The following is a 57,671-nucleotide window of genomic DNA, read 5'->3' on the forward strand; positions in this document are numbered from 1 at the left end:
TCTCCTGAAGCGGTGATCGCAGAACTCAAACGCTGGTACGCTGAACAAGGATTGCCTTGCTTTAAATCTGAGTAATTCCTCAGAAAGGTCACTTGAGCATATCTGTAGTTGTCTCAATGTGGCCTGTTATTTCCACTTCTTTTGCCTTTTTGCCATTCTTCTTGATTTTGAGTGTCACTGTATTCTCAGACTCCGACGGCAGATTAAAGTCAATGCAAGCATGTTTGCTGAAAATGGCACTATGACACAAATTCGGTGTAGAAAACCGCCGTATCTTACGTGCTGCTGAACAGTTGGGCATGACGCAACCAGAGCTGAATGATTTTGTGAACTCCCGTCTGGATTACTTTCAGATAGAAGAAGAGAAACGCAACTGGAGTCATGTAGATGAAAAGCCGGGATATGATGATTTAGAACTCATTAAAAAAGATATGAGAAAATTTCTAAGAAATAGGAAATGATAATGGCACTTGAAATTTTAGAAGCATTAGATGATCCAGATATCAATGAGTTAGAAAGCCTGATTAAATCAGGCTTTGATATTCATGAAATAACACCCAAAGAAAATTGGACGTACTTAAATAAGGCATTAATGAGCCCCGGAGCTGATGACCAATGCCCGGTAGAATCAGTCGAGTATTTGATTGATAAAGGGCTGGATGTTAATGCGATCGATAACTATGGCTATACACCGCTGATGTTTGCTGTGCGGCAAAGAAATGTCCCTGCAATGCGGCTCTTGCTGGAAAACGGCGCAAAAGAGACCCTTGAACACCGAGGAAAAGACTCTCAGAATGCCTTAGATATGGCATTTGACAACCACCCTTTTGAATTCAATGTGGTGAAAGTTCTCCTAGAATATGGTGCAGACCCTGATGCAGCTGCACCCGGAGGTAAATCTGTCCGTGAAGCAATGGATATTATTGCGGGCATTGACCCGGCCATTAAGACGCTGATTGCTAAGTATTAATTAGGTAAAATAAATGCGCTCTGAATTCCCGTCATCTGGCGGGAAATTTTCTATCCATCAAAACTTGTCTGTCTGAGCAAGGTTACTCAGAGAAAGTGCTTGAAAAAGCTCGCAACGAGTTACACACCATCAATTAACAAAATGGTTGGTATTCATGATGATGAATTACTATGATTTTTTAGGAAAAACTTATGAAGAGCTGGTCAAAGATCCGAGTTTTACATCTTTGATTGGAGGGAATGTGCCTTCTAAAATTGATGGTTATGATGATGAGTTTTACATTGAGTTATTTAATCGTGGTTTAGAGTTTCAGTTTTATAGCGAAGAGAATAAACTAAAGTTAATTATCGCTTACAATCCTGCATATTTTGAATATGGTTTAAAAGGCATCGATAACCGCAAAGATATACATGACTTAATCGGTATGCCATCTGAATCAATGTTAGAGAAAACCGTTCCTGTATTAGGTATGGTTGGTGCTTGGGATAAGTTTGTTATAGGTGAAAGCAAATATTTCCAAGTGGTTTATCATGTTGGTTCAGATAAGGTTAAGTGTATACATTATCTGATGGGAAGTTAATGATTTCGAATGGCATTTTTAATTTCACCCAAAAGTTTTTCAGAGCACAAACCAGTATGTAGACAGACTGGTTTTATTCATGACTGAGTAATTACTTAGAAAAGGCCAGATGGAAGGATTCATGAAATGCTAAAAAAATTCAATCATTACACAGAAGTAGAATTCCTAGTTTTGCTGAAAACGATCTATTCTGATGACCGTGACGATGCCTTTCTTGAGGAAGTCGTTGATTATTTCAACAGTGCAATAGTCCATCCAGAAGGAAGCGCTCTGTTAACACACCCAACGATGTGTGGTATTGAAGACTCTTCTGAAGCGGTGATCACAGAACTCAAACGCTGGAACGCTGAACAAGGATTGCCTTGCTTTCAATCTAAGTCATTGTGATTGCCCTGACCCGTTTCGCCGTTTGAGAGACCAGAAGATGAACGTGATGATGAACCTGTAGTTAATGACGATGACTATGATTCAGCGAAGCTGCAATATCAGCATGATCTTGAAATACGTAAAAATAGATGTGTCATGTTGTGACGAAAAGAACAATTTACTGCGAAAAGAAAATCTAAAAAAGGGCAGGAAAGATCTGCCCTTTGAGGAATGTAATGCAGGCCGTGCTTATTTGGCTTCTTCTGCCAGCGTTGCAAAAGCGTATTCAGCTGCTTCCAGCGTGGCGTGAATTTCTTTTTCACCATGGGCCAGAGAAGTGAAGCAGGCTTCAAACGCTGACGGAGCCAGGTAGACACCTTTTTCAAGCATCAGGTTGAAGAAACGCTTGAAGCGTTCCACATCACAACGGGCCACGTCCTGGTAGTTGTGCACGTTTTCCTGATCGGTAAAGAAGAAACCGAACATCGCGCCAACCTGATTGGTGACCAGTGGCACACCGTATTTGTCAGCCAGCGCCTGAAAGCCCTCGGCCAGATGTTGTGTCGTTTGAGCCAGACGTTTTTCGTTACCTTCCTGTGTCAGAACAGACAGACAGGCGTAGCCCGCGGCCATGGCGACCGGGTTACCGGAGAGTGTACCTGCCTGATAAACAGGGCCGGTTGGAGCGATGTATTGCATGACGTCACGACGGCCGCCGAATGCGCCGACAGGCATGCCGCCGCCAATGATTTTACCCAGTGTTGTCAGGTCTGGTTTGACATCGTAGTAAGCCTGCGCGCCACCCTGTGCGACCCGGAAGCCGGTCATGACTTCATCCAGAATCAGCAGTGCGCTGAATTCGTCACAGATGTCGCGCAGCCCTTGCAGGAAGCCCGGTACCGGCGGAATGCAGTTCATGTTACCTGCGACAGGCTCGACGATGATACAGGCGATTTGGTCCGGATTTTCTGCAAAGGCAGCACGAACGGAATCCAGATCGTTAAAGGTGCAGGTCAGGGTGTGCTTGGCAAAGTCAGCCGGAACACCCGGTGAACTTGGCTGACCCAGGGTCAGGGCGCCAGAACCGGCTTTGACCAGCAGACAGTCGGCGTGGCCATGGTAACAGCCTTCAAATTTGATGATTTTGTCCCGGCCGGTAAAGCCACGGGCCAAACGAATGGCACTCATGGTCGCTTCAGTGCCTGAACTCACCATACGAACCATCTCCATCGAAGGGACCAGTCGGGAGACCAGTTCTGCCATGGTGATTTCCATTTCGGTTGGCGCGCCAAAGCTCAGACCCTGACGGGCGGCCTCGATGACGGCATCACGGATGGCAACATGGTTGTGGCCAAGGATCATCGGGCCCCAGGAGCCAACATAGTCGATGTATGCTTTGCCATCGGCATCAAATATATAGGCACCGTCGGCACGTTCAATAAACAGCGGATCGCCGCCCACGCCTGCAAATGCGCGGACCGGAGAGTTGACCCCGCCAGGAATGGTGTGTTGTGCTTTGGCAAATAAATCAGCCGATTTGCTCATGGTAATTTCCTGTAATCCTTGGTGATGAGGGCGTTATTGTACGTAAATGCGAATTCAATGGCGAGCAGCCTTTCTTGCTCAGAATCAGTAAAGTCGTGAGATGATGGTCAATACTTGAACGCAGCAGTCAGGTATTAGATAATCGTGACAAAGGTCAGATGACAACAGTCAGATGACAAAGTGATGATGAATTGAGAGGTTGCGAATGAGCGATGCCAGTATCCCGCTGAACTTTTCCGACGTTGCAGCGAATAAGGTGAAAGCACTGATTGCGGAAGAAGAAAATCCGAATCTGAAGCTGCGCGTGTATATCACTGGCGGTGGCTGTAGCGGCTTCCAGTACGGTTTCACGTTTGATGAGAAGGTGAACGAGGGCGATACCACCATTGAAAACAGTGGTGTGACGCTGGTGGTTGACCCGATGAGCCTGCAGTATCTGATTGGTGGGACCGTGGATTATACCGAAGGTCTGGAAGGTTCGCGTTTCTTTGTGAATAACCCAAATGCTACGACTACCTGTGGCTGTGGTGCTTCTTTCAGCGTGTAATGCACTCGTTCTGCACTAAATATTGAAAAGCCGTCACTGCAGTGACGGCTTTTTTATTCGCGTGAAACCTTAGCCCCGGGGAGGTAACAGGCTGGTATTGGTATTGGCTGCCAGCAGATGACGGAACTGGGTGAGCTGTTCGATGCGCTCATTCGCTTGCTGGATGAACGCAGCTTTAGCCTTCCCTTTCAGTGACTCAGCCTGAGGCAAAGAAACTGTCCGCGGGTTTTTATGCGTCCCATTCACCAGGAACTCATAGTGCAGATGCGGCCCGGTGACACGGCCTGTGCCACCCAGTTTGCCAATGGTCTGCCCCTGTTTGACACGTTGCCCGGTTTTGACCAGACGCTTGCTCAGGTGCAGATATTTGGTGACGTAAGTTGCACTGTGGCGGATAAAGACGTAATTGCCGTTAAACTGGTTATAGCTGGATTTCATGACCACACCATCACCGGCGGCCCAGATCGGTGTGCCCACAGGTGCCACGTAATCGGTTCCCCGGTGTGCTTTTACTTTCCCGGTGACCGGGTGCAGGCGGCGAGGGTTGAAGTTGGAACTCACGTAACGGAAGTTGACCGGTGAGCGCAGGAAGGCTTTCTGCATGGCCTGTCCGTTTGGATCATAATATTTTCCGTCATGGCTGCTTCTCACTGCCATGAAGGTCTGCCCCAGGTTGGTAAAGGAAGCAGCCAGAATGTTCCCCCGGCCAATGGGTTCACCTTCGACATAGCGTTCTTCAAACAGCACGGAGAATGTATCCCCTTCACGGATATCCAGTGCGAAGTCGATATCCCAGCCGAAAATGCCTGCAATTTCCATGATTTGGTTGGCTGTCAGGCCCGCATCGGTTGCCGCATTCCAGAAGCTGGAGGTAATGACGGCCTGAGCAAAATTGAGTTGGGTGTCCACTTTCTTTTGCTCTGTTTTCGAAGCGAAGGTGTCGCCTTTGCGCGTGATATAGAGGGTTTCAGTGGCATTGATGGGTTGAATGAGTTGGATCAGCTCACGATTTTCATCGAGTCCGAAACGCAATTTGTCCCCGGGACGCAGGGTAATCAGTGATTTCGTGCCTTCATCGGCGTTGATCAGTCGATACAGGGTTGCCGGACTCAGGCCGACTTTATCGAAGACCAGAGCCAGACTTTCGCCGGGCTTAATTTCATGGTCTATCCAGGAGAGTGGCGGTGGCAGTAAAGGGGGAGTGACACCACTCGCTTTGAGTTGAGGGCCGTTGAGGTCGAGTTCGAGGGGGTAGAGTTTGCCGATTTCAAACTTTCGCTCGGGCTGGTCCATTTCCTCTGGTTCCGGCAGCAGCATCAGCAGCACAGTCACCGCACTAATGGCGGAGATAAGAGTCTGGTGCATCCGTGGCAACCGGGAAAATTTTGATATTAGCATTTGATGATAGTTATGATGTTTTTTGCGTATCAGTGAAAAATAAGACAAGCCTTAGTCTAACTGGTTTCAAAAAACATCGCTATTCAAGTAAGATTGCCCTTTATCATTTTTATGCCAATTTTGTGGGAGTGAACAAGAATGGCCAGCATTGAACAAGCGTTAGCGGAAATTAAGCGCGGGGTCGACGAACTGATCCCGGAAGAAGAGTTGATTGCCAAACTGAAGGAAAATCGTCCTCTGCGCATCAAACTGGGTGCGGATCCAACAGCGCCGGATATTCACCTGGGCCATACAGTGATCCTCAATAAACTGCGTGCCTTCCAGGAGCTGGGCCACGAGGTGACTTTCCTGATTGGTGATTTCACCGGGATGGTGGGTGATCCGACCGGTAAAAATACCACGCGACCACCGCTGACCCGTGAAGATGTGTTGCGCAATGCTGAAACTTATAAAGAGCAGGTGTTCAAGATTCTGGACCCGGCCAAAACCAAAATTGAGTTCAACTCCACCTGGCTGTCCAATCTGGGTGCCGAAGGCATGATCCGTCTGGCTGCCAGCCAGACGGTGGCCCGTATGCTGGAACGGGACGACTTCAAAAAGCGGTATAACGAAGGTCGCCCGATTGCCATTCATGAATTCATGTACCCACTGCTGCAAGGCTACGATTCTGTGGCCATGAAAACAGATGTCGAGCTGGGCGGGACTGACCAGAAATTCAACCTGCTGATGGGCCGTGAGCTGCAAAAGGCAGAAGGTCAGAAACCTCAGGTTGTGCTGACCATGCCACTGCTGGTGGGTCTGGACGGCGTGAAGAAGATGTCGAAGTCGGCCAATAACTACATCGGTATCGCTGAAGCGCCGACGGAAATGTTTGGTAAGATCATGTCGATTTCTGATGATCTGATGTGGAACTACTATGAATTGCTGTCTTTCCGTCCGCTGGAAGCCATCGAGCAGTTGAAGCAAGAGATTGCGAATGGCCGTAACCCGCGTGATGTAAAAATTCTGCTGGCGAAAGAAATCATTGCCCGTTTCCACTCTGAGGCGGATGCAGATGCAGCAGAACAGGATTTCATTAACCGTTTCCAAAAAGGAGCGATGCCAGATGAAATGCCTGAGTTTGAATTCGAAGCCGGTGCTGCAATTGCAAACCTGCTGAAAGATGCGGATTTGGTGAACTCGACTTCTGACGCGCTGCGGATGATCCGTCAGGGTGCCGTGAAGATCGACGGCGAAAAAGTGGAAGATACCAAGCTCGAGCCGGTTGCCGGTACGGCGGTGTATCAGGTAGGTAAGCGTAAGTTTGCCCGGATTACCCTGAAGTAATTCTGCTGATGATCACAGACGAAGGCGCCGATAAAGGCGCCTTTTGTGTTTCTGTCAGGCGATCTCCGCAACGGGTGATTTTTCTGCGGCAAACTGAGAGAGCAGTAGGGTGGCAACACGCTGTCCGAGATGACTTGCGGTTTTTAAATCGGCCTCACTGAGTGCCCCTTCCGGGGTGTGACCACTGGCACCTAACTGGCGACCCATCGGATTGATGCGCTTGTCGTGATAACCAGAAGGCATATCCATCCCCACCCACAGCATCCCGTGCTGCATGGCGAGAATCAGCAGATAGTTGAGCGTGCTGTCTTGTTCGCCGCCCTGACTACCGCCGACGGTAAATCCTGCCGCCAGTTTATTTCGCCAGCCCTGCTCACTCCAGCTCTCGCTGCTGGCATCAGCAAAAGCCTTGAATTGGGCTGCGGGGCCGCCCATATAGGTCGGGCTGCCAAAAAGGATGGCATCGGCATGTTGCAGGCTGGCAAAGAGATCCGGATCGTTGAAACGGCCATTTTGAATGTCTTCACCGGAAATCCGGTAGCGAATCACCTGAATGTCAGGTTGTGTTTTGGCACCCTGGGCGACCGCTTCTGCCATGTCGTGAGTTGCGCCAGAGCCAGAATAATAAACTAAAGCAATTGTTTTCATATGAGGTTCCTTGTTGAGGGAGAACACCCTGGTTAAGCGTCATGGGTGGCAAGCCGCATCTGGATCGCAGCCAGATATTCATCGAATGCAAAGGTCTGATACAGGCGGCTGCAGCTGTAGGTCAGTTTGATACTGTGATCATCAGAGAGCCCGGTGACTGTGGCGAACCAGGCCGGCCAGTCTGGCTCGATACGAGTCGCAGGGGCTAAAGAGAACGGAGGAAGCGGTTGCGCCGAGCAGAAAGCAGCCACATAAGCCTGCCAGTAGTAGGCCAGCGCCAGCTGGCGATCCGGGACATAAGGCAGGAGCTGTTGCAGGGCATCAAAACCGGTCACACCATGGAGCAGCGTAAAATCGTTGCTTGCCAGATAAGCACGGATTGTGAGGCGGGCAATTTCGGCTTCCGTGAGTTTGTCTGGCACTTCAGCGATGGCCTGATAGGTTGGTTGAGCAACCACTTCCTTGATGCGATCAACAATGATGCCTGGTTGAAATTTAAAATTCCTGAATGCATCCAAAGCCAATGTCAGCTGCGTCTCAGCGGAATAATGGCGGGTGCTGGTGAGTGGGCTTAAGGGCTGATATTCGCTGGCCCAGTAGGCCAGTGCCATGGCGATTTCCTCATGATCCCCGGCTTCTAAAGCATAACTCAGGCGGATCATGCCGTGAAAAGCGCTGGCAGCCAGACCTGGCAGCAGCACAGGCAGCCATTCCCGCAGGACAGTAGCATCTCCCTGTGTGGCGAGTTGCTGACGAAACTGCTGATGAAACAGTGCAAAACTGTCTCGATGACCCAGCGCTGGCGTTGTTTCCTGATCGGGAAGGATCTGACGGACTGGCTGCAAATGAGACGTGTAATCCTGATAAAAACGTTGCAGCTGTAATGGGCTGGCACCACAGCGATCCAGCGCGATCAGCGCCATCGGTAAATGGTTGGCCAGATCATGGCCATATAGCGGATCAAATTGCAGACCTTGCTGAATCAGGGTCAGACATTCGGGGCGGATGGGATGAAACATTGCTGCATCTCCTGATATTTGTGCTTACAAGGAATAGTCGTTGCGTTGAACCGGGTCATCACTTAGATATTGTATGAATTCCCACTCGATTCCATCCTGATCAAAGAAGTAAGCCCGTTTGCGCCAGGGGTGATCGGTTTCTAAATCGTTTTCCCGGTACCCGGCATCAAGCAACCGGGCACGCACCTGCAAGATATCTTCAACAACCAGACCAATATGATTGATCCCCAGATCGCGGTAGGGATGGCGGTCGATCTGGTCGCGTTCAATCACTTCTTGTAAAGCCAGATAAGTTGCGTCGGTGCCAATATGACACCAGCGGTACGTGGGTTGCTGACCCTGATGGCGGACTGAGAATTCCGGGATCGCGGTTTGCAGAAAGCGGATCGTATTTTCTAAATGACGGACGGTGATATTGGCGTGTTCGACGTAGGGTTGCATGGGTGCCTCCTGGCTTGAGTGATGCTCTTTTTAGTAAAGTATTTTGTTTACATAATAGGTTGGATTTTAGTTAAGTAAAGTTTTTTGTTTATTTAATTGGGCGAGGGAAGCTTTCTCAGAATGTGAAATCGGTATAGCATGGGGAGCATTCATCAATAGTCCCGGAGAAAGAATAAGGTATGGCGAATCTGGTACAGGATCTGGCCCCCCTCATGCAGGAGTACGGATATACCGTGCTGGCGTTGGCAATTGCTGTTGAAGGTCTGGGGATCCCAGCGCCAGGTCAGTCTTTATTGATTGTGGCCAGCTATCTTTCTGTCAGTGGGACATTTTCCTTGCCAGCGGTGCTTGCGGTTGCAGGTGCGTCAAGCTGGTTGGGGAATACGGCCGGGTATCTGGTCGGCTCAAAATTTTCGCATGTGGTCGAGCAGCGGGGATGGCTCAAGCCCGCTTCCGTTGAGAAAGTTCATGGGTTTATTGACAAGTATGGGGTGATGGGACTGGTGCTCAGCCGTTTTCTTGAGGGATTGAAACAGCTGATGTGTTTAGGCTGCGGTATGGCGCAGATGCCACGGCATCATTTTCTGATAGGGAATACCCTGGCGGTTGGAATCTGGCTGGTGGTGTTTGGCATGGGCCCGGCCTATTTCCATGAAGAGATCGGGCAAATTGGTCTGTTTTACCATCATCACCAGCAAGCTTTCTGGAGTGTGGCTGCAATCGCGGGACTGGCGTTGCTCTTCTGGTTTTTCCGAAGACGCAGTCCCACGCGCTGATGGCAGAAAGATCAGCTGTTTCGCAGCGAAAAGGTTGGCAATGACAGGTGCCAGCGAATGGCAGCCAGCCGGATCGACAGTGTGGTGACAATGCCGCAGATACTGGCGAACGCGGTCTCCAGACCAAAGTACAGGCCCAGCGTATGAACCACACCACCAAGAATACAGGCGGTGGCATACACTTCTGTTCGTAGCACCATGGGCACTTCGCGGGCTAATACATCCCGGATGACCCCGCCGCCGCATCCGGTAATGACGCCCATGATCACGGCAACCATCGGGGAAGCGCCAAAACGCAGTGCTTTTTCGACACCGATTGCGACAAACACGGCCAGACCGATGGCATCGGCCACAGGCAGGAAGTACCAGGGCATTTTCCGTGGATTCTGAATGGCCAGCATAGCCAGCAGACAGGTGCCGAAAATCACCCACAGATAGTTGGTGTCTGTGATCCAGAATACCGGGGTCGCACCCAGCGCCATGTCACGGATGGTGCCGCCACCAATGGCCGTCACACTGGCCAGGACCACGACGCCAAAGGGATCCATTCTCAGTCGCCCGGCCAGCAGTACGCCGGAGATGGCAAAAATGGCTGTGCCAAACATATCAAGGGAGTAAATCAGCATAACGCCTCTGCGAATAGCCAGAATGAACGGACGGTGGTGTTCTGGCTGACCACACCACAGTCAAAGCGGCAGAGATTGTACGGCGAAATGTAATACGCACAACCGATTACGCTGGCTTTGTGAACTCATTCACACCCTATTCGGTTTCTCGCTGGCGCACTTCATCCAGTTGCTTACAGATAGTTTTAGCTGCCAGTAAGGCACGCGGGGTCGGTCGGTTCAGCCAGTCAACTTCCACCTGATAGAGCTGTTGACGCTTCATGGCAGGAATTTGCTCCCGCCAGGACTGCCACAGACTGAAAACCTGCGGATCCGGGCCGGCGCTGCCAAAGGCGGCAAACATCGCTTCTGGCTGGCGGACGATCACTTGTTCTTTAGAGACTTGCGGGTACGCGACCGGGCTGTCGGCAAAAATATTCTCCCCGCCACAGATGCTGAACACCTGGCTGGGCCAGCTGTTGCCGGACATGGACATCAGTGGCGAGCTACCGAGCTGGTAGAAATAACGCACGGCTGACTTGTGACGATTCGCTTGTTCCAGTTGGGTGAGGGTGTGCCGGAAGTCGTCAGCAGCCTGCCGGGCGACAGATGGTTCTTCAGCAAATTGCCCCAGTGCTTCCAGGCTGTCTGCAATGGCGGCGAGACTGGTCGGGTGCGAATAGAAAATTTGGATGCCGAGCTGTTCCAGTTTTGCCATTTCCCGGGGCGGGTTTCCGCCTTTCCAGGCCAGAATCAGATCTGGTTTCAGGGCCAGAATCCGTTCCAGTTTGATGCCCCGGTAATTGGCAACCCGCTCTAGTGCCAGTGCCTGCGGCGGGTAATCGCTGTAATCGCTGGCGGCGATCAGCTTCTCGCCCAGTCCGGCTGCATAGGCCAGTTCCGTCGTATGCGGGGCAAGGCTGATAATGCGCTGCGGCTTTTGGATTTCGCTGGCCTGAATCGTGAACGAGAGCACGCTCAGCAGCAGTAAAAAAATTGGTTTCACAACAGGCTCCCCATCAGAAACATCAGCAGACTCTGCATGGCCACCCAACACCACAGGCGTTGCTGGAGCAGGCTGTCGATCTGAGACAGATGGAGTGCCGCAGGGGCAATACGACCTCCCAGACGCGGACGCTCCATTTTACTGGTGTCATAAATGGCCGGGCCACCCAGCGCGAGCTGGAGTTTGTGGCCGGTGGCTGTCAGCAGCCAGCCCGGCCCCGGCAGTTGCCAGTGCTCGCCCTGTTCCCGTAATCCTCGGAAGGCAGCCTGGCTGTTTTTGCCCAGACTGACAACGATGGCCAGTAAACGCAGGGGGACAATATCCAGCGCCGCCAGAACCCGCACTGCGGGTAAACCAAAATACCGGTACTGGCTGCGGCTGGGTGACCAGCAACGGGCCAGACTGACGGCCAGTCGGTAGAGAATGGCACCGAAGCCACCGGCAATCGCAAACCAGAACAACACGGCAGCCACCTGACGGCCATAGCTGAGTAACTGGGTTTCCGCGCAGGCTTTGCCAAGGCCCAGCAGCGAGAGGTTGTCGGTTTTCCGGTTCAAAGCCAGTGCAAGTTGCTCCCGGCAGCTATTTTTATCTTCCCGGCTATAGGCCTGAATAAACTGCTGACTGAAACGGCGGCTTTCTTTCCAGCCCAGCGCGACCCAGAGCAGCACCAGATGAAACAGGCTGTCGAACCAGACCAGCTGATAAAAAGCGACCAGCAGGATCAGCACCGTCAGCCACATGGTTGCCCAGGCCAGTGCGCCGGATAAGGTGCGCTGGCGCGGCGTGTCGGTGTCTTTATTGACCCGGAGTGCGAGCTGAACGGCGATTTGCTGCCAGGTATGCAGGGGATGGATACTGGCCGGAACAGGCAGCAACCAGTGCAATGCCAGCGCCCCCCACATCGCCAGCAGGGTCGGATGCTGATTGAGGAGCGCGAGCATTTCATTCATGAGCGGTTCAGCAGCTCCGTCATTTTCACCACCATGGCAGAAGAGCTTTTCGCCGCCAGCGGCAGGAATTCTTCAAAGCTCATCGGGGACTCTTTGTCCGCAACATCAGAAATGGCACGCACCACAACAAAAGGCACGTTGAACTGGTGACAGGCTTGTGCAATGGCAGCGGCTTCCATTTCTACGGCAACCACTTGCGGGAAGTGAGTACGGATACGCTGTTGTTGTTCGGCACTGCATACGAAGGCATCGCCGGTGCAGATCAGGCCACGTACCGCATGGGTTTCTTTGTCGAGCTGAGCCAGCGCCTGTTCTGCTGTCTGCATCAGTTGTTCATCCGACAGGAAAGCGGCAGGTTGCTGTGCCATCTGACCGATTTCATAGCCAAATGCAGTGACGTCGGCGTCGTGGTAACGGACTTCTGTGGAGATCACCACATCACCCACATTCAGGCTGGTATCGAAGCCCCCGGCAGAACCGGTATTGAGCACCACATCCGGCTCAAAAATTTCCAGCAGGACTGCTGTACCGACTGCGGCTGCCACTTTACCAATCCCGGATTGCAGCAGCACAACGTCTGCACCGTTCAGGCTGCCGGTATAAAAAGTACAGCCGCCTTTTTTCAGAACTTCGCAGTTGTCCAACTGGTCTTTCAGGAAAGCAACTTCCTGTTCCATCGCGCCAATAATGCCGATTTTCATTGATGTTATCTCTTTCTTTCAAGTGAACCGCGTGCTGTGCGGCGAATGGGGGAGATTGTAGCAATGCCAGCCATCAGTGAAAAGGCGGCGGGTTGGTGCCAGTCGTGAAGCCCTGGCTCAAAAGAACTGATCTCAAAAGAACTGGCATAAAAAAGCGAGCGGGGCGGGCCGCTCGCTTGTCTGTGTTGATGAAAGCCCTTACAGGCCGAGGAAGTCGAGAATCCCGTCAGCAGCCCGGCGGCCTTCGTCGATGGCGGTGACCACCAGATCGGAACCGCGAACCGCATCACCACCGGCGAAGATTTTCTCATTGGTCGTCTGGAACGCATGTTGGCCGCTGGTTTGGATTCGGCCCCACGGGTCCAGTGCGACGTCAAAGCTCTCCAGCCACGGCATGGCATGTGGTTGGAAACCAAAGGCCATGATGACCGCATCGGCTTCCAGAACATGTTCACTGCCTGCGACCGGCTCCGGACGGCGACGTCCGGCTTCATCCGGCTCACCCAGCGCTGTTTTCACGACCCTGACACCCGTCACCTGACCACTGCTGTTGACTTCAATCCCCTGCGGCTGAAGGTTGAACATGAAGTTCACACCTTCCTCGCGGGCATTTTTCACTTCGCGGCGCGAACCGGGCATGTTGGCTTCATCACGGCGGTAGGCACAGATGACATCGCTCGCCCCCTGACGAATGGAGGTCCGGACGCAGTCCATCGCGGTGTCACCCCCACCCAGCACCACAACGCGTTTGCCGGCCATGTCGATATATGCCGGTGCGTTTTCTTCCAGATCCATCACCCGGTAGGTGTTGGAAATCAGGAAAGGCAGGGCATCGTATACGCCGGCAGCATCTTCGTTGGCCAGACCGGCACGCATGTATTTGTAGGTGCCGACGCCGAGAAAGACGGCATCGTACTCATCGATCAGATCCTGGAGCTGAACGTCTGTCCCGACTTCTGTATTGAGACGGAACTCGACACCCATTTCGGTGAAAATCCGGCGGCGATTGATCATCACCTCTTTTTCCAGCTTGAACGATGGAATGCCGAAGGTCAGCAGACCGCCGATTTCCGGATAGCGGTCAAAGACCACAGGCTTCACGCCGTTGCGCACCAGAATGTCGGCACAAGACAGACCCGCCGGTCCGGCCCCAATGATGGCGACTTTCTTGTCCGTCCATTCCACGCCGGACATATCCGGTTTCCAGCCCATCTCAAACGCTTTGTCGGTAATGTATTTTTCGACATTCCCGATGGTGACTGCACCAAAGTCGTCATTCAGGGTACAGGAGCCTTCGCACAGACGATCCTGAGGACACACCCGGCCGCAGACTTCTGGCAGGGTATTGGTCTGATGCGACAGCTCCACGGCTTCCAGAATCCGGCCTTCGTTTGCCAGTTTCAGCCATTGTGGAATGTAGTTGTGAACCGGACATTTCCACTCACAATAAGGGTTGCCGCAGTCCAGACAGCGGTCAGCCTGTGCGCTGGCCTGCTGCTGGGTAAAGGGTTCATAAATCTCGACAAATTCGATTTTACGGATTGCAATCGGCTTCTTTGGCGGATCAACACGCTCAACATCGATAAATTGGTAAATGTTCTGGCTCATTGGATTCCCTCCCTTATTGTGCCTGAACGCGTAGCTCAGCAGCTGAGCGGCTTTGGTGACCCAGCAGTGTATTCACATCTGCCGACTTCGGTTTAGCCAGGAAGAATTTCGGGATCCATTGATCAAAGTTGGCCAGAATTTCCTGTGCACGGCTTGAGCCGGTTTCTTCCAGATGACGGTCAATCAGACCACGCAGGTGCTCCTGATGAATCGCCAGATCCTCCAATGGCAGGGCTTCGATCAGTTCAGGGTTCACCCGGCCGGCGAAGTCGCCGACTTCATCCAGAATGTAGGCAAAGCCGCCTGTCATCCCCGCGCCAAAGTTCACGCCGGTGTGGCCCAGAATCGCCACGATACCGCCGGTCATATACTCACAGGCGTTGTCGCCGGCACCTTCAACGACCGCAATGGTGCCTGAGTTCCGGACCGCAAAACGTTCACCGGCTTTCCCGGCTGCAAACAGCTTCCCGCCGGTTGCACCATAGAGACAGGTGTTACCAATAATGGTCGATTCGTGCGACTTGAAAGCTGAGCCAACAGGCGGACGGATGGTAATGATCCCACCGGTCATGCCTTTCCCGACGTAGTCGTTGGCATCCCCGGTCAGGTAGAGGTTCAGGCCACCGGCATTCCAGACGCCGAAGGACTGTCCTGCGGTACCGGACAGATGCACATTGACCGGATTCGCAGCCATGCCCTGGTTACCGTAGCGCTGAGCGATTTCACCGGACAACCGGGCACCGAACGAACGGTCGGTGTTGCGAATATCCAGATAAATCTCGGCACCGCTTTGGGTTTCAACCGCAGGCAGGGCTTCATCGACCAGTTTCTGGTTCAGGACGCCGGTATCGAATGGCGTATTTGGTTCACTGCAATACAGGGTTTTCCCTTCGACCGGCGTCGGCGCATGCAGCAGGTCACTCAGATCCAGCTTGCTTTGCTTGGCCGTGAAACCAGCCACGACTTCCAGCAGATCGGTCCGGCCAATCAAATCGGTCAGCTTTTCAACCCCAAGTTTGGCCAGCAGTCCGCGGACTTCCTCACCCAAACCGATGAAGTAGTTCATGACCTGCTCTGGCAGCCCTTTAAAGAAGTCACGACGCAGCGTGTCATCCTGGGTGGCAACGCCTGTGGCGCAGTTATTCAGGTGGCAGATACGCAGGTATTTACAGCCGAGTGCGACCATCGGTGCGGTACCGAATCCGAAGCTTTCGGCACCCAGAATCGCAGCTTTCACCACATCCAGGCCGGTCTTCAGGCCACCATCCACCTGCAGGCGGATTTTATGACGCAGGCCGTTGGCGACCAGTGCCTGCTGTGTTTCGGCCAGTCCCAGTTCCCACGGGCTACCGGCATATTTCACCGAAGTCAGTGGGCTGGCACCTGTACCGCCGTCATAACCGGAGACGGTGATCAGGTCGGCGTAAGCTTTTGCCACACCGGTGGCAATGGTACCGACGCCCGGTTCAGACACCAGTTTGACGGAGACCATGGCTTTTGGGTTGACCTGTTTGAGGTCGAAAATGAGCTGAGCCAGATCCTCAATTGAGTAAATATCATGGTGCGGTGGCGGCGAAATCAAAGTGACACCCGGTACGGCATAACGCAGTTTGGCAATTTCTGTGGTCACTTTATGGCCCGGCAGCTGGCCGCCTTCGCCCGGTTTTGCACCTTGCGCGACTTTAATCTGAATGACATCGGCGTTGACCAGATAATGCGGGGTCACGCCAAAGCGGCCGGAAGCCACCTGTTTGATACGGGAATTACGCTCGTTGCCAAAGCGGCGTGGATCTTCACCCCCTTCACCGGAGTTCGAGAAACCACCCAGACGGTTCATGGCAATTGCCAGTGCTTCGTGTGCTTCCGGACTCAGCGCACCGATGGACATCGCCGCAGAGTCGAAGCGTTTATACAGCTCGGTGGCAGCTTCAACATTCACAACGTCGATCGGGTTGTCGGACTCTTTCAGTTTCAGCAGGTCACGCAGGGTTGCTGCCGGACGCTCGTTGACGACCTTAGCAAAGGCCAGATAATCCTCGTACTCACCGCTTTTCACCGCTTTTTGTAACGTGGTCACCACATCCGGGTTATAGGCATGGAATTCGCCGCCATGAACGAACTTCAGCAGGCCGCCGTGGTCAATTTGTTTGCGTTTCACAAAGGCTTTGCGGGACAGGTTGAAGAGATCCTGCTGGAAGTCTTCAAAATTTGCGCCCTGAATCCGGCTCGAAACGCCCTGAAAGCAGAGTTCAATCACGTCCGCATGCAGACCAACGGCTTCAAACAACTGCGAACAACGGTAAGAGGCCACGGTTGAAATTCCCATTTTCGACATGATCTTGTACAGACCTTTGTCGATACCGTTGCGGAAGTTCAGCATGACTTCGCGGTAAGGCTTGTTGATGGCACCGCTGTCGATTTGCTGCGCCAGCGATTCATACGCCAGATAAGGATAAACGGCGGTTGCACCAAAGCCCAGCAGCACAGCGAACTGGTGCGGGTCACGGGCCGCCGCGGTCTCAATAATGATGTTCGCGTCACAGCGCAGGCTGGCATTGACCAGACGGGTTTGTACGGCACCGACGGCCATTGCAGCCGGGATCGGCAGTTTTTCTTCGCTGATCCCGCGATCAGACAGCACTACCAGAACAGTACCGCCGCGAACCAGTCGTTCGGCCTGATCGCACAGATCGACAATCGCCTGCTTCAGATCTTTTTCTTTCGGATCGAAGTTGATATCGATGATGCTGTTGCGGTAGTGCTGATCGTCAAGTCCCAGCAGTTGCACCATATCGGAGTAAAGCAGGATCGGTGATTTGAAGGCAACGCGATGGGCGTGACCGTCGGTTTCGCAGAAGACGTTCATCTCGCGGCCGATACAGGTCGCCAGTGACATCACGTGTTTCTCACGCAACGGGTCAATCGGCGGGTTGGTGACCTGAGCGAACATTTGACGGAAGTAGTCAGAGATCAGGCGCTCTTTGGAGGACAACACGGCCATCGGGGCATCATCACCCATGGAACCGGTGGCCTCCTGACCCATTTCTCCCATCACACGCAGCACCTGATCCAGTTCTTCGCGGCTGACGGCAAAGAGTTTCTGATAGCTGTTCAGCTCGTCGGCAGACATCTCCCGGCTGCCGACCTGATCGTCGCCCATCTCTTCGAACGGCATCAGACGACGCACATGGGTATCCAGCCATTCTTTATACGGATGGCGTTCCATCAGCTCGTTATCAATGTCGGCAGAATGCCAGATTTTGCCAAATTTTGTATCGATGACCAACAGCTCACCGGGGCCGACGCGGCCTTTCTCGGCCACTTCATCCGGGGCGTAATCCCAGATGCCGATTTCAGAGGCCAGGGTGATCAGCTTGTCTTTGGTGATCACATAACGGGCCGGACGCAGGCCGTTGCGGTCCAGGTTACAGGCCGCATAGCGGCCATCGGACATCACGATGCCTGCCGGGCCATCCCACGGCTCCATGTGCATGGAGTTGAAGTCGTAGAAAGCGCGCAGTTTCGGGTCCATATCCGGGTGATTCTGCCATGCCGGCGGTACCAGCAATCGCATGGCTCGGAAGAGATCCATCCCGCCAGACAGGAAGAGTTCCAGCATATTATCCAGGCTGGAGGAGTCTGAACCGGTTTCATTGACGAATGGTGCCGCCGTCGCCAGATCCGGCAGCAGCGGGGAGGCGAACTTATAGGCACGGGCACGCGCCCACTGCCGGTTTCCGGCAATGGTGTTGATTTCACCGTTGTGTGCCAGATAGCGGAAAGGCTGTGCCAGCGGCCAGCGGGGCTGAGTATTGGTCGAGAATCGCTGGTGGAACAGACAGATTGAGGATTCCAGACGTAAATCGCCTAAGTCTTTGTAAAACTTCGGCAGGTCGGCGGGCATACACAGCCCTTTATAGACGATGACCTGCGTTGACAGGCTACAGATATAGAAGTCCGGATCGTTTTGAATGCGTTGTTCAATGCGGCGACGGGCAATATAAAGACGACGATCCACATCCCGGGGTTTCCAGCCTGCCGGTGCGTTGATAAAGACCTGAGCAATCGCCGGTAGGGAATCTTTAGCGATTGGGCCCAGAACCTGCGGGTTGACTGGTACATCACGCCAGCCAGCAATGGACAGGGTTTCTTGACTGAGTTCTTCCTGAATAATCGTGCGGGCTTGCTCGGCCAGCACCGGATCCTGGCTGAGGAACAGCATGCCGACGGCATATTCGCGGGCCAGTGGCCAGCCTTGTTCTTTGGCAACCAGCTGATAATAGCCGTCCGGTTTTTTCATTAGCAGGCCGCAGCCATCACCGGTCTTGCCATCCGCAGCGATGCCGCCCCGGTGTGTCATACGATCCAAGGCCGATATTGCGGTACGGACCAACTTGTGGCTGGCTTCGCCTTCTGTATGGGCGATCAGGCCGAAGCCACAATTATCTTTTTCCAGCTTTGGGTCATACAGTGTCATTGCAACTCTCCCTTGCGCCTGCTCCATTGAGCAGGGTTACTGCATAATTATGACAATCTCCCTGATTGTCACGCTTGCTTCCAGCGGACTTTCAAACTAACGGCAATTTACAAAAAGGTCAAATTTTCTTTAATTCTGGTCATAAATTCTAAATTATTCAAAGTCATGATCTTATCTGTATGATTTAACGGTGATTAATATTTTTTTGAAATATTTTGTTTACATTTGTCGGGGCGGTTTCGATGACTTTTTTGCGTCAAAACTAAGAGGATTTTGTTCTGAGGTAAAAATAATGTTAAAAAGAATAAAGCTCTGATTAAACGTGAATAAAAAAGCCAGCTCATTGAAGCTGGCTTTGAAATTTAGGATAAAATCCAGAGGAATCAGGATTCAGATAGCATAAGTGAATGGTCTTTCGCTTCCAGCTTAGAATCACCCATCAGGTAGGCATCAATTTCACGGGCACATTCCCGGCCTTCATTGATACAACGCACAACTAATGACTGCCCGGTTCGCATATCTCCAGCAGCAAATATGCCAGGCTGGTTGGTCGCAAAATCCTGGGTGGCGACATTGCCACGTTCATCCAGTGCGATATTGAGCTGAGCCAGGACACCCTGAGGTTCAGGATGCAGGAAACCCATCGCCAGAAACGCCAGATCGCAAGGAATGATGCGCTCTGAACCGGCAACTTCTGTAAAACCCGGGCGCTCACCCGGTTTCGCTTCGTTCCAGGTGATATCTGCGATCCGCAGTGCAGTCACCTGACCTTCTTCATTGCCGATGAATTCTTTGGTCAGGATGTTCCAATAGCGGTCACAGCCTTCTTCATGGGAAGTCGACGTGCGCAGAATCATCGGATAGGCCGGCCAGGGCTGATTCACCGGGCGTTTTTCCGGTGGCATTGGCATGATTTCGACCTGCGTAATGCTGGCAGCGCCGTGACGGTTTGAGGTGCCCACACAGTCTGACCCTGTATCACCGCCACCGATGACTACCACATGTTTACCGGCAGCATGAATCTCTGCTGTTTTCAGATCCATGTTGTTGGCTCGGCGGTTATTCTGGCCCAGAAATTCCATCGCGAAGTGAACGCCTTTCAGCTCACGGCCCGGGATCGGCAGATTGCGAGGCACGGTGGAGCCGCCGGTCAGCAGGACTACATCATGTTGTTTGCGCAGCTCACGGGCGTCAATATCCACACCAATGTGCGCATTTACAACAAACTGAATACCCGCCTGTTCCATCATATCCAGCTTCCGATCAATCACGCCCATGCTGAGCTTGAAATCCGGGATGCCAAAGCGCAGCAGGCCGCCAATTTTTTCGTCCCGCTCGTAGACGGTAACCGTGTGGCCGGCGCTGTTGAGTTGTTCAGCCGCTGCCAGCCCGGACGGGCCGGAGCCGATAATTGCCACGCTTTTGCCGGTCCGGTTGCGCGGTTTTTTTGGCTTTGCGTAGCCTTCACGGTACGCAGTTTCAACGATGGTCTTCTCGATATTACAGATGGTAATGGGATCCTGATTGATCCCCAGGACACAGGCACTTTCACAAGGTGCCGGACACACGCGTCCGGTAAATTCCGGGAAGTTGTTGGTCGAACTCAGGATGTGCCAGGCTTCTTCCCAGCTGTCCCGGTAGACCGCATCGTTGAACTCAGGAATGATATTGCCGATCGGGCAGCCGTTGTGACAGAAAGGCACACCGCAATCCATGCAGCGTGATGCCTGTGTATTGATTTTACTGCCGAATTCGTCGTTCAGAACGAATTCATTGTTGTCCTGAATACGGACTTCAGGGGCGATTTTCGACGGCAGTTCACGGCCGTGTTCGAGAAATCCGGTTGCCTTACCCATGGCTCACCTCCAGTGCTTCCTTGTCCTGTGCTTCCGTGGCTGCTTTGCGTTTTTGCAGTACGGCTTTGTAGTCGCGTGGCATGACTTTGACGAGATGTCTGAGGTTGTCCTCGAAGTTGCCAAGGAAAGTTTCCGCGACCGTACTGCCCGTCAGTTGCTGATGTCGGGTCAGCATGTCTTTCAGCAGTGCGATGTCTTCGCTGTCCAGCGGATCCAGATCCACCAGTTCAGGGTTGAGCTTGCTTTCAAAGTCGTTGAATTGATCCCAAACGTACGCGACACCGCCGCTCATGCCCGCAGCAAAGTTACGGCCGGTCTGGCCCAGAATGATGGCCACGCCACCGGTCATGTATTCACAACCGTGGTCACCCACACCTTCGACCACCACACGGGCACCGGAATTACGGACACAGAAGCGCTCACCGGCTTTTCCGCGGATGAACGATTCACCTGAGGTTGCGCCGTAGAAGCAGACGTTACCAACAATGATATTGTCTTCCGCAATCAGGTCGGATTGCGCATCGGGGTAGAGTACCAGCTGACCGCCGGACAAGCCTTTGCCCCAGTAGTCGTTGGCATCGCCTTCGACTTCAAAGGTGACGCCTTTCGCCAGGAAAGCGCCCAGACTCTGACCTGCGGAGCCTTTGAACTTCACGTGCATGGGCTGCGGCAGACCAGTGTCTTTGTAAACTTTGGAGATTTCGTTCGACAGCATAGTCCCAACGCTGCGATCGATATTGGTGATCGCGAATTCTGCATTCACCGCTTCGCCGCGCGTCAGTGCTGGCTGTGCCGCATCAATCAACTGGCGATCCAGCACTGTTTCCAGATTGTGGTTCTGGCTGCATTGGTTGTAGATACCATCCTCTGCTCGGGCCGGCTCAAGATGCAGAACCGGGCTCAGATCCAGATTTTTGTATTTCCAGTGACCGATGTTGTCGCGGATTTTCAGATGCTGCGACTGACCGACCATCTCATCAATGGTGCGGAAACCCAATTCAGCCATGATTTCACGCAGACCTTCGGCCATGTATTGGAAGAAGGTGACGACATCTTCCACACGGCCGTCGAAGCGTTCACGCAGCGTCTTGTTCTGGGTCGCAATTCCGACCGGGCAGGTGTTCTTATGACACTTGCGCATCATGATACAGCCTTCCACGACCAGCGCAGCGGTGGCGACACCCCATTCCTCGGCACCGAGCAGGGTTGCGACGGCGAGGTCACGCGGGGTTTTCATCTGGCCGTCACTCTGGACCACAATGCGGTTGCGCAGGCCGTTTTTCAACAGTGTCTGGTGCGTTTCCGCCAGACCCAGTTCCCACGGCAGACCGGTGTGACGGATGGATGAAATCGGTGAAGCACCGGTACCGCCGTCGAAACCGGCAATCAGAACCACGTCTGCTTTGGCTTTGGCAACACCGGATGCAATGGTGCCGACGCCAGCTTCAGAAACCAGTTTGACGTTGACCCGACTCTTGCGGTTGGCATTTTTCAGGTCGTAGATTAGCTGCGCCAGATCTTCGATCGAGTAAATATCGTGGTGCGGTGGTGGTGAAATCAGGCCGACACCCGGTGTGGAGTGACGGGTTGCGCCGATCCAGTCATCGACCTTATCCCCCGGTAGCTGACCCCCTTCACCCGGCTTGGCCCCCTGAGCCATCTTGATTTGCAGTTCGTCAGCATTGGTCAGGTAATAAGAGGTGACGCCGAAACGGCCAGAGGCAACCTGCTTGATGGCAGAGCGTTCCCAGTCGCCATTTTCTTTCTTCTCAAAACGTGCCGGATCTTCACCGCCTTCACCGGAGTTCGACTTCGCGCCAATCCGGTTCATGGCCACGGCCAGGGTCGAGTGCGCTTCGTAGGAAATTGAACCAAAGCTCATCGCACCGGTGGCGAAACGTTTGAGGATCTGTTCAATCGGTTCGACGTCACTCAGCGGGATGCTGCGGCTTGGGTCAGTGTTAAATTGTAACTGGCTGCGCAGGGTGGCGGCATGGTCGCCCTGACTGTCGACTGCGTGGCAGTACTCTTTGAACTGGCTGTAATCTTTACCGCGAGTGGACTGCTGCAACAGCGAAATCGTGGTTGGGTTGAACAGGTGCTTTTCGCCGCGTTGTTTCCACTGATAGACGCCACCGACATCCAGCATTTGCAGCGGAATATCCCGCAGCGGATAACCGATGCGGTGACGGATCAGTACTTCTCTGGCGATGTCATCCAGGGTCAGACCCTGAATCCGCGACACTGTGCCAGTGAAGTATTTGTCCACCACGGCTTTGCTGATCCCCAGCGCTTCAAAAATCTGGGCACCATGGTAAGACTGCAGGGTTGAGATCCCCATTTTCGAGAAAATCTTCAGCAGACCGCCGTTGACGGCATTGCGGAAGTGATTGAAATAGGTCTCAACTTGCGTAGCTTGATCCAGTTTGTTGCGCTGTTGCAGTGACACAATCGTTTCGGTCACGATGTACGGGTTGATCGCATTGGCACCATAGCCAATCAGGGTCGCAAAGTGGTGCGTTTCTCGGGCATCCCCGGTTTCAACAACCAGATCGCATTTCGCGCGCAGGCCCTTGCGGATCAGGTGGTGGTGAACGGCCCCGACGGCCAGCATGGCTGGAATATGGGCATGCTGCGAGTTGACGGGACGGTCGCTCAGGATCAGGATCGAGTAGCCATCGTTGACGGCATCTTCAGCGTGCTGACACAGATGATTCAGCGCCTGTTCCAGCTTACCGGCCTCATCACTGGCCGGGAAGACGATGTCCAGTGTTTTGGCTTGCAGATGTGGCTTGTCGATGGCGCGCAGTTTTTCCAGTTCGGCATCGCTCAGGACCGGTGAGTCCAGTTCCAACTTCTGGCAGTGAGACGGGCCTTCGCTCAGCAGGTTCTGATCTTCACCCAGATAGGTTTTGAGTGACATCACCATGCGTTCACGGATCGGGTCGATCGGCGGGTTGGTCACCTGAGCAAACAGTTGCTTGAAGTAATGCGACAGATGCTGTGACTGATGCGACAGGATCGCCAGCGGCCAGTCGGCACCCATGGAACCCAGCGGTTCTTTGCCGTCGTTTGCCATCGGCAGAATGATGTCGTTGACTTCTTCATTGCTGATGCCAAACGCCTGCTGCTGATGTAACAGTTTTTCAGCCTCGGGCTGGGTGTGACTGTAAGCGGATGCCGGCAGATCCTTGAGATGCAGCAGGTTGTCTTTGACCCAGTCTTCATACGGCTGGGCAGCGGCGATGCTGTCTTTGACTTCATCGTCGGAGACGATACGGCCCTGTTCCAGATCGGCCACGAAAATTCGGCCCGGTTGCAGGCGGCCGCGGAAGTGGATGTTCTCCGGGGCGATGTTCACAACGCCTGATTCAGACGCCATCACCAGAAAATCATCTTTGGTCACGGTATAACGTGACGGACGCAGGCCGTTCCGGTCCAGTGTTGCTCCCACGGTGACACCATCGGTGAAGCAAACGGAAGCCGGCCCATCCCAGGGTTCCATCAGGTTGGCGTGGTACTGGTAGAAAGCACGGCGTTTCGGATCCATTGCCGGGTTTTCCTGCCAGGCTTCCGGGATCAGCATCATCAGGGCGTGCGGCAGGCTGCGGCCGGACAGCACCAGCAGTTCCAGCGCCATGTCGAAGTTTGCCGAGTCGGATGCGCCTTCCTGACAAATCGGTAGTAGCATTTTCAGCTCTTCTTCGCTGAACAGCTCTGATTGCAACAGGGCTTCCCGCGCTTTCATCCAGTTCAGGTTCCCGCGCACGGTGTTGATTTCACCGTTGTGGGCAATATAACGGAAAGGCTGAGCCAGACGCCATCTCGGGAAAGTGTTGGTGGAAAAACGCGAGTGAACCAGCGCCAGGGCACTGACCATGGCTGGATTTTGTAAATCCAGGAAATATTGCGGGACCTGCTCGGTGGTGAGCTGTCCTTTGTAGATCAGGGTCTTACTGGAGAATGCGTTGATGTAGAAGTCGTCGCCGATGTTTGCGACGCTTTCCAGACAGACACGGATGGTGTAGTTACGCAGTACGTACAGTTTCCGCTCAAGTTCTGCCTGAGGCATGTCACTGCCACCCGTCACGAATGCATGCTCGAACTGAGGCTCAGTACTGAGTGGATCGGCACCAATCATGCTGTTGTCGGTGGGCAGCACCCGGTAACCCAGAACCGTCAGGCCCAGACGCTGGGCATTGCGGGCCAGAATTTCGCGGCATTGTTCCCGTTTGTCTTCGTCTTTGGGGAACAGGATGACGCCCACACCATACTCTTCAAATGCAGGCAGCGTGAGGCCAATTTTCTGGCATTCCTGAAGCAGGAATTCATGAGGCTTTTGCAGCAGAATACCGGCGCCGTCACCACTGCACGGGTCACAGCCCTGACCGCCACGGTGTTCCATCCGTGCCAGCATATCCAGAGCCTGGGTGATCACCTGGTGGGATTTGCGGTTCTTGAGATGGGCGACAAAGCCGATACCACAGGCATCGTGCTCCATTTCAGGGACATACAGCCCCTGACCATTCAACGCATGATCTGTCATAACTACATCCTTCCAGTGTAGAGCAGACGGTTCCTCCGTCTGCGATTCCTTTATTGTTATGCCTGCGTCGCTGGGCCAGCCGTGCATCTTGCGCTGGCTGGCTTGCGATGACAGGAGGTCTCGGATACGTCAGCACATTGCCGCAGAGCCAAGACATGAAAGCCATCCTCACGGATGGCGATCTGGTTAATTAATACACACAATGAAAATATATTACAGAACTGTCTGGTGAATTACTATCACTAAATCTGATTTCAGGTGTCGCTATTGCGGAGAAAGCTAGCTTCTCAGTCATATTTTTGATTAAAAATTCGTTAAAATGTTGTTTGTGTGAATTGTTATTGTGTTTATGTTTTGTGAAAGACATGAATGAAGACAGAATTAGGTTTGTATTTTTCGTTATTTTATTTCAGGTTGATTTTTTGGCATCTTGAGTCGTGGTTTTTGGACATCACCAGCAGATTACTCTGGCTGCGTGAATGTAAACAGTGACAGAACCTTGACGCAGAGGAGTGCCAAACATCACTATTTGGCATATTAAAAAAACGCCATATACAGCAGCTTCTTGCAACTGTGTTAAATTGTCGGCATGTATTCAGAGGTGCAGTGAGATGCCAGCGGGACTGGTCTGGAAAGGCTGCAGAGAGGAACAGACATGCAGAAGAGACACGGTATCACGCTTGCAGGTGCTGCCTGTACCGCGGTTCCGGCATGGGGCGCTTCCGAAGAGAGTTTGAGTTTGTCGGTCATTGGCATGGCATTTTTGATGATGGCGATTCTGACCTCACTGGGTGCCTGGCTGATTCACCATTTAGGGCGCCTGGCTTTCCGCCGACTTCATGCGACGATTTCCCGTCTGCCCATTGCGGCTGCGATTGTCCGCAGCAAAGACGGTGAACTGTTTTATGCGAACGCAGCCTGCCAGGACATGCTGGGGGTGAGTAAAGTTGGACGGCGCTATTACTATCCGGAAGGGATTGGTCCACAAATGATGGCTGATGTCCTGCGCCCGGTGCAGTCGGGAACCGGGTTTGATAATGTGGAGGAAACACTCCGGCTGGGGGGGAATCAAACGATCCGGGTGCTGATCTCTGGTCAGCTGATGAGTTATCGCTGGCAGACCGCCTGGCTACTGTTTTTTGTGGCACCTGCCAAGCAGAGCAATCCTTATATTCAGCTTGAGCAGCGCGTGTTCCAGCGCGTGCTGAATTCTCTGTCTGAACTGGTTTATTTTCAGGATAAAGCCGGCAATATCCTTGGTACCAATACCGCCTTTGACCGGTTCTGGCGGGGGCGTCGCGAAGAGGGACTGATTCAGGGCGATCCGAGCGGCATTGGGGATGTGCCTGTGATTCATACCTGGACCACGGCACCAGATGGCTCCAGTCGTTTGCTGGAAACCAACAAGACAACCATGACGGATGAAGAAGGCCAGGTTATCGGTATGCTCACAATCAGCCATGATGTGACGGACTGGCATGAAATGCAGGAAAGCCTCAAGCAGGAAATTGAGAAACGTGAAGTGACGGAGCAAATCCTTGCCCAGCGAAATACGTTGCTCAATTCGATTCTTAATGCCAGTCAGGATCCCATTGGCTTGTACAATGAGCACGGCGTTTATGTGGGCTGTAATGAACCTTTTGCCAGAGTACTGGGCTTCAGCGCCCGGGAACTCATTGGCAAAACGGCCCGCAATGTCATTGATCCTGAAATGCTGCAGGAGTTTTACCAGACTGACATCAAGGTGTTGAAAGAGGGGGTCACGGTCAAGACCGACGCCTATGTGATTCTGGAGACGGGGGAGCCAGTCTGGTATGAGATTGTGAAATCACCTTACCGCGATCCGACGGATGGTTCCGCGGGGATTCTGCTGATTGCTCGGGACGTGACCGAACGCAAGCAAGCGGAGCAGCAGCTTGCTGATGCCATTATGGAACTGCAGGAGCTGAGTTTTGTCGACAGTCTGACCAAAGTGGCGAACCGCCGTAGCTTTGACGAGCAGTTACGTAAACTCTGGCACAGCCATATGCGAGAACAACAGCCGCTCACCTTGATCCTGTGTGATATTGACAGCTTCAAAGCTTATAACGACAACTATGGCCATCAGCAGGGGGATTGGGCACTGCTGGAAGTCGCGCAGGTCTTTGACAGTGTGATTCGGCGTGAGACCGATGAAGTGGCTCGTTATGGCGGCGAAGAGTTTGCTTTCCTGCTGCCGAATACACCGCTGTGTGGCGGTGAGGTGGTTGCGGAAAAAATTCACGAGAAAGTGGCGGAGAAAGCCATTCTCCATGGGTTTTCCGATATCAGCGACATTCTGACGGTCAGTTTGGGAGTTGCGACCATGACGCCAATGCCGAATCAGGATTACGGTGAATTGATTGCGATGGCTGACAAAGCGCTATATAAAGCAAAAGCTGATGGGCGGAACACCACCCGCCTGATGGCAGAACTCGATGAATTCTGATGCTGCCTGCGGGCAGCATTTTATTGTGACAGGATAATCCATGAAACAAATCAAGATGTTGGCGCAGTTCTATGTCGATCTGCTGGTGAAACTGGGCATTGTACGATTCAGCCTGCTGCTGGCATTGGCACTGGTGGCGCTGGCGGTGGTGGTGCAAGTCGGCGTGACGCTGGCCTTGCAAGGCGAGGTGCTGAACATTGATATCGTCCGCTCTGTGTTTTTCGGTTTGCTGATCACCCCCTGGGCGGTGTATTTCCTGTCGGTTGTGGTGGATCAGCTTGAGGATTCCCGTCAGCGACTGTCAAAGCTGGTGAGCAAACTGGAAGAAATGCGCTCGCGGGATCTGACGCTGAATAAGCAGCTGAAAGACAATATCACGCAGCTGAATCAGGAAATTGAAGTCCGGATCAAAGCAGAGGATGAGCGCCAGATTGCGATGGAAGATCTGGAAAGCGAAGTTGCCCAGCGTGAAAGTGCCCAGTTAGAACTGGCAGAGCAGAGTGCCTTACTGAAATCTTTCCTGGATGCGTCACCGGATCTGATCTACTACCGGAACGAAAGAAATGAGTTTTCGGGTTGTAACCGGGCCATGGCCGAACTGACCGGGAAAACCGAGCAGGAGCTGGTTGGTCTGACGCCTTGGGATGTCTACAGCGAAGAAGTGGCCAGTAAGATTGTCGAAACGGATCAGCAAGTGTTCACCCAGAATGTCTCTCTGACGTATGAGCAGTGGCTGGAATATCCGGATGGCCGCAAAGCGATTTTTGAGCTGCGGAAAGTACCTTTTTACAGTCGTGATGGCCGGCGTTTGGGTCTGATGGGCTTTGGTCGCGACATTACGGAGCGCAAGCAATATCAGGAAGCACAGGAAAAAGCCAGCCGTGAGAAAACAGCCTTTATCTCAACGATCAGTCATGAATTGCGCACCCCGCTGAACGGGATCGTTGGTCTGAGCCGAATGTTGCTGGAGGGGCCGCTGAGTGATCCGCAGCGGGGTTACATGCGGACGATTTATGTCAGTGCCATCACGCTCGGCAATATTTTCAATGACATCATTGATATGGATAAGTCGGATCGCCGTCGGCTTGAGCTGTTACCAGCCCCGTTGGATTTTCATGCCTTTATTGAAGAGATGGGGAATATTTCCGGTCTGATGGCCGAGCAGAAAGGGTTGCGCTTCGATCTGGAGCAACTCAGCGAGCTGCCGTCTTATGTCCAGGTGGATGGCACCCGGCTGCGTCAGGTGCTGTGGAACCTGATCAGCAATGCCACTAAATTCACCAAAGAGGGGGGCGTGATTCTGTCGATCAGCAGTGAGTTGCTGGATGAACAGCAGGCTGAAATTACCTTCGAAATTGAAGACAGTGGTATCGGTATTCCTGAGTCCGAGCTGGATAAAGTGTTTGCGATGTATTATCAGGTCAAACAGGGTCAGGACAATCTGCATGCGGTTGGCACTGGTATCGGCCTGGCTGTGTCGCGACAACTGGTGAATATGATGGGGGGAGACATTCAGATCAGCTCTGAAGTGGGCGAAGGGAGTACCTTTACGGTGACTATCTGTGTGCCACTGCTTGAACAGATCACGGAAGATGAGGAAATTCCGGTGCTGGCCCAGCGCTCGCTGCGCATTTTTATGGTGGAAGATATCGAACTGAATATCACAGTCGCCAGGGCGCTTCTGGAGGGGCTGGGTCATCAGGTCACGGTTGCAATGCGTGGCGATGAAGCGCTGGCAGCGTTTGAACCTGAGCAGTACGATCTGGTGCTCCTGGATATTCAGCTACCGGATATGACAGGGTTTGAGATTGCCCAGGTGCTGCGTGCCCGCTATCGTCAATTGCCACCACTGGTCGCGCTGACGGCCAATGTGATTAAAGATAAAGGTGAATATCTGGAGCAGGGGATGGATGATGCCATCAGTAAACCGCTCAGTGTCAAAGCCATTAATACTGTCATTGAACACTTGATAGAATCGGAACATGCGCCGGCGGACGAGGTTGCCTCTGTGGATCCACAGGAAACGGCGATGAGTGAAGAGACGCTGAACAAGCTGCTTGATTTTGAAATGCTCAGTTCTTACGTCGATATTGTCGGCACCAAGCCAGTACTCGACTCAATTGAAATGTTCGAGACCATGATGCCGGAATATCTGGCGATCCTGGACTCGAACATGACGGCTAAAGATCAGGATGGCATCAAGTTTGAAGCCCATAAGATTAAAGGGGCGGCGGGTTCGATCGGACTCAAGCGCATCCAGCAGGTGGCGCAGAAGGCGCAGTCCCCTGAGCTTCCGGCCTGGTGGGAGAATATCGAAGACTGGGTGGATGAAATTAAAAACAGCTACCAGAACGATTTGACGCTGTTGAAAGGCTGGTTGGAGAGCCAGGAAAAATAAGCGGCTCTTCGGCACGTATCAACTCGGTATCCATACTCGTTATCCATAAAAAAAGCGTCGCATTGCGACGCTTTTTACTTCATCTTTCGAGAAGTTGAATCAGAACGCTTCTCAGCCTTCTTCGATATCACCGCAGAAGCGGTAACCTTCACCATGAATGGTGGCAATAATTTCCGGGGTATCTGCGACAGATTCGAAGTGTTTACGAATCCGGCGGATGGTTACATCCACAGTACGATCGTGTGGCTTCAGATCGCGGCCGGTCATTTTCTTCAGCAGCTCGGCACGGGTTTGGATTTTGCCCGGATTTTCGCAGAAGTGCAGCAGGGCACGGAATTCAGAACGCGGCAGTTTAAATTGTTCACCGCTTGGGCTGACCAGTGAGCGGCTGTTCAGTTCCAGTGACCAGCCGTTGAATTCATAACGCTCAACCAGACGGCGATCTTCGGCTGCCAGACCCTGGCTCATCGCACGGGTGAGCAGGTTGCGTGCACGAATGGTCAGTTCTCTTGGGTTGAAAGGCTTGGTGATGTAGTCATCCGCACCGATTTCCAGACCCAGGATTTTATCGACTTCGTTGTCGCGGCCTGTCAGGAACATCAGTGCCATATCGCCTTGCTCACGCAGCTCACGAGCAAGCAGCAGGCCATTCTTACCTGGCAGGTTAATGTCCATGATGACCAGGTGCACAGGATGCTCCGACAGCATCTTGTGCATTTCTGCACCGTCGCTGGCTTCAAATACTGTATACCCTTCGGCTTCGAAGATGCTTTTCAGGGTGTTACGTGTTACTTGCTCGTCTTCTACAATTAGAATGTGAGGGGTTTGCATTGGCAGTACCTAATTACTCAAAACGGAATCTGGTCTAACACAGAATATGTTAATTCTATAAAAATAATTCGATCACAGGCAAAGTAACAGAACTGTTGCAGTTTGCACTCGTCTTTTCAACTACCTGCTGGTACGCCATCCTCATTTTTCAGCAGACGCTCAAATATCACCACTGAAAAACCCGACTTTTACGGAACTGGCTACAATTTCCCTTGGATGCTGACGATTGTATGCATTTAACAGCGCACTAACAATATGATTTTATTGTAATGTGCCCGGTTTTTTCGAATTTGTCATGGCATACTAGCCTGTCAGAACCACTATCTTATTGTTATAGCTCAAACAATTTGTTGTTTCAGCAATGAAATGCGGCTGTTAAAAGTTTCTTCAACAGAACAGGATTCGGACTCATGGCGGAAAGCAGCAGACAAACGGTCAGTCATGCAATGTCATCTGGGGAGTCAGACTCGCAGGCTCTGTACCGGTTATGGCAAAACTATCAGCAGATAATTTTCCGTGCGGATCAGGCTCTCCCATTCACAACCTTTGCTATTTTAACAGCATTTAATCCTGAAAGTATTGTGCTCAGTTGTAAGGAAAATCATCAGCGGCAGGCCAGCCTTGAAGCGGCGTTATTCAAGTTGGGGTATTCATTTCAGCCGCTGGATTGCAGTGCGCCGGACGGAAGCTGGCATGAACCGAGTCTGGCCGTTGCCATTGACATGGTATCAGCACGCAAGATTGCTGCCCGCTGGCATCAAAATGCCCTGTACTGGGTGACTCAGCAGCAGTTGACTCTGGTTCCTGTGTTGCTTGAGAAGCAGGGATTGACCCCGACAGTGCTGGGGGCATGGCAAACTTATCTTCACATTGAAGGATCAGCATAAAGGAGTTGCAAGATGAAAGATCTATTGCCGGATTTGTGTGACCACTATGAGACGGACGTACGCTGGTTACCGCTGCAGCATCGTGATTTTGGCGGCAAGCCAGTGTTTTATGGGGAAGTGGTGACACTTCGGTGCTTTGAGGATAACAGTCTGGTCAGGGAGATCCTCAATGAAGATGGGACAGGCAAAGTGCTGGTGATTGATGGCCATGGTTCTCTGACCCGGGCATTACTGGGGGATCAGTTGGCAGCACTGGCGGTGAAAAACAACTGGGAAGGTATTGTCGTCAACGGTGCCGTGCGAGATGTGGTCGCACTGGGAGAGATGGCCATTGGTGTGAAAGCCATTGCAACTTGTCCGTTTAAGACTGAAAAGCGCCAGACGGGTGACAGAAATGTCACGTTAACTGTGGCACATACACTGGTTTATCCCGGTGATATTCTGTATGCCGATCCGAATGGGATATTGCTGAGTAAAGCGATGCTGGATCTGTCGGTGATTTAACTTCACTTTCAGAATCTGAAACCGATCCCCAGCTGATAGACCTGTTCGAGGGATTCGTAGTCCATGGTGGCGTGCAGGTTGAGCCTGTTGTTGAGCTCGTACTGACTGCTGAGTTCGACACCCAGTCGGGTATTTTCTTCGATTCTTTCTGAAGTGAAGGCACTGCGCAGGCTGATTTTCGGACTGAAATTGTATCGCACACCGGATAGCAGGCCGCGGGAAGCAGACTGGTTCTGATTTCCGCTTTTGAGCCGTGTACTGATGTACAGTTGGGTGGACGGGGAAAGGGCATAACTGTAGCCACTGTCGATCTGCCAGAGATCAAACTGTTCGGCGCTGCGGGACTGTGAATCAAGAAACCAGCCCGACAGTGGTGCTGGCTTGTCGATTTGTTCTGCCTCCGCAGCCAATGCTGGCTGGGCCAGCAGAAAGAGCAGACAGATGATACTCCCGTGTTTCATACGCCATCATCCCTGTAAATTCATCTCGCTTCGGGGCCGTAGTCAGCCCCTTTTAATCTTTTAATACTAGGCCAGAAGGATGAAAGGATTCATGCGATCGGACGAAGCTTTCCGAGTTACAGCAAAGATTGCGGGAAAGATCAAATTCTGACCAGTCTGTGTTGCTCCTGATACGGGAAGACATCCTCGAACTGACCCTGTGTAATGTTCTGCTGAAGCCGCTGCCAGTATGCGGGATCAAAGAGATCGCTGTGCAGCTCATCGAACAGGGCGCGTACCTTTGGATTAATCAGCAAGAAAGTACGAAACTCTTCCGGGAATACATCGTTGATGCCGACACTGTACCAGGGTTCCGCCGACAGCTCATCTTCAGGAAAGCGAGGGGGCGGGATACGACGGAAGTTCACTTCGGTCATGTAACTGATTTCATCGTAGTCGTAGAACACCACGCGCTTATGACGGGTGACGCCGAAGTTTTTGAACAGCATATCACCCGGAAAGATATTCGCGGCGGCCAGCTGTTTGATGGCTTTGCCATACTCGTCAACCGCATGACGAAGATCGTCATCGTTGGCTTGCTCGATGTACAGGTTAAAGGGAATCATCCGCCGTTCAATATAGAGATGCTTAATCATCACTTCGGTCTCTGTCACGATGAGACTTGAAGGCGCGACATGTTGCAGTTCTTCCAGCAGTTCGTCGCTGAATCGGTGACGATCAAAGCTGAAATTGCGATATTCCTGTGTGTCTGCCATCCGGCCAACCCGGTCGTGCTCTTTCACCAGTTTGTATTTTTCTTTCACCGTGTCGCGGCTCATCTCTTTCTGCGGGGCGAACTTGTCTTTGATGACTTTGAACACAAATCCGTAAGAAGGGAGGGTGAAAACACTCATCACCATGCCTTTAATGCCGGGTGCCAGCACAAACTTGTCGTCGGAGTGTTCCAGGTGGTGCAGAAATTCCCGGTACAGCTCTGTTTTACCGTGTTTCTGGCATCCGATGGCTGTGTACAGTTCAGCATGGGTTTTCTTCGGCAGCAGTTCACTGAGAAAACGGACCAGCGCTGCCGGTGCCGGGGCATAGACCATGAAGTAGGAACGGGCGAAGCCGAACACAATGCTGACATCGTCGACATGGCACAGGCAGGCATCAATATAGATCTGGCGCTGCGTGGTTGTCAGTACGGGAAACACCAGTGGGATCTGCGTTTCATCGGCCAGCAGCAAACGGCCAATCAGATAGGCGGCTTTGTTCCGGTAGAAAGGCTCTCTGATCAGCTCCAGCCGGGCCTGTTGTATGGTCTGCGGGCTAAATTCGTGTTCCAGTCGCTGGACTATCAGCTCGATGTCACGGGCTTTGTCTTCCCATGTCAGCGTGAACGGGGTTTCATCCATCATTCGCTCAAACAGGGAATGTGCGCCATTTGGCGACTGATAGATTCGGGTCAGAGTGGTTGGATAAGGGGGAATACGACCCGTCTGTGAGCTGTGGACAAAGAGCTTGTCACGATTGATATCCCGGTGTTCGAAAATGCGGCAATACACTGAATTGAAAAAGCTTTCTGCAATGTCATACCGGGGATAGTCCAATAGTAAATCTTCATAGGAAGATTTGACGGCAGTTAAAAACTCACGATTGGCGTATTGTTTGCCGAGCATGATCTGGATTTGACGGCTGACCAGCTCGACATGGTGATCATAGAAATTGATCCGTTGCTTCAGGGCCTGATGGACCGACATCCAGGCCTGATCTTCAAATCTTTCCTGAGCACCGGCCGTTACATCCAGAAAACGACCGTACATCGCATCAAAACCCTGGAGTATGGTATGCGCAACCAGCTGTTCCATTGCTGCTGTCATGCCGGATCCCTCCGAAATAGTGTTTGTTATGATTGTCATTTCCCGGGGACGGATCCTGCTTGTCCCGGGGGTTCTCTGGCTCAGGCTGAATAAGTCTCACCACAGTAGGCCAGAACTTGATTGGGCTTGAATGGCCGTTTGATTGCCTGAGAGACAGGCAAAATAAACCAGCACTTCAGGTTAACTATGCTATGGCCGCGGGTGAACTGCAATTGCAGATATGCGATTTAGGAAAATTTTTATATCAATCATACCTGTCTGACATCTGATGACTGTTTTTAACCCTGGGTACTGACAGTTGTTTCAGGAAGGAAAATGGATACTGCATCGTTCCTTGTTTGTTCATAACAGCATGGACTTCTGTTGAAGCGCATCGTTTTTCAGACGGAAAAGCTATATTTCAATGAATGAAAAAATAAATCACTGTTGAGTGTTGACTCGATGCAATGGATCGGGTAAACGTAAATAACACGCACACAACATTAGCAGTTCAACTAAAAATCATGGCAATGAATCTTATCGGCACCACCATTATTACGATTACCGGCACAACCAGTGTTGGGGCGGGCTGATACGCGTAAGATTTTCAAAAAAAAGCCCGCACTTCAGAGTGCGGGCTTTTTTTTACCATGAATTTAACGGTATGTTTTTCCAGTAAAAAATAACAAGACCGGATAAACTTGCCAGACAGTTCAAATTAACGGAAGTGGAGTAGGGAATGCGAGTGCTTAAATTTGGCGGCTCATCGTTAGCGGACGCCGACCGGTTTCTCAGAGCGGCGGATATCATCGCCAGTAATACCCATCAGGGCGAGGTGGCTGTCGTTCTGTCAGCGCCGGGAAAAATTACCAATAAACTGGTTTCTGTGATTGAAACGACGGTGATGACTGGTGATGCTGAATTACAGCTCAGTGATTTCGAGCAAACATTTACCGGTTTGTTTGACAGTATTCAGGAACAGTTGCCAGCTTTTGACCGAACCGCTGTGGATGCCAAGCTGGCCAGTACGCTGGGACAGCTGAAACAACTGGTTCATGGGATGAAGTTATTGGGCCAGTGTCCGGACAATGTCTATGCCCGTGTCATCAGTAAAGGTGAACGGCTGTCGATCGTGGCAATGAAGTCCGTACTGGAAGCGAAAGGTTATGCGGCTGACCTGATAGACCCTGTGGCTTCACTGCTGGCACATGGCGATTATCTTGAAGGCCATGTGGACATTGAGGCATCCACCGAGAATTTCCGCCGCCAGCCGCTGGCTGAGGGTGTGGTGCATATCATGCCGGGTTTTACCGCAGGAAATGCGAAGGGAGAATTGGTGATTCTGGGCCGAAATGGTTCGGATTACTCTGCGGCGGTTCTGGCAGCCTGTTTGCGTGCCGAATGCTGTGAAATCTGGACTGATGTAGACGGGGTTTATAACTGCGATCCAAGACTGGTGCCGGATGCCCGTCTGCTGAAATCTCTGAGTTATCAGGAAGCGATGGAACTCTCTTACTTTGGTGCTTCCGTACTCCACCCGAAAACAATTGCTCCGATCGCGCAGTTCCACATTCCCTGCCTGATAAAAAACAGTTTTAATCCGCAAGGTGCCGGCACCTTGATTGGTCAGGATACCGGTGAAGATAATCTGGCGATCAAAGGGATCACGACCCTGAAAAACCTGACCATGGTTAACGTATCTGGTCCGGGTATGAAAGGCATGGTCGGTATGGCAGCCCGGGTTTTCGGTGCGATGTCTGCGGCTGGTGTCTCCATTGTGTTGATCACACAGTCTTCTTCTGAATACAGCATCAGTTTCTGTATTGAGAGCGAGGACAGGCACGTTGCTGAGCAAGCACTGCGTAACAATTTCGAACTGGAGCTGAAAGAAGGTCTGCTGGAACCGGTAGAGTTTGTGGATGACTCAGCGATTGTCACGCTGGTGGGTGACGGCATGCGTACCTCCCGTGGCGTCGCATCCTGCTTCTTTACCTCGCTGGCGGAAGTGAACGTGAATATTGTCGCCATTGCTCAGGGGTCTTCTGAGCGTGCGATTTCAGCCGTGATCCCGGCCAATAAAATCTCTGAAGCGGTGAAAGCCTGTCACGAGAACCTGTTCAACAGTAAACACTTTCTGGATGTGTTTGTGGTGGGTGTCGGCGGTGTGGGCGGTGAATTGGTTGATCAGATTCAGCGTCAGCAGGAAAAACTGGCGGAAAATGGCATCGTGATTCGGGTCTGCGGTCTGGCAAACAGTCATGGCATGTTGCTGGATAATAACGGCCTGCCGCTGGAGAACTGGCGTGATGCGATGGGACAGGCAACAGAACCCTTTAACCTGGCCAGTCTGATCCAACTGGTGCAGCGTCATCACATCATCAACCCTGTGATCATTGACTGTACCTCGGCGCAAGCCATTGCAGAGCAGTATGTGGACTTCCTGGCTGCCGGGTTCCATGTGATCACGCCAAACAAGAAAGCGAATACTGCCAGTATGGCGTATTACCATCAGCTGCGTCAGGCCGCACGGGTGACCCGCCGTAAGTTTATGTATGACACGACCGTGGGTGCCGGTCTGCCTGTGATTGAGAACTTGCAGAATCTGATGGCTGCGGGGGATGAGCTGGAGCGTTTTGCCGGTATTCTGTCTGGCTCGCTGTCTTTCATTTTTGGGAAACTGGACGAAGGCATGAGCCTGAGTGAAGCCACGACCGTTGCCCGCAATAATGGCTTTACGGAGCCTGATCCCCGGGATGATCTGTCCGGGATGGATGTTGCCCGTAAGTTATTGATCCTTGCCCGTGAAGCCGGTTATGTCCTTGAACTGGATGATGTCGTGGTTGAGCCTGCATTACCACCCGGCTTTGACCAGAGTGGGGATGTCGAAACCTTTATGCAACGTCTGCCGGAAGCGGATGCTTATTTCAGTGATTTGGTCACGAAGGCGGCCGATGAAGGCAAAGTCCTGCGTTACATCGGTGAAATCGACAACGGAAAGTGCACGGTGAAAGTGGCTGCTGTCGATCAGGACAACCCGATGTTCAAAATTAAGGACGGCGAGAATGCATTGGCTTTCTATAGCCGTTACTATCAACCCATTCCTCTGGTACTGCGCGGATATGGTGCCGGTACTGAAGTCACAGCTGCCGGTATATTCGCTGATTTGATGCGTACCGTCGGCTGGAAACTGGGAGTGTAAGGATGAATGTGACTGTTTATGCACCGGCATCAATTGGCAATGTCAGTGTGGGTTTTGATGTATTAGGGGCGGCAGTGTCGCCCATCGATGGCACCCTACTGGGAGACAAAGTCACCGTGTCGTCTGGCAGTGAGCCGTTTGCGCTGCGCTGCGAGGGAGACTTTGTTGCGAAACTGCCGGCCGAGCCTGAGCAGAATATTGTTTATCACTGCTGGCAGGTGTTTGCCCGTGAGCTGGATAAAAAAGGCATTGCTCTGAAACCGGTGTCGATGACCCTGGAGAAAAATATGCCGATTGGTTCCGGGCTGGGTTCCAGCGCCTGCTCAATCGTCGCCGCGCTGGATGCGCTGAACCGTTTTCATGAGAATCCCCTGAATGAGACTGAGCTGCTGGCACTGATGGGCGAGATGGAAGGGCACATTTCCGGTGGGGTGCACTATGACAATGTCGCGCCTTGCTATCTGGGCGGGCTGCAATTCATGGTCGAGGAACTGGGTATCATCAGCCAGTCCGTTCCATGCTTTGAAAACTGGTATTGGGTGATGGCTTATCCGGGCATCAAAGTGTCTACTGCAGAAGCGCGTGCGATTTTGCCAGCACAGTATCGTCGTCAGGATGTGATTGCCCACGGTCGTTATCTGGGTGGGTTCGTGCATGCCTGCCACAGTCAGCAGCCGGCTCTGGCCGCGAAAATGATTAAAGATGTTGTGGCTGAACCTTACCGTGAAAGCCTGCTACCCGGCTTTAAAGAAGCCCGTCAGTATGCGTTGGAAGCCGGCGCGCTGGCGAGCGGGATTTCAGGGTCTGGCCCGACCATGTTCAGTCTCTGTGATGATCTGGCTGTCGCGGAGCGGATCGCTCGCTGGTTACAGCAGCATTATGTCCAGAATGATGAAGGATTCGTCCATGTCTGTCGTCTCGACAGCCAGGGTTCAACAGAAATAGGAAGTGAGTATTAACCATGAAGCTGTATAACTTAAAAGATCATCAGGAAGAAGTATCTTTTGCTCAGGCGGTACGTCAGGGGCTGGGCCGAAATCAAGGGCTGTTTTTTCCTGCGGAACTGCCGGATTTAGGCGACATTGACGCCTTGCTGGCTCAGGATTTTGTGACCCGCAGCAGCCGGATTTTGTCCGCATTCATCGGTGAAGAACTGTCGGCAGACACCGTACAGCAGATGGTGAGTCATGCCTTTCAGTTCCCGGCTCCTGTGGCTCAGGTAAAGGATGGCGTTTATGCGCTGGAACTTTTCCACGGCCCGACGCTGGCCTTTAAAGATTTCGGCGGCCGCTTTATGGCTCAGTCGCTGGCTGCGGTGTCTGAGGCCAACGGCAAGATCACCATTCTGACGGCAACTTCAGGAGATACCGGTGCAGCTGTCGCGCATGCTTTCTATGGCATGGATAACATCAAGGTGGTGATCCTGTATCCGAAAGGCAAGATCAGTCCGCTACAGGAAAAACTGTTCTGTACTCTGGGCGGCAATATTCATACCGTGGCAGTGAACGGCACCTTTGATGACTGCCAGTCGCTGGTGAAGCAGGCGTTTGATGATGCTGAGTTGCGTCAGGACGTCGGCCTGAACTCTGCGAATTCGATCAATATCAGCCGCCTGATGGCACAGATTTGTTATTACTTTGAAGCGGTGGCACAGCTGCCGAAAGAAGCCCGTGGCAATCTGGTGGTTTCGGTGCCAAGCGGTAACTTCGGCAACCTGACGGCGGGTCTGCTGGCGAAAGCGCTGGGTCTGCCAGTGAAACGTTTCATTGCGGCAACCAATGTGAATGATACTGTGCCCCGTTATCTGCAAAGCGGCCAGTGGGAGCCGAAAGCGACCATTCCAACCATTTCGAACGCCATGGATGTCAGTCAGCCAAACAACTGGCCACGCATCGAAGAACTGTGTCAGAAGCTGGGCTGGGGCCTGAGTGAACTGGGCTACGGCGCAGTGACTGATGAGCAGAGTGCAGAAACCCTGCGTCAGATGGATGCTGAAGGCTACCTGTGCGAGCCGCATGGTGCGATTGCTTACCGTGTGCTGAATGAGCAGTTACAAGCCGGTGAAACGGGTCTGTTCCTGTGTACTGCGCATCCGGCCAAGTTTAAGGAAGTGGTGGAAGAGATTCTTGAGAAAGAAATCGATCTGCCGGCACCGCTGGCCAAGCATGGCGCGATGGAACTGCTGTCTGAAGAGCGGGATAACGATTTTGAGCAACTGAAAGTGGTGCTGCGCGCAGTGCAGTCCGCATAAACTCGTTGTTGTGTTGACAGGTTATGATGAAAGCCCCGTGTTGGGGCTTTTTTGTATCTGTGTCGCACAATTTTCTTTTTCAAACGCAGCGCTGATCATCCATACGTCCTGTTTTGTCTGATTATTCATATTGCTGTGTCTTGTTTTTTGTCTGCCTTCTATGTGTGAGCTAAGTTTTATGGGCGAGTTCAACCAGAGCACAGAATCTGGCTCGTTTTATAAGTTGGCTGATTGAGGAAACGGAATGAAACAAGGTGAAGTCTTAAAGAAAGAGCGGGAGAGGAAAGGGGTATCTCTCGCAGAGATGAGTCAGCACTTAGGCTTGCCTGAGAGTGTCTATCAAGAGATTGAGGCCGGAAACAGCCCTGCGGAGCGTTGGGGAGGTGTACTGGCTCATATCGCTATTCAACTGGAAACACCATCGGCCAAGCTGGTGACTGAGACCGGAAGATATCTAGATAAGCGAGAGGGTCAGGCCGGTTCACTGATTCGTGCATATCGGGAAAAGAATGAAACCAGTAAACAAGATGTGATTGAGGGTGTGAATCAATACATGAAGGACAGGGACGAACAGGCATTGATGACCCTGGAAGAATATGAGCAAATTGAGGCCGGCACGTCCGGGCTGGAAAAATATGGGCCGATTTTGCTGGGATTTGCTGAGAAAATTGAGCAACCGGTGTTTAACCTGTTTTACCCATGCGATCTCCCTTTTCATGAACTGGATGATTATCCTTAATCAACACCACCCGAAATGTTGCTGATGTCATCATGAGATGTGGATCGGCAAGCAAAGCTAAACGTGTCAATCAGCGCCGCAGTGATGAAAACTGCGGCGTTGGTTTAGATGCCATATTTTTCCTGCAGCATCAGTTCATGACTTCCTGATCTAAATTTTCCTTGGCTTTGATGCCCTCAGCATTGGGTTCAAAGCCCAGCTCTGCCTGATAGGCGGCATCACTGGTTGGCATTTCACAGTGTACATTGAGCGTAGTGCCCCAGGCCTGGAAGGTGATTGAGCCCTGACCGGCACTGTGTTTAATGCTGGGGGTGCAGTCTTTGGTTTTCCCCAGAATGGCTTTCACCTGAACGGTATAGGTGTTTCCGATGGGGACTTCACTGAGGCTCTGACACTTGGTTTTGCCAATGGGGTAAGAGGAAGTCCAGTCAGTACTGAAGCTGCCCGAGACAATTCTCATTTTTGCCGCATAGCCAGCACCGACGAGCAAGGAAACACAGGCTTGTTCGGCAGCATGAGCTGTCAGTGGGACAGCCAGCGTGCATAATGCAGCCATTAAGACAAAGGGACGCTGTTGATTCATGGTTGACTCCAACTGTCGTTGTTTTTATGGATTCTCACCTCCCTGAGGTCGATCTTCCCTGCCGTCAGCAAATCTGACGGTTACTTATAAAAATAGGTGTTGGAAATATGCGCTTTGTTTATCTGCGCTGAGTTTGAAAAAATGAGAAGTTTGTCTTAAGGCAGGGCAGAAAACGCAGCAGAAAGACGGACACGTTGGCCCTTCAGCGTTTCTTCGGTCAGGAGATTTGATTATAATTTGATTATCATCACCTGACGAAGAGTAACCGACTGTGGAAAGCAAAACGGCCCGTTTTACGGTATTAATGGACCCTAGAAAAAAGCAGGCATTTGAGAAATTATGCGCTTCTCAGGATCTCACCCCTTCTCAGGTGGTCCGCCAGCTGATCCGTGAGTATCTGGAAAAACATGATGTCACTTATCTGACTGACGATACCCCCAAGAACCCTCAGGTGAAGTAATTCCTTGCTGAACTGACTCTGATTCAAGCATCTGTTGCTTTGTCTTCCCGACGGTGTTTTGTTGCCATCTGTTGCGCAGGTAAATTTGGTTGAGTGCTGCTGTCATGAGAGATGGCTGCACTCAAGGCATCCTGGAGTGTGGCGCAGTAGCATTGCTCACCAATCAGTTCAATTACACCTGCCTTACGCAGTTTGGCCGAGACCCGCGCATTTGCGTTGGAGATCAAGACAGTTATTCCGCGTTTTTGCAGGTTACCGATCACAGACGCCAATGTCTTTAAGCCGGTCATATCGATAAAAGGCACCCATTTCAGACGAATAATGACTGTGTCTGGATCGGTATGTGTGTTTGCCAGAATCCGTTCGAACTGATCGACTGCGCCGAAGAAAAATGGCCCGTCGACGGTAAATACCAGCACTCCTGGGGGGAGTTCCATCATCCCTTGCTGGGTGATTTCATGATGCAATTCCTGATGAGTCGCTTCTTTGACTTCAACGCTGCTGGCCATGCGCCGCAGGAAATGGAAGGTTGCCAGTAAGACCCCTATGTTGACGGCGACGACCAGATCGGCAAAGACGGTGAGCAGGAAAGTGATCAGCAAAATGACGACATCGGCTGTCGGCGCCCGGCGAATCATCTGAACAAAATGATGGGCTTCGCTCATGTTCCACGCGACGACGAAGAGGATGGCCGCCAGCGCAGCCAGGGGGATGTAACTGGCCAGCGGTGCCAGCGCCAGCAGGATCAGCACCAGCGTTAGTGAATGCACTATGCCTGCCAGTGGGCTGGTGCCGCCATTTCGGATATTGGTGGCGGTTCGGGCAATTGCCCCGGTTGCGGCAAACCCACCGAATAAAGGCGCTGCAATATTGGCAATACCCTGGCCGACCAGTTCCTGATTGGCGTCATGGCGTGTATTGGTCATTCCGTCGGCGACGACTGCGGAAAGCAAAGATTCAATGGCACCCAGCATCGCAATCGTAAATGCCGGGCCGATCAGTTCAATCACCTGTTCCAGGCGGGTCGATGGCAGGGCGAATTCAGGCAATCCTTGTGGGATTCCGCCGAACTGACTGCCAATGGTGGCAACACCGCTGAACTGGAAGATCGACTGTAACAGCGTGACGATTAGCAGGGCAACCAGTGGCCCTGGTATCCGCCTCATGCCCGGTAACTTTGGAGAAAACAGCGTGAGTAAAAGTGCGGTCACAGCAAGCAGGGTCGTCATCCCATGAAAATCAGGCAAAATCTGCAGTAACTGATACAACTTGTTGTGGAAATGCTGCCCACTGATATCGGGCAGCCCGAAGAAATATTGCCACTGGCCAACCCAGATCACGACACCAATCCCGGCGGTGAAACCTGTGATGACTGGAGCCGGAATAAACCGGATGATCGTGCCCAGCTTTGTCAGGCCGAGAAAAAGCAGCATCACGCCTGCCATCAGTGTTGCGACCTGCAATCCCGAGATACCGTACTGGGCGGTGATCCCAGACAGCACGACGATGAATGCACCGGTTGGTCCGGCAATCTGCACTCGGCTGCCCCCGAGTGCGGAGACGAAAAATCCGGCAACGATCGCCGTGTATAGTCCCTGCTCAGGTTTGGCACCTGATGCAATGGCAAATGCCATGGCCAGCGGCAGGGCTACAATCCCGACGATGACGCCTGAAATGATGTTTCTGACCCAGTGTTGGCGCTGGAACAAACCCGCCTGATAAGCCTCTTTTACCGCAATCATGTCCGACCCGAAGCGTAAATGGAGTGATAATTAAATGATAATTACATTATAATGTGGTGGCAATATCATCCAGCATTGGCAAGACCGCGCTGGGCGAATATCCTTAAGTTGATACTTTTATAAAAGAGAGACCGTTGAGCATGAGTGATACCTTACCTCCTTGCCCAGAGTGCAATTCGTCTTATGTCTATGAAGATCAGTCGATGCTGATCTGTCCTGAATGTGGCCATGAGTGGATTCAGGGTGAAGTCGCAGAAGATCCGGATGCGCTGGTCGTGAAAGATTCGAACGGCAATGTCCTGCAGGAAGGTGATTTTGTGACCCTGATTAAAGACCTGAAAGTGAAAGGTTCTTCTTCGGTTGCGAAAGTCGGCACTAAAGTGAAGATTAACCGTCTGGTAGACGGTGACCACAACATCGATTGTAAAATCGATGGTATCGGTGCCATGATGCTGAAATCTGAGTTTGTGAAAAAAGCCTGATTCGGGCTGACTTTCACATAAAAATAAAACGCCGCAGCGATGAACCCTGCGGCGTTTTTGTTGCGCTTTTTATTTGCCTGAACCTTACAGTGTGTCTGTAAAAGTACGGGCAATCACATCACGCTGCTGCTCTGGCGTCAGCGAGTTGAAACGTACCGCATAGCCAGACACGCGAATGGTCAGTTGCGGGTACTTCTCCGGATGTGCGACGGCATCTTCCAGCGTTTCACGCTTGAGCACATTGACGTTCAGGTGCTGACCCCCTTCAATCCGTGGCGCCTGTTCAACCGGCAGCTCACGGTATTCAAACTCGCCCAGTTCAGCCGCAGGAACCTCCTGTTCGGCGCTGAAGCCTTCTGCAGCACACAGGCAACGGGCTGTGCCGTTGTCTGTATCCAGCAGCCAGATCGAATTCAGCAAGTGTGGGTTGGCCGATTGGGTGATTTGAATGCCTTTGATCATGGCAGCTCCTTGAGTGTGTTCGATCAACAATGAATGGATGTCAGGCCAGACACTGCGGTCTGCCCTCTATGGCATCCTACCGCGTTGTGACACCGGGCAATTGATCTGCATCAATGGGCTTTCGTCCCTGAGTGGTCTGACTTGCACGAAAGATGTACAAAATTGCTCGATCATGGGGCGGTGCATATAAATCACACAACTGAGTGGTCGCTTAATAAACAGTGAAATGCCGCGAAATCGTTGTTTGAGACAGGTCGTTTGTCAGGCGAGAAAAGTTGGCATTGTTCTTTCATTGTCTAGTTCAGACCTGAATTGTGAGGAAACCCATATGAGAGCGACCACGATCCCTGCGACTGCAACCCGTGTGCATTATTGCGCCCGTTTACCCCAGGCGAACCGTCCGATTCAGGGCAGAGGTCACTGGCGAACACCGGTCGGGCCGATCAGTCGTCCGAAAACGGCATCTTGATTTCCTGAATAGCCACATCGCAAGATTCAGGTAGAATGTCGGCTCATTGACTGAGACAAGCTGCAGGAGCCGACATGTCTGCCCCGGAAACATCCATTTCAGCCCCATTCGACTGGGCGCAACTCTTACAACAGGAACGTCAGCAAGCCTATCTTCAACAGGCAGAGAGCCGGGTTGCCGAAGAAAGGGCAGCAGGAAAAGCAATTTATCCACCGGAAGTGTCTGTGTTCAGTGCTTTTGATGTCACTCCTTTTGAGCAGGTGAAGGTGGTGATTCTGGGACAGGATCCGTATCACGGCCCCGGTCAGGCACACGGCCTGAGTTTTTCTGTGCAGCCCGGCGTGAAGGTGCCCCCTTCGCTGGCCAATATGTATAAAGAACTGGCGACAGACATCGAAGGTTTTGTCATTCCGGAACATGGTTATTTGCAACACTGGGCTGAGCAGGGGGTTCTGTTGCTGAATACGGTGCTGACCGTTGAGCAGGGAAAGGCTCATTCTCACAGTAAATTTGGCTGGGAAACCTTTACCGATCAGGTGATTGCCAGCCTGAACCAGCATCGTGAGGGACTGGTGTTCCTGCTCTGGGGCGCGCATGCGCAGAAAAAAGGGAAGCATATCGACCGGGACAAGCATTGCGTGCTTGAAGCGGCACATCCGTCACCTTTGTCTGCTTATCGGGGCTTTTTTGGTTGCCGCCACTTTTCTCAGGCGAATCAATGGTTGAGAAAAATGCATAAAAGTGAGATTGACTGGCAAATACCTGCACAAATCTGAGCCAACCTAATCTGGATCAAACCCATTTCGGCAGCCCGGTTTACACTTAAAGCTGGAAAGTTAGTGCCCGGGAGGTCGAAATGCTATTGGACAGTATTCACACCGAACATGGTTATATTAACCGTCTGCTCAGGTTGTTACGCACTAAACTGACTGCAATCAGGGAAGGTCATGAAGTGAATTATCAACTGATTCGCGACATTGTGACTTATCTGCAGAATCAGGCTGAGCACTACCATCATCCGAAAGAGGATGTGATTTATCATTACTACATCAAACACTACGGGAACGAACAGCGCATTTTAGATCTGGAGGCGGAACATCAGGAACTGGCCGAGCTGACCGCAGAGTTTGCGGAAACCGTCGATATGATTCTGATGGATGCCGTGATTCCGCTGGATGTGTTTGCCGAAAAGCTGAATGTGTTTGTTGACCGGCAGAAACAGCATTTGGAGATGGAAGAGAAACAGGTGTTTCCGGCGATTCGTAAGCGCTTCACACCTGCCGACTGGGCCGCTGTGGAACATGCGTACCGGGATTGCCTGAATGACCCGCTGTTTGGGCAAGAAGTGTCGGCTCAATATCGGGAACTGGCTCGCCGTTTGGAGCCGGAAGAGTAGCCGGACGCGTCAATTCATTCTTTTCATGATTTCCTGAAAAAGCACCGGCTGGGTGCCGGTGCTGATTGTTATCTGGCGTATGACTCAGCTTGGTTCAGATGTCCACCTCGTCGGTGAATTCATGTAAGATATCGATTTCCTGAAGTTCCTTTTTCAGGCGCTGTTTATCTTTCAGTGCTTCAATTTCCCGCCATTTTCGTTTGACTGGCTTACTGCGTGAGTTACGACGGGGTAAATCGCTTTCAAGTATTTGGTCAAATCCGAAGCTATCCATAGTGCACCTCGCTCAATCCTGAGTATTGCTCAGATATAGGGAGCATTTTGCCCCTTGGTCATCAGTTAAATATCACAATCAGGCATAGAATAAAATTGAACCATTTCGCATTTGTTACTTATTTGTGAAACTCCTTCACACGTCATCAATTGGGCAATGGTTTGTCCAGTGGCGGCCAGCGCCATCAAACCCTCACTTTTTCATGGACACCATTGATTTTTGAGAACTAACTCATCATTATCGCTCAGGTTTTCATCAGTGCGGAGCTGGACTGGCCGGAATGTCCGGATTGAACTGTTTTCAGGGGGCCAGCAAAGGTTTTCTGGTTTGAGAACAGCCTATACTGTCAAAGTGATGTAGAAAGTGATGACGTTGAATGAATACAGACCGACTCGAAATGCCGGGTGGTGTGTGAAGCCGGGCGATGAATACGCTAAGGGGTTGAAGTGACAAGTCAGCTAAATTTCCTGAATGATCTGCTGTGGGGATCTGTCCTGATTTATCTGCTGATCGGGGTCGGGCTCTTTTTTACCTATCGGCTGGGATTTATCCAGTTCCGTCATTTTCGGCACATGTTTCAAGTGATGAAAAACAGCCGTAAGTCAGATGCGGCAGGGATTTCTTCATTTCAGGCGCTGTGTACCAGCCTGGCAGCCCGGGTTGGGACCGGGAATATGGCTGGTGTGGCGGTTGCACTGACGCTCGGTGGACCCGGGGCTATTTTCTGGATGTGGTTGATTGCGATGCTGGGCATGGCAACGGCCTTTGCGGAAAGCGCCTTGGCTCAGCTGTATAAAACCCGTGACGACGAAGGTAACTATCGCGGTGGCCCGGCCTACTATATGGAGAAAGGGCTTGGCATGCGCTGGATGGGCGTGGTCTTCTCGATCTTCCTGATCATTGCCTTTGGACTGGTTTTTAATGCCGTGCAGGCGAACTCGATTGCCAAAGCAATGAACGTGGCTTTTGGCTGGCAGCCACTCGTGGTCGGGATGGTGCTGGTCGCGCTGACCGGATTTATCATTTTTGGCGGGATGCGTACCATCGCCAGGACGGCTGAAATTCTGGTGCCGGCGATGGCGATTTGTTATCTGACGCTGGCACTGGTCGTGGTGGCGATGAATATTGAACAGGTGCCGTCGGTGCTGGCACTGATCTTCCGCAGCGCATTCGGTCTGGAAGAAGCCGCTTCAGGGGCTTTGGGTTATACCATTGCGCAGGGGATGATCAACGGTCTCAAACGCGGTCTGTTTTCGAATGAAGCCGGAATGGGTTCAGCGCCGAATGCGGCAGCATCGGCCACGCCTTATCCGCCTCATCCGGCATCTCAGGGGTATGTTCAGATGCTGGGGGTCTTTACCGATACCATTGTGATTTGTAGTGCGACGGTCGCGATTATCCTCATGTCGGGTGAATATGTTCCCCACAGTGAAGTCACCGGCATCGAACTGACACAGCGGGCGCTGTCTTCTCAGGTGGGTGACTGGGGGGAAGTCTTCATCGCTATCGCCATCTTTTTATTTGCTTTCACTTCGCTGGTGGCCAATTACTCGTATGCGGAAACCAATCTGATCTTTCTGGAGCACAATCATAAGGCTGGTCTGGCCATTTTCCGTCTGGTGGTGCTGGGGATGGTGATGTTCGGGGCGCTGGCTGAACTGCCGACGGTGTGGACGATGGCCGATATCTCGATGGGGATGATGGCCATTATTAACCTGATTGCGATTGTGCTGATGTCGGGCACTGTGGTGAAGCTAGCCAGAGACTATAACACTCAGCTTTCACTGGGTAAGCTGCCGACCTTCGATAGCCGTCAGTATCCCGAGTTACATGCCCAGTTAGATGAAGAAATCTGGACGCGTTCACCGGAACGATAGGTCTGGCCGATGACTGAGAAAGTAAAAACCACGTGGGTTCTACGTGGTTTTTTCATGTCGAAATGATACTCTTTGAGGCAGTTTAACGCATAGGAAATCGAAAAAATGCTGATTGTGGTCTCGCCTGCGAAAACGCTGGATTATGAATCGCCTTTGGCGACAGAAACTTATACTCAGCCTGAACTCTTGGATCACTCAGCGGAGTTGATCGAGGTTTGCAGGACGCTGACCCCGATGGACATTGCCAGTCTGATGAAGGTGAGTGACAAGATCGCTGGCCTGAATGCAGCCCGCTTTGCCGAATGGCAGCCAGATTTTACCCCGGCCAATTCCCGACAGGCGATTCTGGCATTTAAAGGGGATGTCTACACCGGGTTGGAAGCTGAAAGCATGGACGCCGCGGACTTTGCTTTTGCACAGCAACATTTGCGGATGCTGTCTGGCCTGTATGGTCTGTTGCGCCCGCTGGATCTGATGCAGCCATACCGGCTGGAAATGGGGACGAAGCTGGCCAATGGCCGCGGTACGAACCTGTACCAGTTCTGGGATAACATCATCACCGAGAAACTGAATACAGCATTGGCTGAGCAGGGGGATGACATTCTGATCAATCTGGCATCGAATGAATACTTCAAAGCGGTGAAGCCGAAATCACTCAAAGGCAAGGTGGTCACCCCGGTCTTTAAGGACTGTAAGAACGGACAGTACAAGGTCATCAGTTTCTTTGCCAAAAAGGCACGCGGCATGATGGCGCGTTACATGATTGATCATCGTCTGACATCGGTGGAACAGCTGAAAAAATTTGACGTCGCCGGCTATTATTTCTCGCCAGAAGAGTCGACGGATAAAGAACTGGTCTTCAAGCGCGAAGAACAATAAGTTATCGCCAAGACAAGAAGATGATAAAAAGGGCCGGATGATTCATCCGGCCCTTTTTGTTGATTTTGTCGTCAGGATAGCTTACTTCGCAGATTTATTTTTCGCCGTTTTCTTTTTGGCGCCTGCTTTTTTGCTGTCTTTGGTTTTTTTCTTTTTCTTCACCGTGGACGGCTTTTTGTTTTTCGGACGCATGCCCTCAATGAACCGCTCCGGCACTTCTTCTTTCATGTAACGGCTGACTCGCTCGATCATCGCCTGATCATGCGCCTCAACCAGGGAGATGGCAGTGCCTTTCTTCCCAGCGCGGGCCGTTCGGCCGATACGGTGCAGGTACACATCGGCAGTGCGTGGCATGTCGAAGTTAATCACGTGGCTGACATCCGGCAGGTCGATGCCGCGGGCCGCGACATCGGTGGCGATCAGGATGTTGACTTCCCCTTCACTGAAACGACGGATGGTGTTGTTGCGGCTGGCTTGTGCCATTTCGCCTTGAATCCAGCAGCAAGGCACTTGCATGGCTGCCAGCTTATCGCGCAGCTCCGCCAGACGTTCACGGGTTTTGACAAAAATGATACTGCGCTCAGCCTGTTCTTTCAGGATATTTTCCAGCAGTGCCAGCTTGTGCGTCATGTCGTCACAGCGATGGTAGACTTGGTGGATCTTCTTGCGCTCACGGCGAGGCGGCTCGGCGTTGACTTCAACCGGCTCATTGAGAATGGTACGGGAAAATTCACGAACGCCTTTGCCTTCCAGGGTTGCCGAGAACAACAGGCTCTGGCGGCGCCAGCGGCATTCTTCATGGACACGTTTCACGACCGCGCCGAAACCCATGTCCAGCATGCGGTCGGCTTCATCCAGGATGAGACATTCAATGGCGCGGCAATCGAATTTCTCGCCTTCGATGTATTCCATCAGCCGACCCGGTGTGGCGACCACGATGTCCTGGGTTTTACCCAGATACTCTGCGTGATCGTCGTAAGAGATCCCGCCGGTAATGGTGAAGATCTTCAAATCAGTGTGCGCAGCCAGTGCTTTGGCCTGATCGGCGACCTGAATGGCCAGTTCACGGGTTGGTGTCAGGATCAGAACCCGGGCTGGTCCCGGTTTACGTCGTGGGAAGTCCAGCAGGTGCTGAATCATGGGCAGCACAAAGGCTGCAGTTTTTCCGGTACCCGTCGGGGCGGAAGCCAGAACGTCACGGCCATCCAGGGCATGAGGGATAGCTTCTGCCTGTACAACGGTCGGACGGGAAAAGCCCATGTCTTCAATCGCCTGTAGCAGTTCGCCATCTAACTCTAGTTCGGAAAAATCTCTCACCTGTCTTACTCCTCGGTCGCTTGCTGCCCGTGTTTCTGCGTTGGGGGCAGGCAGAGCACTGCTGTGATTCAGTTAAGGGGCGGCATTATAGTGTGAATTGGTGCAAGTATCACCGATTAAAGCACAAAAACTTAGCCCGTTGGTGCCGGACACCGCTTCGCCTCAGAGTTTCAGGTAGAACGCTCGGGTCAGGGTAATGAATTCTGGCGAGTACTGACCGTCCTGATGGATGGTCAGTGTTGTCTGCTCGCAGTGCCCGGGTTGGTGCATCAGCTCAATTAAGAGCCGGGAAACAGGTTTGGTGGCCGTGCTCCGAACCTGACACAGGCGACGACAGTAAAGTTGGTGGTCTGTCAGCATGGCCAGTAAGGCTTCCCCTTCTGTCAGTGGCAGGATCAGACTTGCGCATCCATCCGCAGCCAGCAGGTGTGTGAGGCCGCTCAGCAGTACCTGATGAGATAAGGTATTAGTGTGGCGCGCGGTCGCACGGCGCTGACAATTGGCCTGTTCACCACTGTTGAAATAGGGCGGATTACACAAAATGGTGTGAAAGGCACCTGCGGGCTGGGTGGTTGCCCACGACCGGATATCCTGTTGTTCGGCCTGAAGGCGGTCATGCCAGGGGGAAAGTATAAAATTCTGGCGGGCTGCAGTCACCGCTGTCGGATCAATATCGACGGCGAGGATCTGTGGTGAACTGCCCTGACTATATTGTGCGGCGATTCGTTGTGCAGCCATTAAGGCGAGCAATCCGCTGCCACAACCGATATCCAGTAAGGCATTGGTGCCGGGCGTCGCTTCGGGGTGTGGGAGCGACGCCCAGGCACCCAGCAACACACCATCGGTACTGACTGGCATTCCACAACCGTGGTCATCCACATGGAATTGTTTAAACGTAAAACCTTTTTTCATCGAATGATTCGCGGGCATCGATTAAGAAATATGGAGCGCTATTATACCTGAAGGCCCGGTAAATCCATGCTGACACTGTAAACTCTGGACTCTTACTGGTTAATTACTCTGTTTTGGATGTTTTGTGACCATGGTTCTGTATGGTCATGATTTCTGAATAATAACCATTATTTGGTGTAATATTCCGTTAATTTCCTCGATAAGCCAAAGAAAGTGGTGTTTTTGGCTGTGAGGTTGCCACTGGCGTTCTTTTGCTTCATTATGCTGCCTCTTTAGCTGTGCGTAGTGAGATATGCCAGCGCTATAACTTTTATATGCAAACACAACTAAACAACAGACGAGTGGAAGGTGCAGTTTGAAAGACACACTCAAAGTTTCAGATATCTTGGCGATTGGTTTTATGACCTTCGCGTTTTTCCTGGGGGCTGGGAATATCATTTTCCCACCACAAGCCGGTCTGAGTGCAGGTGAGAACCTGTTGCCAGCGATGCTCGGCTTCCTGTCGACCGCTGTGGGGCTGCCGCTGATCGGGATTGTTGCTGTCGCTGTTGCCGGTGGGGGCTGGAAAGGTCTGACCCGCGATTTGCCGCCATTTATCGCGACCCTGATGGCCGTCCTGATTTTCATCATTATTGGCCCTGCATTTGCTGCGCCGCGTACCGGTCTGGTCGCGTACGAAATGGCAGTGAAACCTTTTATCGAAGATGCCGGACAAACCAGCCTGACCATTTTTTCTGTTGTCTTTTTTGCGCTGGCCCTGTTCTTTGCCTGGTCTCGTGGCAAGCTGATTGATTCGATTGGTAAACTGCTGACTCCAGCACTGTTTGCTGTACTGGCCATTCTGGCGGTGGCGGTCTTTTTGAATCCGCAAAGTGAGATCCTGACAGCGCAGGGTGATTACGCAAACATGGCGTTCACCAAAGGCTTCTTGGAAGGCTATAACACCATGGATACCTTTGCTGCGCTGATGTTCGGGATGCTGATTGTGGATGTGATCCGCAAGAAAGGCATCAAGGATGAGAAAGCGACCTGCAAATACCTGATGATGGCTGGTGTGATTGCCGCTGCTGGTTTGGCATTCGTTTATATTTCTCTGTTCTATCTGGGCGCGACCAGTGCTGCTGTCGCTGAAGGTGCAGCCAATGGCGGTGCGATTCTGGCCGGTTATGTGCTGGCACTGTTCGGTCCTGTGGGTCAGTACATTCTGTCTGCCATTGTGATGCTGGCGTGTCTGACCACGGCAATTGGCCTGATCAGTGCTTGTGCCGACTACTTCAGCTCGCTGACCCGTCTGTCTTATGAGGTATGGGCCGTCATTCTTGCTGTGATCTGTGGTGTGGTTGCGAATGTGGGTCTGAATCAGCTGATTAGCCTGTCAGTCCCAGTTCTGTTTGCACTGTATCCTGTGGCCGTTGCTTTGGTGATGCTGACTTTTGTGCGCCGTTTTCTGCCGAATCCGCGTCTGGCGTACCGTGTGGTGCTGCTGGTCTCTCTGGTATTCAGCATGATTGATGCGGCAAAAGTTATGGAACTGGATGTATCTTTCCTGAATTTCCTGCCATTGTTTGAGTACGGTATGGCGTGGACAATGCCAACGTTGCTGGCGCTGGTGGTGACGCGTTTTATCCGTGCAGATATCTGCGAGCCGGAAGCACAACAGGCTTAAATGCTGTTCCCTGAAAAAACGCCCCGCATTTTTGTGCGGGGCGTTTTTGTTGGTGATGCCTTATTGGATGATGCCTTAAAGGGAATCACCGTATTCTGTCAGCACCTGCTCGCACCATTGCTGTATGCGCTCATCACTGAAGTCATACTGACTGTCTTCATCCAGCGCCAGACCGACAAACAGAGACTTGTCTTCGGTCAGCGCTTTAGAGGCTTCAAAGTTGTACCCTTGATTTGGCCAGTAGCCAACAAACTGAGCGCCGGTAGGCAGCAGTTTGTCGTGTAGCATGCCCATGGCATCCAGATACCATTCTGTGTAGCCTTCCTGATCGCCCAGCCCGAACAGGGCAATGGTTTTTCCGGTCAGCGTCAGGCCGTCAAGCTGTTCCCAAACGGCTTCCCAGTCTTCCTGTAGTTCGCCGAAATCCCAGGTTGAGATCCCCAGGATCAGCAAATCATATTGATTCATGTCGCTGAGATTGGTGTCTTTAATATTGTGCAGATCCACCAGATCTTCGCCGATGCAATCGCGGATTTTTTCTGCGGTCATTTCGGTATAGCAGGTGGTCGAGCCGTAAAACAGGCCGATTTTCATACTGATAATTCCTGGGGTGGCAACAAATTTTCGCTGATTTTACCCTCTCAGACGCTTCGGTGCACCCTTCCTGACGACCCGGCTAGTTACATTGCCGGCGAAATTCAGTACTATGCTTCAAAGTACTGTATTTATATCCAGATGTTTTAGGAGCGGTGTGACGTGGACAATAACAATGACATCACCCTGATCGAACGCTTTTTAGATGCGATGTGGATGGAGCGGGGGCTGTCGGAAAACACCTTGTCTTCCTACCGGAACGATTTGATGAAACTACAGCATTGGCTGGCTGAACGCAGCCAGGGCTTGCTGACGTTGCAATCGAGCGACTTGCAGAACTACCAGCAATGGTTGTTTGATGAAGACTTCAAACAAAGCTCACGGGCCAGGATGACCTCAGCGCTACGCAGACTGTTCCAGTATCTGAACCGGGAGAAGCTACGCGATGATGATCCGAGTGCGCTGCTGCATAGTCCGCGTCTTCCGCAGCGTCTGCCGAAAGATATCACGGAAGCACAGGTCAGTGACCTGCTGAATGCGCCGGATGTCAACGATCCGCTGGAGCTGCGCGATAAAGCCATGCTGGAATTGTTGTATGCGACGGGCCTGCGTGTCACCGAACTGGTCAGCCTGAGAATGGATAATGTCAGCCTGCGTCAGGGCGTTGTCAGGGTAACTGGTAAGGGGGACAAAGAGCGGCTGGTACCGATGGGAGAAGAGGCGCTGGAATGGATTGAAACCTTCCTGAGTCATGGGCGTCCGCAACTGCTGGGCGAGGTGAGTTCCGATGTGTTGTTTCCCAGTAAACGCGCGCGGCAGATGACCCGTCAGACGTTCTGGCACCGAATCAAACGTTATGCGGTCATCGCCGGGATTGATGCGGATAGCTTGTCGCCACACGTGATGCGACACGCTTTTGCAACCCATCTGCTCAATTATGGTGCCGACTTGCGTGTTGTCCAGATGCTGCTGGGACACAGTGATTTATCGACCACTCAGATCTATACTCACGTTGCCACAGAACGCCTGAAACAGCTGCATCAGGAGCATCATCCCCGGGCATGAGACTCAGCCGATTTGGCGTGTTTGCACGCCAGTGACCTGAAAATTGATGCAGGTTGTTCCAGATAAATAGACCATACTGTGAACTGGGGCTGAGATCCCAATCATGTTCAGTGAAAGTCAGCTGAATATGAAATGACTTGCCTTTTGGCGCTGAACTTTGAAAGATGGGCGGACTCTAAAGGTCCGTACCTTTATCACCCACGTTTTGTTAAGGATGTTTTCATGCCATTTTCCTGCCGTCCCCTGCTTGTTGCGCTGGCTGCGTTCACGGCTTTTTCTGCCAGTGCAGAGCCGAATGCTCGTGCTATTGAGGCCACGCTGTCCCCGCTGGGTCTTACTGCTGCATCCGTGAAGCCATCACCGATCCAGGGGATGAGTGAAGTGGTGACCGAGCGCGGTATTATCTATATGTCTGACGATGGTCAGTACTTTCTGGCGGGTCATTTGTATCAGTCGGTGAATGGTGAGCCTGTGAATCTGACTGAACAGAAACTGGCGTCCATCAATAAAGACAAGCTCAAAAACATGACAGGCGAGATGATTGTCTATCCGGCCAAAGACGAAAAATATGTCGTCACCGTGTTTACCGATACCAGTTGTGGTTATTGTCGCAAACTGCACAGTGAGATGCAGGCCTACAATGATGCCGGAATTACCATCCGTTATCTGGCGTTCCCGCGCGGCGGTGAGCGTTCGCAGAACTTTGACGAGATGAGCGCTATCTGGGCAGCCAAAGATCGTGTGAAAGCGATGGATGAAGCCAAAAAAGGAAAACTGGATATCGAACAAAGCCCGCACAATGATGCGCTGGTGATGAAGCATTACCAGTTGGGTGTGGCGATGGGTGTGTCAGGCACACCTGCTCTGGTGCTGGAAGACGGCACCATGCTGCCGGGTTATCAGCCAGCCAGCCGACTATTGCAGTTCCTCAACAGCCGCAGTTAATGCCCTGAAGTCAGAAATTCACAGCCCGCAGATTGATGCGGGCTGTTGTTTATTTCGCCTTACCAAAGGATATAAAACTGTGAATCAGCGACCCGACGGTTCATACCCGGGTACACGCCATGGCCGTTTTTTGATATAACAGCTCTCCATCATTTCAGCCTGCAACACACCAACAAGAATTTGCATGAAAATCGAAATCAAGCGTCGCCCCGAAGCAGACACCTCAGGCTTTTCATCTGCGGTTCATCCGCTGTTAAAGCGTATTTATGCCAGCCGTGGCCTGCGGACAGACACGGATTTAGAACGCGGTGCCCGAGGGCTGCACAGTTATGATCAACTCAATGGGATCGACGCTGCAGTCCGATTGCTTGTTCAGGCATTGCGGGAACATCAGCGGATTATCATTGTAGGAGACTTCGATGCCGATGGGGCAACCAGTTCGGCTTTGTCGGTGCTGGCCCTGCGTCAGTTGGGATGCCGCAATGTCGATTATCTGGTGCCGAATCGCTTTGATGACGGTTATGGCCTGAGTCCGGAAGTTGTGGCGCAGGCCGAGGCCCGCGGCGCCGAAATGATTATGACGGTCGATAATGGCGTGTCTTCCGTGGCAGGTGTTGCGGCTGCGAAAGAGAAGGGCATTCAGGTGCTGGTGACCGATCACCATTTGCCGGGTGAGGTGTTGCCGGCTGCGGATGCGATTGTGAATCCGAACCTGCATCAGTGTGATTTTCCATCTAAGGCGTTGTGTGGTGTTGGTGTGGCATTTTATCTGATGCTGGCGCTGCGTGCAGAACTGCGCCGACTGAACTGGTTTACTGAGCAGGGGATTCCGGAACCCAATCTGGCCGGGTTATTAGATCTGGTTGCACTGGGAACGGTAGCCGATGTGGTGGCATTGGACGGTAACAACCGGATTCTGGTGCATCAGGGGTTGCAGCGGATCCGCGCGGGTCAGTGTCGTCCGGGCATTCGAGCCCTGATTGAAGTGGCGAACCGCGATGCTTCCCGTTTGGTTGCGAGCGATCTGGGGTTTGCACTTGGCCCACGAATAAATGCTGCAGGCCGTTTGGATGATATGTCATTCGGGGTCGAACTCTTGCTTTGTGAAGATATGCAAGCGGCGCGACAGATGGCGGTTGAGCTGGATGGCTTGAACCAGACCCGGAAAGAAATTGAACAGGGCATGAAAGAAGAAGCGCTGGCGATTTGTGAACGGCTTCAATTCAATCAGAAAGACATGCCTTATGGTTTGGCGCTGTATCAGGCGGACTGGCATCAGGGCGTCATTGGCATTCTGGCTTCGCGGATCAAAGAATTGTATCACCGCCCGGTGATTGCGTTTGCGTCGGCGGGGGAAGGGGAAATGAAGGGGTCTTGTCGTTCCATTCCCGGCTTACACATGCGGGATGTGCTGGATCGGATCGACACGCGCCATCCGGGGATGATCCTGAAATTTGGTGGCCATGCGATGGCCGCGGGACTGACGCTGAAAACAGCGCAGTTTGAGGCCTTCAACGCTGCTTTTGATCAGGCCGTTCGTGAGGAACTGGATGAATCTGCCCTGCGCGGGGTTTTGCTGACCGATGGCGAACTGGCAGCACGGGA

Annotated in this window: 49 protein-coding genes, 1 pseudogene and 1 other annotated feature (2 of these 51 cut by a window edge); of the genes and pseudogenes, 27 read left to right on the forward strand and 23 right to left on the reverse strand. The window is 52.2% G+C overall.

What is annotated here, in order from left to right:
- The 5 genes and pseudogenes from EA58_RS16140 to EA58_RS16160 form a co-directional block, all read left to right on the forward strand.
- Positions 1 to 75 carry the final stretch of a bacteriocin immunity protein gene (locus tag EA58_RS16140; RefSeq protein WP_036755118.1) on the forward strand. Its footprint begins 180 nt before the window's first position, so 75 of the gene's 255 nt are visible here — the last part of the coding sequence; its start codon lies beyond the left edge, outside the window; its stop codon occupies positions 73 to 75.
- A gap of 182 nt (positions 76 to 257) precedes the next feature.
- A pseudogene (locus tag EA58_RS21610) lies at positions 258 to 461 on the forward strand (hypothetical protein); the annotation flags it as partial.
- 2 nt (positions 462 to 463) lie between these two features.
- On the forward strand, positions 464 to 970 hold the full coding sequence (locus EA58_RS16150) for an ankyrin repeat domain-containing protein (RefSeq protein ID WP_036755122.1): 507 nt from the start codon (positions 464 to 466) through the stop codon (positions 968 to 970).
- A 154-nt stretch (positions 971 to 1,124) separates the two neighbouring features.
- Positions 1,125 to 1,550: a hypothetical protein gene (locus EA58_RS16155; protein WP_152548084.1), complete on the forward strand. Its 426-nt coding sequence runs from the start codon at positions 1,125 to 1,127 to the stop codon at positions 1,548 to 1,550.
- Positions 1,551 to 1,676: 126 nt separating this feature from the next.
- Positions 1,677 to 1,937, forward strand: a complete 261-nt coding sequence (locus EA58_RS16160) for a bacteriocin immunity protein (protein WP_036755124.1) — start codon at positions 1,677 to 1,679, stop codon at positions 1,935 to 1,937.
- A 228-nt stretch (positions 1,938 to 2,165) separates the two neighbouring features.
- On the opposite strand, the gene hemL is transcribed toward EA58_RS16160, so the two are convergent.
- Positions 2,166 to 3,461, reverse strand: a complete 1,296-nt coding sequence (hemL, locus tag EA58_RS16165) for a glutamate-1-semialdehyde 2,1-aminomutase (RefSeq protein WP_036755128.1) — start codon at positions 3,459 to 3,461, stop codon at positions 2,166 to 2,168.
- A 205-nt stretch (positions 3,462 to 3,666) separates the two neighbouring features.
- Between hemL and erpA the strand changes: the two genes are divergently transcribed.
- Positions 3,667 to 4,008 carry an iron-sulfur cluster insertion protein ErpA gene (gene erpA / locus EA58_RS16170; RefSeq protein ID WP_036755130.1) on the forward strand — a complete coding sequence of 114 codons (342 nt, stop codon included), beginning with the start codon at positions 3,667 to 3,669 and terminating at the stop codon, positions 4,006 to 4,008.
- Positions 4,009 to 4,077: 69 nt separating this feature from the next.
- On the opposite strand, the gene EA58_RS16175 is transcribed toward erpA, so the two are convergent.
- Positions 4,078 to 5,406, reverse strand: coding sequence for a peptidoglycan DD-metalloendopeptidase family protein (locus EA58_RS16175; RefSeq protein ID WP_036755131.1), 1,329 nt, complete (start codon positions 5,404 to 5,406; stop codon positions 4,078 to 4,080).
- 138 nt (positions 5,407 to 5,544) lie between these two features.
- On the opposite strand from EA58_RS16175, the gene tyrS reads away from it, so the two are divergent.
- Entirely contained in the window at positions 5,545 to 6,732 is a 1,188-nt protein-coding gene (tyrS, locus tag EA58_RS16180; protein WP_036755134.1) for a tyrosine--tRNA ligase, read from the forward strand.
- 54 nt (positions 6,733 to 6,786) lie between these two features.
- On the opposite strand, the gene EA58_RS16185 is transcribed toward tyrS, so the two are convergent.
- Genes EA58_RS16185 through EA58_RS16195 form a run of 3 tightly spaced genes read right to left on the reverse strand, consistent with a single transcriptional unit; the run spans position 6,787 to position 8,840 of the window.
- Positions 6,787 to 7,380: a flavodoxin family protein gene (locus EA58_RS16185; RefSeq protein WP_036755138.1), complete on the reverse strand. Its 594-nt coding sequence runs from the start codon at positions 7,378 to 7,380 to the stop codon at positions 6,787 to 6,789.
- A gap of 32 nt (positions 7,381 to 7,412) precedes the next feature.
- Positions 7,413 to 8,399, reverse strand: a complete 987-nt coding sequence (locus EA58_RS16190) for a questin oxidase family protein (protein ID WP_036755140.1) — start codon at positions 8,397 to 8,399, stop codon at positions 7,413 to 7,415.
- Positions 8,400 to 8,423: 24 nt separating this feature from the next.
- Positions 8,424 to 8,840 (reverse strand): VOC family protein, encoded by a 417-nt coding sequence (locus tag EA58_RS16195; RefSeq protein ID WP_036755142.1) that lies wholly within the window; start codon positions 8,838 to 8,840, stop codon positions 8,424 to 8,426.
- Positions 8,841 to 9,019: 179 nt separating this feature from the next.
- Here EA58_RS16195 and EA58_RS16200 point away from each other — a divergent pair, with 179 nt between their 5' ends.
- Entirely contained in the window at positions 9,020 to 9,616 is a 597-nt protein-coding gene (locus EA58_RS16200) for a DedA family protein (protein WP_036755145.1), read from the forward strand.
- A gap of 11 nt (positions 9,617 to 9,627) precedes the next feature.
- Here the strand turns inward: EA58_RS16200 and EA58_RS16205 are convergent, their stop codons facing one another.
- The 8 genes from EA58_RS16205 to gltB (EA58_RS16240) all read right to left on the reverse strand — a co-directional run bounded on the left by EA58_RS16205 (position 9,628) and on the right by gltB (EA58_RS16240) (position 25,368).
- The gene (locus tag EA58_RS16205; RefSeq protein ID WP_036755148.1) at positions 9,628 to 10,242 is read right to left on the reverse strand and encodes a TRIC cation channel family protein; all 615 of its coding nucleotides are present in this window, start codon (positions 10,240 to 10,242) and stop codon (positions 9,628 to 9,630) included.
- Positions 10,243 to 10,378: 136 nt separating this feature from the next.
- Complete coding sequence (gene btuF / locus EA58_RS16210) at positions 10,379 to 11,227, reverse strand: vitamin B12 ABC transporter substrate-binding protein BtuF (RefSeq protein WP_036755151.1); 849 nt, start codon at positions 11,225 to 11,227, stop codon at positions 10,379 to 10,381.
- Positions 11,224 to 12,180, reverse strand: coding sequence for a cobalamin biosynthesis family protein (locus EA58_RS16215; protein ID WP_036755154.1), 957 nt, complete (start codon positions 12,178 to 12,180; stop codon positions 11,224 to 11,226). Before EA58_RS16215 ends, btuF begins: the two co-directional genes overlap by 4 nt.
- Positions 12,177 to 12,881, reverse strand: coding sequence for a 5'-methylthioadenosine/S-adenosylhomocysteine nucleosidase (gene mtnN, locus EA58_RS16220; RefSeq protein ID WP_036755155.1), 705 nt, complete (start codon positions 12,879 to 12,881; stop codon positions 12,177 to 12,179). The genes EA58_RS16215 and mtnN overlap by 4 nt, the downstream gene beginning before the upstream one ends.
- A 198-nt stretch (positions 12,882 to 13,079) precedes the next feature.
- On the reverse strand, positions 13,080 to 14,489 hold the full coding sequence (locus tag EA58_RS16225; protein ID WP_036755157.1) for an FAD-dependent oxidoreductase: 1,410 nt from the start codon (positions 14,487 to 14,489) through the stop codon (positions 13,080 to 13,082).
- A gap of 13 nt (positions 14,490 to 14,502) precedes the next feature.
- The gene (gene gltB / locus EA58_RS16230) at positions 14,503 to 18,966 is read right to left on the reverse strand and encodes a glutamate synthase large subunit (protein WP_036755159.1); all 4,464 of its coding nucleotides are present in this window, start codon (positions 18,964 to 18,966) and stop codon (positions 14,503 to 14,505) included.
- Between the two features lie 383 nt (positions 18,967 to 19,349).
- Complete coding sequence (locus EA58_RS16235) at positions 19,350 to 20,822, reverse strand: glutamate synthase subunit beta (protein ID WP_036755163.1); 1,473 nt, start codon at positions 20,820 to 20,822, stop codon at positions 19,350 to 19,352.
- Positions 20,815 to 25,368 (reverse strand): glutamate synthase large subunit, encoded by a 4,554-nt coding sequence (gene gltB / locus EA58_RS16240; RefSeq protein ID WP_036755166.1) that lies wholly within the window; start codon positions 25,366 to 25,368, stop codon positions 20,815 to 20,817. The genes EA58_RS16235 and gltB (EA58_RS16240) overlap by 8 nt, the downstream gene beginning before the upstream one ends.
- 655 nt (positions 25,369 to 26,023) lie before the next feature.
- Between gltB (EA58_RS16240) and EA58_RS16245 the strand changes: the two genes are divergently transcribed.
- Positions 26,024 to 27,835 carry a diguanylate cyclase domain-containing protein gene (locus EA58_RS16245; RefSeq protein WP_051642157.1) on the forward strand — a complete coding sequence of 604 codons (1,812 nt, stop codon included), beginning with the start codon at positions 26,024 to 26,026 and terminating at the stop codon, positions 27,833 to 27,835.
- A 40-nt stretch (positions 27,836 to 27,875) separates the two neighbouring features.
- On the forward strand, positions 27,876 to 30,233 hold the full coding sequence (gene arcB / locus EA58_RS16250; protein ID WP_036755168.1) for an aerobic respiration two-component sensor histidine kinase ArcB: 2,358 nt from the start codon (positions 27,876 to 27,878) through the stop codon (positions 30,231 to 30,233).
- 111 nt (positions 30,234 to 30,344) lie between these two features.
- On the opposite strand, the gene arcA is transcribed toward arcB, so the two are convergent.
- Complete coding sequence (gene arcA / locus EA58_RS16255; protein ID WP_036755170.1) at positions 30,345 to 31,064, reverse strand: two-component system response regulator ArcA; 720 nt, start codon at positions 31,062 to 31,064, stop codon at positions 30,345 to 30,347.
- 410 nt (positions 31,065 to 31,474) lie between these two features.
- Between arcA and EA58_RS16260 the strand changes: the two genes are divergently transcribed.
- Together EA58_RS16260 and EA58_RS16265 are read left to right on the forward strand one after the other, a co-directional pair.
- On the forward strand, positions 31,475 to 31,951 hold the full coding sequence (locus EA58_RS16260; protein WP_051642158.1) for a DUF3293 domain-containing protein: 477 nt from the start codon (positions 31,475 to 31,477) through the stop codon (positions 31,949 to 31,951).
- A gap of 12 nt (positions 31,952 to 31,963) precedes the next feature.
- The gene (locus EA58_RS16265) at positions 31,964 to 32,455 is read left to right on the forward strand and encodes a putative 4-hydroxy-4-methyl-2-oxoglutarate aldolase (protein WP_036755173.1); all 492 of its coding nucleotides are present in this window, start codon (positions 31,964 to 31,966) and stop codon (positions 32,453 to 32,455) included.
- A gap of 8 nt (positions 32,456 to 32,463) precedes the next feature.
- Here the strand turns inward: EA58_RS16265 and EA58_RS16270 are convergent, their stop codons facing one another.
- Complete coding sequence (locus tag EA58_RS16270; protein ID WP_036755175.1) at positions 32,464 to 32,916, reverse strand: hypothetical protein; 453 nt, start codon at positions 32,914 to 32,916, stop codon at positions 32,464 to 32,466.
- Positions 32,917 to 33,056: 140 nt separating this feature from the next.
- The gene (gene aceK / locus EA58_RS16275) at positions 33,057 to 34,775 is read right to left on the reverse strand and encodes a bifunctional isocitrate dehydrogenase kinase/phosphatase (RefSeq protein WP_036755176.1); all 1,719 of its coding nucleotides are present in this window, start codon (positions 34,773 to 34,775) and stop codon (positions 33,057 to 33,059) included.
- 510 nt (positions 34,776 to 35,285) lie between these two features.
- Positions 35,286 to 35,402, forward strand: a sequence feature (Thr leader region).
- Positions 35,403 to 35,493: 91 nt separating this feature from the next.
- On the opposite strand from aceK, the gene thrA reads away from it, so the two are divergent.
- The 4 genes from thrA (at position 35,494) to EA58_RS16295 (ending at position 40,943) form a co-directional block, all read left to right on the forward strand.
- Positions 35,494 to 37,953: a bifunctional aspartate kinase/homoserine dehydrogenase I gene (thrA, locus tag EA58_RS16280; RefSeq protein ID WP_036755178.1), complete on the forward strand. Its 2,460-nt coding sequence runs from the start codon at positions 35,494 to 35,496 to the stop codon at positions 37,951 to 37,953.
- Between the two features lie 2 nt (positions 37,954 to 37,955).
- Positions 37,956 to 38,912, forward strand: coding sequence for a homoserine kinase (thrB, locus tag EA58_RS16285; protein ID WP_036755181.1), 957 nt, complete (start codon positions 37,956 to 37,958; stop codon positions 38,910 to 38,912).
- A gap of 2 nt (positions 38,913 to 38,914) precedes the next feature.
- Positions 38,915 to 40,204 (forward strand): threonine synthase, encoded by a 1,290-nt coding sequence (thrC, locus tag EA58_RS16290; RefSeq protein ID WP_036755184.1) that lies wholly within the window; start codon positions 38,915 to 38,917, stop codon positions 40,202 to 40,204.
- Between the two features lie 244 nt (positions 40,205 to 40,448).
- Positions 40,449 to 40,943 carry a helix-turn-helix domain-containing protein gene (locus tag EA58_RS16295; RefSeq protein WP_036755186.1) on the forward strand — a complete coding sequence of 165 codons (495 nt, stop codon included), beginning with the start codon at positions 40,449 to 40,451 and terminating at the stop codon, positions 40,941 to 40,943.
- 130 nt (positions 40,944 to 41,073) lie between these two features.
- Here EA58_RS16295 and EA58_RS16300 read toward each other — a convergent pair whose 3' ends face one another.
- On the reverse strand, positions 41,074 to 41,526 hold the full coding sequence (locus EA58_RS16300) for a hypothetical protein (protein ID WP_036755189.1): 453 nt from the start codon (positions 41,524 to 41,526) through the stop codon (positions 41,074 to 41,076).
- Between the two features lie 271 nt (positions 41,527 to 41,797).
- Between EA58_RS16300 and EA58_RS16305 the strand changes: the two genes are divergently transcribed.
- Positions 41,798 to 41,986 carry a ribbon-helix-helix domain-containing protein gene (locus tag EA58_RS16305; protein WP_036755192.1) on the forward strand — a complete coding sequence of 63 codons (189 nt, stop codon included), beginning with the start codon at positions 41,798 to 41,800 and terminating at the stop codon, positions 41,984 to 41,986.
- A 23-nt stretch (positions 41,987 to 42,009) separates the two neighbouring features.
- Here EA58_RS16305 and EA58_RS16310 read toward each other — a convergent pair whose 3' ends face one another.
- Complete coding sequence (locus tag EA58_RS16310) at positions 42,010 to 43,728, reverse strand: SulP family inorganic anion transporter (protein WP_081819720.1); 1,719 nt, start codon at positions 43,726 to 43,728, stop codon at positions 42,010 to 42,012.
- Between the two features lie 140 nt (positions 43,729 to 43,868).
- Between EA58_RS16310 and EA58_RS16315 the strand changes: the two genes are divergently transcribed.
- The gene (locus EA58_RS16315) at positions 43,869 to 44,210 is read left to right on the forward strand and encodes a zinc ribbon domain-containing protein YjdM (protein ID WP_036755193.1); all 342 of its coding nucleotides are present in this window, start codon (positions 43,869 to 43,871) and stop codon (positions 44,208 to 44,210) included.
- Between the two features lie 84 nt (positions 44,211 to 44,294).
- Here the strand turns inward: EA58_RS16315 and grcA are convergent, their stop codons facing one another.
- Entirely contained in the window at positions 44,295 to 44,672 is a 378-nt protein-coding gene (gene grcA / locus EA58_RS16320; protein WP_036755195.1) for an autonomous glycyl radical cofactor GrcA, read from the reverse strand.
- Positions 44,673 to 45,000: 328 nt separating this feature from the next.
- On the opposite strand from grcA, the gene EA58_RS21740 reads away from it, so the two are divergent.
- The 3 genes from EA58_RS21740 (at position 45,001) to EA58_RS16330 (ending at position 46,537) form a co-directional block, all read left to right on the forward strand.
- A complete protein-coding gene (locus EA58_RS21740) occupies positions 45,001 to 45,141 on the forward strand; it encodes a hypothetical protein (RefSeq protein WP_161781070.1) in 141 nt (46 codons plus the stop codon).
- Between the two features lie 74 nt (positions 45,142 to 45,215).
- Positions 45,216 to 45,917 carry a uracil-DNA glycosylase gene (gene ung / locus EA58_RS16325; protein ID WP_051642159.1) on the forward strand — a complete coding sequence of 234 codons (702 nt, stop codon included), beginning with the start codon at positions 45,216 to 45,218 and terminating at the stop codon, positions 45,915 to 45,917.
- An 80-nt stretch (positions 45,918 to 45,997) separates the two neighbouring features.
- Positions 45,998 to 46,537 carry a hemerythrin domain-containing protein gene (locus EA58_RS16330; RefSeq protein WP_036755198.1) on the forward strand — a complete coding sequence of 180 codons (540 nt, stop codon included), beginning with the start codon at positions 45,998 to 46,000 and terminating at the stop codon, positions 46,535 to 46,537.
- Positions 46,538 to 46,631: 94 nt separating this feature from the next.
- On the opposite strand, the gene EA58_RS16335 is transcribed toward EA58_RS16330, so the two are convergent.
- Entirely contained in the window at positions 46,632 to 46,811 is a 180-nt protein-coding gene (locus tag EA58_RS16335) for a DUF3545 family protein (RefSeq protein ID WP_036755201.1), read from the reverse strand.
- Between the two features lie 446 nt (positions 46,812 to 47,257).
- Here EA58_RS16335 and EA58_RS16340 point away from each other — a divergent pair, with 446 nt between their 5' ends.
- Together EA58_RS16340 and yaaA are read left to right on the forward strand one after the other, a co-directional pair.
- Positions 47,258 to 48,688: an alanine/glycine:cation symporter family protein gene (locus tag EA58_RS16340; protein ID WP_036755205.1), complete on the forward strand. Its 1,431-nt coding sequence runs from the start codon at positions 47,258 to 47,260 to the stop codon at positions 48,686 to 48,688.
- A gap of 105 nt (positions 48,689 to 48,793) precedes the next feature.
- Positions 48,794 to 49,567 (forward strand): peroxide stress protein YaaA, encoded by a 774-nt coding sequence (gene yaaA / locus EA58_RS16345; protein WP_036755208.1) that lies wholly within the window; start codon positions 48,794 to 48,796, stop codon positions 49,565 to 49,567.
- An 81-nt stretch (positions 49,568 to 49,648) separates the two neighbouring features.
- Here yaaA and srmB read toward each other — a convergent pair whose 3' ends face one another.
- Both srmB and EA58_RS16355 read right to left on the reverse strand, forming a co-directional pair.
- Positions 49,649 to 50,884, reverse strand: coding sequence for an ATP-dependent RNA helicase SrmB (gene srmB, locus EA58_RS16350; protein ID WP_036755211.1), 1,236 nt, complete (start codon positions 50,882 to 50,884; stop codon positions 49,649 to 49,651).
- A gap of 162 nt (positions 50,885 to 51,046) precedes the next feature.
- Positions 51,047 to 51,814: a tRNA1(Val) (adenine(37)-N6)-methyltransferase gene (locus EA58_RS16355; RefSeq protein WP_412177949.1), complete on the reverse strand. Its 768-nt coding sequence runs from the start codon at positions 51,812 to 51,814 to the stop codon at positions 51,047 to 51,049.
- A 337-nt stretch (positions 51,815 to 52,151) separates the two neighbouring features.
- Between EA58_RS16355 and brnQ the strand changes: the two genes are divergently transcribed.
- Positions 52,152 to 53,462 (forward strand): branched-chain amino acid transport system II carrier protein, encoded by a 1,311-nt coding sequence (gene brnQ / locus EA58_RS16360; RefSeq protein ID WP_081819721.1) that lies wholly within the window; start codon positions 52,152 to 52,154, stop codon positions 53,460 to 53,462.
- A 75-nt stretch (positions 53,463 to 53,537) separates the two neighbouring features.
- On the opposite strand, the gene fldB is transcribed toward brnQ, so the two are convergent.
- Positions 53,538 to 54,056 carry a flavodoxin FldB gene (gene fldB, locus EA58_RS16365; RefSeq protein WP_036755217.1) on the reverse strand — a complete coding sequence of 173 codons (519 nt, stop codon included), beginning with the start codon at positions 54,054 to 54,056 and terminating at the stop codon, positions 53,538 to 53,540.
- A 210-nt stretch (positions 54,057 to 54,266) separates the two neighbouring features.
- Here fldB and xerD point away from each other — a divergent pair, with 210 nt between their 5' ends.
- The 3 genes from xerD to recJ form a co-directional block, all read left to right on the forward strand.
- A complete protein-coding gene (xerD, locus tag EA58_RS16370) occupies positions 54,267 to 55,121 on the forward strand; it encodes a site-specific tyrosine recombinase XerD (protein WP_051642165.1) in 855 nt (284 codons plus the stop codon).
- Positions 55,122 to 55,343: 222 nt separating this feature from the next.
- Positions 55,344 to 56,066 carry a bifunctional protein-disulfide isomerase/oxidoreductase DsbC gene (gene dsbC, locus EA58_RS16375; RefSeq protein ID WP_036755223.1) on the forward strand — a complete coding sequence of 241 codons (723 nt, stop codon included), beginning with the start codon at positions 55,344 to 55,346 and terminating at the stop codon, positions 56,064 to 56,066.
- A gap of 184 nt (positions 56,067 to 56,250) precedes the next feature.
- Positions 56,251 to 57,671, forward strand: the 5' portion of a protein-coding gene (gene recJ, locus EA58_RS16380; protein ID WP_036755224.1) for a single-stranded-DNA-specific exonuclease RecJ. It continues 307 nt past the right edge of the window; the window shows 1,421 of its 1,728 coding nt (coding positions 1-1,421); it begins with the start codon at positions 56,251 to 56,253; its stop codon lies beyond the right edge, outside the window.

The organism is Photobacterium galatheae (assembly GCF_000695255.1).
Classification (GTDB): Bacteria; Pseudomonadota; Gammaproteobacteria; order Enterobacterales; family Vibrionaceae; genus Photobacterium; species Photobacterium galatheae.

Excerpts from the sequence above, each read along its gene's own strand:
- EA58_RS16355 (WP_412177949.1), bottom strand. The coding sequence starts at position 51,814 with ATGCCCGCGAATCATTCGATGAAAAAAGGTTTTACGTTTAAACAATTC.
- thrB (WP_036755181.1), top strand. The coding sequence starts at position 37,956 with ATGAATGTGACTGTTTATGCACCGGCATCAATTGGCAATGTCAGTGTG.
- EA58_RS16335 (WP_036755201.1), bottom strand. The coding sequence starts at position 46,811 with ATGGATAGCTTCGGATTTGACCAAATACTTGAAAGCGATTTACCCCGT.
- thrC (WP_036755184.1), top strand. The coding sequence starts at position 38,915 with ATGAAGCTGTATAACTTAAAAGATCATCAGGAAGAAGTATCTTTTGCT.
- EA58_RS16260 (WP_051642158.1), top strand. The coding sequence starts at position 31,475 with ATGGCGGAAAGCAGCAGACAAACGGTCAGTCATGCAATGTCATCTGGG.
- EA58_RS16155 (WP_152548084.1), top strand. The coding sequence starts at position 1,125 with ATGATGATGAATTACTATGATTTTTTAGGAAAAACTTATGAAGAGCTG.
- thrA (WP_036755178.1), top strand. The coding sequence starts at position 35,494 with ATGCGAGTGCTTAAATTTGGCGGCTCATCGTTAGCGGACGCCGACCGG.
- EA58_RS16205 (WP_036755148.1), bottom strand. The coding sequence starts at position 10,242 with ATGCTGATTTACTCCCTTGATATGTTTGGCACAGCCATTTTTGCCATC.
- aceK (WP_036755176.1), bottom strand. The coding sequence starts at position 34,775 with ATGACAGCAGCAATGGAACAGCTGGTTGCGCATACCATACTCCAGGGT.
- yaaA (WP_036755208.1), top strand. The coding sequence starts at position 48,794 with ATGCTGATTGTGGTCTCGCCTGCGAAAACGCTGGATTATGAATCGCCT.
- EA58_RS16175 (WP_036755131.1), bottom strand. The coding sequence starts at position 5,406 with ATGCTAATATCAAAATTTTCCCGGTTGCCACGGATGCACCAGACTCTT.
- EA58_RS16245 (WP_051642157.1), top strand. The coding sequence starts at position 26,024 with ATGCAGAAGAGACACGGTATCACGCTTGCAGGTGCTGCCTGTACCGCG.
- EA58_RS16315 (WP_036755193.1), top strand. The coding sequence starts at position 43,869 with ATGAGTGATACCTTACCTCCTTGCCCAGAGTGCAATTCGTCTTATGTC.
- tyrS (WP_036755134.1), top strand. The coding sequence starts at position 5,545 with ATGGCCAGCATTGAACAAGCGTTAGCGGAAATTAAGCGCGGGGTCGAC.
- xerD (WP_051642165.1), top strand. The coding sequence starts at position 54,267 with ATGTGGATGGAGCGGGGGCTGTCGGAAAACACCTTGTCTTCCTACCGG.
- EA58_RS16190 (WP_036755140.1), bottom strand. The coding sequence starts at position 8,399 with ATGTTTCATCCCATCCGCCCCGAATGTCTGACCCTGATTCAGCAAGGT.
- EA58_RS16185 (WP_036755138.1), bottom strand. The coding sequence starts at position 7,380 with ATGAAAACAATTGCTTTAGTTTATTATTCTGGCTCTGGCGCAACTCAC.
- ung (WP_051642159.1), top strand. The coding sequence starts at position 45,216 with ATGTCTGCCCCGGAAACATCCATTTCAGCCCCATTCGACTGGGCGCAA.
- EA58_RS16200 (WP_036755145.1), top strand. The coding sequence starts at position 9,020 with ATGGCGAATCTGGTACAGGATCTGGCCCCCCTCATGCAGGAGTACGGA.
- EA58_RS16270 (WP_036755175.1), bottom strand. The coding sequence starts at position 32,916 with ATGAAACACGGGAGTATCATCTGTCTGCTCTTTCTGCTGGCCCAGCCA.
- EA58_RS16235 (WP_036755163.1), bottom strand. The coding sequence starts at position 20,822 with ATGGGTAAGGCAACCGGATTTCTCGAACACGGCCGTGAACTGCCGTCG.
- arcA (WP_036755170.1), bottom strand. The coding sequence starts at position 31,064 with ATGCAAACCCCTCACATTCTAATTGTAGAAGACGAGCAAGTAACACGT.
- EA58_RS16195 (WP_036755142.1), bottom strand. The coding sequence starts at position 8,840 with ATGCAACCCTACGTCGAACACGCCAATATCACCGTCCGTCATTTAGAA.
- dsbC (WP_036755223.1), top strand. The coding sequence starts at position 55,344 with ATGCCATTTTCCTGCCGTCCCCTGCTTGTTGCGCTGGCTGCGTTCACG.
- gltB (WP_036755159.1), bottom strand. The coding sequence starts at position 18,966 with ATGACACTGTATGACCCAAAGCTGGAAAAAGATAATTGTGGCTTCGGC.
- mtnN (WP_036755155.1), bottom strand. The coding sequence starts at position 12,881 with ATGAAAATCGGCATTATTGGCGCGATGGAACAGGAAGTTGCTTTCCTG.
- grcA (WP_036755195.1), bottom strand. The coding sequence starts at position 44,672 with ATGATCAAAGGCATTCAAATCACCCAATCGGCCAACCCACACTTGCTG.
- EA58_RS16295 (WP_036755186.1), top strand. The coding sequence starts at position 40,449 with ATGAAACAAGGTGAAGTCTTAAAGAAAGAGCGGGAGAGGAAAGGGGTA.
- EA58_RS16160 (WP_036755124.1), top strand. The coding sequence starts at position 1,677 with ATGCTAAAAAAATTCAATCATTACACAGAAGTAGAATTCCTAGTTTTG.
- fldB (WP_036755217.1), bottom strand. The coding sequence starts at position 54,056 with ATGAAAATCGGCCTGTTTTACGGCTCGACCACCTGCTATACCGAAATG.
- arcB (WP_036755168.1), top strand. The coding sequence starts at position 27,876 with ATGAAACAAATCAAGATGTTGGCGCAGTTCTATGTCGATCTGCTGGTG.
- EA58_RS16300 (WP_036755189.1), bottom strand. The coding sequence starts at position 41,526 with ATGAATCAACAGCGTCCCTTTGTCTTAATGGCTGCATTATGCACGCTG.
- gltB (WP_036755166.1), bottom strand. The coding sequence starts at position 25,368 with ATGACAGATCATGCGTTGAATGGTCAGGGGCTGTATGTCCCTGAAATG.
- EA58_RS16215 (WP_036755154.1), bottom strand. The coding sequence starts at position 12,180 with ATGAATGAAATGCTCGCGCTCCTCAATCAGCATCCGACCCTGCTGGCG.
- EA58_RS16150 (WP_036755122.1), top strand. The coding sequence starts at position 464 with ATGGCACTTGAAATTTTAGAAGCATTAGATGATCCAGATATCAATGAG.
- EA58_RS16330 (WP_036755198.1), top strand. The coding sequence starts at position 45,998 with ATGCTATTGGACAGTATTCACACCGAACATGGTTATATTAACCGTCTG.
- EA58_RS16265 (WP_036755173.1), top strand. The coding sequence starts at position 31,964 with ATGAAAGATCTATTGCCGGATTTGTGTGACCACTATGAGACGGACGTA.
- hemL (WP_036755128.1), bottom strand. The coding sequence starts at position 3,461 with ATGAGCAAATCGGCTGATTTATTTGCCAAAGCACAACACACCATTCCT.
- EA58_RS21740 (WP_161781070.1), top strand. The coding sequence starts at position 45,001 with ATGAGAGCGACCACGATCCCTGCGACTGCAACCCGTGTGCATTATTGC.
- EA58_RS16225 (WP_036755157.1), bottom strand. The coding sequence starts at position 14,489 with ATGAGCCAGAACATTTACCAATTTATCGATGTTGAGCGTGTTGATCCG.
- EA58_RS16310 (WP_081819720.1), bottom strand. The coding sequence starts at position 43,728 with ATGATTGCGGTAAAAGAGGCTTATCAGGCGGGTTTGTTCCAGCGCCAA.
- erpA (WP_036755130.1), top strand. The coding sequence starts at position 3,667 with ATGAGCGATGCCAGTATCCCGCTGAACTTTTCCGACGTTGCAGCGAAT.